The organism is Stenotrophomonas rhizophila (genome assembly GCF_001704155.1).
GTDB lineage: Bacteria > Pseudomonadota > Gammaproteobacteria > Xanthomonadales > Xanthomonadaceae > Stenotrophomonas > Stenotrophomonas rhizophila_A.
Genome location: NZ_CP016294.1, coordinates 4,022,735 through 4,079,456, shown reverse-complemented (window position 1 = coordinate 4,079,456; position 56,722 = coordinate 4,022,735). Strand labels below are relative to the sequence as shown.

General features: G+C 67.4%; 48 protein-coding genes and 1 tRNA gene (2 of these 49 cut by a window edge). 20 read left to right on the top strand and 29 right to left on the bottom strand.

Going from position 1 to position 56,722, the window contains the following annotated elements; genetic code table 11:
• The 5 genes from BAY15_RS18130 to BAY15_RS19045 all read right to left on the bottom strand — a co-directional run.
• On the bottom strand, window positions 1–421 hold the start of the coding sequence (locus tag BAY15_RS18130) for a stage II sporulation protein M (RefSeq protein WP_068854365.1). Its footprint begins 572 nt before the window's first position; only the first 421 of its 993 coding nucleotides appear in the window; its start codon is at window positions 419–421; the stop codon falls past the left edge of the window.
• Window positions 418–1,107 carry an RDD family protein gene (locus tag BAY15_RS18125; RefSeq protein WP_068854364.1) on the bottom strand — a complete coding sequence of 230 codons (690 nt, stop codon included), beginning with the start codon at window positions 1,105–1,107 and terminating at the stop codon, window positions 418–420. The genes BAY15_RS18130 and BAY15_RS18125 overlap by 4 nt, the downstream gene beginning before the upstream one ends.
• A gap of 86 nt (window positions 1,108–1,193) precedes the next feature.
• Window positions 1,194–1,727 carry a gamma carbonic anhydrase family protein gene (locus tag BAY15_RS18120; RefSeq protein WP_068854363.1) on the bottom strand — a complete coding sequence of 178 codons (534 nt, stop codon included), beginning with the start codon at window positions 1,725–1,727 and terminating at the stop codon, window positions 1,194–1,196.
• 41 nt (window positions 1,728–1,768) lie between these two features.
• The gene (gene mnmG, locus BAY15_RS18115) at window positions 1,769–3,658 is read right to left on the bottom strand and encodes a tRNA uridine-5-carboxymethylaminomethyl(34) synthesis enzyme MnmG (RefSeq protein WP_068854362.1); all 1,890 of its coding nucleotides are present in this window, start codon (window positions 3,656–3,658) and stop codon (window positions 1,769–1,771) included.
• Between the two features lie 493 nt (window positions 3,659–4,151).
• Window positions 4,152–4,691 (bottom strand): hypothetical protein, encoded by a 540-nt coding sequence (locus tag BAY15_RS19045; protein ID WP_068854361.1) that lies wholly within the window; start codon window positions 4,689–4,691, stop codon window positions 4,152–4,154.
• Window positions 4,692–4,802: 111 nt separating this feature from the next.
• Here BAY15_RS19045 and BAY15_RS18105 point away from each other — a divergent pair, with 111 nt between their 5' ends.
• A complete protein-coding gene (locus BAY15_RS18105; protein ID WP_068854360.1) occupies window positions 4,803–5,762 on the top strand; it encodes a pyridoxal-phosphate dependent enzyme in 960 nt (319 codons plus the stop codon).
• Window positions 5,747–6,370, top strand: coding sequence for a YdcF family protein (locus tag BAY15_RS18100; protein WP_068854872.1), 624 nt, complete (start codon window positions 5,747–5,749; stop codon window positions 6,368–6,370). Before BAY15_RS18105 ends, BAY15_RS18100 begins: the two co-directional genes overlap by 16 nt.
• Window positions 6,371–6,387: 17 nt before the next feature.
• Here BAY15_RS18100 and bioC read toward each other — a convergent pair whose 3' ends face one another.
• The 5 genes from bioC to bioB all read right to left on the bottom strand — a co-directional run bounded on the left by bioC (window position 6,388) and on the right by bioB (window position 11,273).
• A complete protein-coding gene (gene bioC, locus BAY15_RS18095; protein WP_068854359.1) occupies window positions 6,388–7,272 on the bottom strand; it encodes a malonyl-ACP O-methyltransferase BioC in 885 nt (294 codons plus the stop codon).
• Between the two features lie 50 nt (window positions 7,273–7,322).
• Window positions 7,323–8,105 (bottom strand): SDR family oxidoreductase, encoded by a 783-nt coding sequence (locus BAY15_RS18090; RefSeq protein ID WP_068854358.1) that lies wholly within the window; start codon window positions 8,103–8,105, stop codon window positions 7,323–7,325.
• 58 nt (window positions 8,106–8,163) lie between these two features.
• Window positions 8,164–8,925, bottom strand: a complete 762-nt coding sequence (gene bioH / locus BAY15_RS18085) for a pimeloyl-ACP methyl ester esterase BioH (protein ID WP_068854357.1) — start codon at window positions 8,923–8,925, stop codon at window positions 8,164–8,166.
• 22 nt (window positions 8,926–8,947) lie between these two features.
• Window positions 8,948–10,159 (bottom strand): 8-amino-7-oxononanoate synthase, encoded by a 1,212-nt coding sequence (gene bioF / locus BAY15_RS18080; RefSeq protein WP_068854356.1) that lies wholly within the window; start codon window positions 10,157–10,159, stop codon window positions 8,948–8,950.
• 79 nt (window positions 10,160–10,238) lie between these two features.
• Window positions 10,239–11,273: a biotin synthase BioB gene (bioB, locus tag BAY15_RS18075; protein WP_068854355.1), complete on the bottom strand. Its 1,035-nt coding sequence runs from the start codon at window positions 11,271–11,273 to the stop codon at window positions 10,239–10,241.
• 70 nt (window positions 11,274–11,343) lie between these two features.
• Here bioB and BAY15_RS18070 point away from each other — a divergent pair, with 70 nt between their 5' ends.
• The 3 genes from BAY15_RS18070 to BAY15_RS18060 all read left to right on the top strand — a co-directional run bounded on the left by BAY15_RS18070 (window position 11,344) and on the right by BAY15_RS18060 (window position 13,210).
• The gene (locus tag BAY15_RS18070; protein ID WP_068854354.1) at window positions 11,344–12,045 is read left to right on the top strand and encodes a ComF family protein; all 702 of its coding nucleotides are present in this window, start codon (window positions 11,344–11,346) and stop codon (window positions 12,043–12,045) included.
• A gap of 69 nt (window positions 12,046–12,114) precedes the next feature.
• Window positions 12,115–12,678: an HdeD family acid-resistance protein gene (locus tag BAY15_RS18065; protein ID WP_068854353.1), complete on the top strand. Its 564-nt coding sequence runs from the start codon at window positions 12,115–12,117 to the stop codon at window positions 12,676–12,678.
• A 46-nt stretch (window positions 12,679–12,724) separates the two neighbouring features.
• Window positions 12,725–13,210, top strand: coding sequence for a SecDF P1 head subdomain-containing protein (locus BAY15_RS18060; protein ID WP_068854352.1), 486 nt, complete (start codon window positions 12,725–12,727; stop codon window positions 13,208–13,210).
• Between the two features lie 6 nt (window positions 13,211–13,216).
• Here BAY15_RS18060 and BAY15_RS18055 read toward each other — a convergent pair whose 3' ends face one another.
• From BAY15_RS18055 to BAY15_RS18030, 6 genes are read right to left on the bottom strand one after another with little or no spacing between them, the layout of a single operon-like run.
• Entirely contained in the window at window positions 13,217–15,025 is a 1,809-nt protein-coding gene (locus BAY15_RS18055; RefSeq protein ID WP_068854351.1) for an MFS transporter, read from the bottom strand.
• Between the two features lie 49 nt (window positions 15,026–15,074).
• Window positions 15,075–16,190 (bottom strand): N-acetylglucosamine-6-phosphate deacetylase, encoded by a 1,116-nt coding sequence (gene nagA / locus BAY15_RS18050; protein WP_068854350.1) that lies wholly within the window; start codon window positions 16,188–16,190, stop codon window positions 15,075–15,077.
• Window positions 16,187–16,963 (bottom strand): DeoR family transcriptional regulator, encoded by a 777-nt coding sequence (locus tag BAY15_RS18045; protein ID WP_068854349.1) that lies wholly within the window; start codon window positions 16,961–16,963, stop codon window positions 16,187–16,189. Before BAY15_RS18045 ends, nagA begins: the two co-directional genes overlap by 4 nt.
• Before the next feature lie 32 nt (window positions 16,964–16,995).
• Entirely contained in the window at window positions 16,996–18,324 is a 1,329-nt protein-coding gene (locus BAY15_RS18040) for a D-tagatose-bisphosphate aldolase, class II, non-catalytic subunit (protein ID WP_068854348.1), read from the bottom strand.
• Window positions 18,325–18,362: 38 nt separating this feature from the next.
• Window positions 18,363–19,304, bottom strand: coding sequence for an ROK family protein (locus BAY15_RS18035; protein ID WP_068854347.1), 942 nt, complete (start codon window positions 19,302–19,304; stop codon window positions 18,363–18,365).
• A complete protein-coding gene (locus tag BAY15_RS18030) occupies window positions 19,297–20,454 on the bottom strand; it encodes an SIS domain-containing protein (RefSeq protein ID WP_068854346.1) in 1,158 nt (385 codons plus the stop codon). Before BAY15_RS18030 ends, BAY15_RS18035 begins: the two co-directional genes overlap by 8 nt.
• A 323-nt stretch (window positions 20,455–20,777) precedes the next feature.
• On the opposite strand from BAY15_RS18030, the gene BAY15_RS18025 reads away from it, so the two are divergent.
• From BAY15_RS18025 to BAY15_RS18015, 3 genes are all read left to right on the top strand, one after another.
• Complete coding sequence (locus tag BAY15_RS18025; protein ID WP_068854345.1) at window positions 20,778–24,131, top strand: TIM-barrel domain-containing protein; 3,354 nt, start codon at window positions 20,778–20,780, stop codon at window positions 24,129–24,131.
• A gap of 131 nt (window positions 24,132–24,262) precedes the next feature.
• On the top strand, window positions 24,263–27,253 hold the full coding sequence (locus BAY15_RS18020; RefSeq protein WP_068854344.1) for a TonB-dependent receptor domain-containing protein: 2,991 nt from the start codon (window positions 24,263–24,265) through the stop codon (window positions 27,251–27,253).
• Window positions 27,254–27,306: 53 nt separating this feature from the next.
• The gene (locus BAY15_RS18015; protein ID WP_068854343.1) at window positions 27,307–28,662 is read left to right on the top strand and encodes a Gfo/Idh/MocA family protein; all 1,356 of its coding nucleotides are present in this window, start codon (window positions 27,307–27,309) and stop codon (window positions 28,660–28,662) included.
• 17 nt (window positions 28,663–28,679) lie between these two features.
• Here the strand turns inward: BAY15_RS18015 and BAY15_RS18010 are convergent.
• Window positions 28,680–28,756 (bottom strand) — tRNA-Arg (locus tag BAY15_RS18010).
• Window positions 28,757–28,920: 164 nt separating this feature from the next.
• Here BAY15_RS18010 and ubiA point away from each other — a divergent pair.
• Window positions 28,921–29,814 (top strand): 4-hydroxybenzoate octaprenyltransferase, encoded by an 894-nt coding sequence (gene ubiA, locus BAY15_RS18005; RefSeq protein WP_068854342.1) that lies wholly within the window; start codon window positions 28,921–28,923, stop codon window positions 29,812–29,814.
• Window positions 29,815–30,002: 188 nt separating this feature from the next.
• Window positions 30,003–31,433: a short-chain fatty acid transporter gene (locus tag BAY15_RS18000; protein ID WP_208856116.1), complete on the top strand. Its 1,431-nt coding sequence runs from the start codon at window positions 30,003–30,005 to the stop codon at window positions 31,431–31,433.
• Here the strand turns inward: BAY15_RS18000 and BAY15_RS17995 are convergent.
• From BAY15_RS17995 to BAY15_RS17985, 3 genes are all read right to left on the bottom strand, one after another.
• The gene (locus BAY15_RS17995; RefSeq protein WP_068854341.1) at window positions 31,409–34,270 is read right to left on the bottom strand and encodes a type I restriction endonuclease; all 2,862 of its coding nucleotides are present in this window, start codon (window positions 34,268–34,270) and stop codon (window positions 31,409–31,411) included. The two genes, BAY15_RS18000 and BAY15_RS17995, sit on opposite strands and share 25 nt — an antisense overlap.
• A gap of 218 nt (window positions 34,271–34,488) precedes the next feature.
• Entirely contained in the window at window positions 34,489–35,958 is a 1,470-nt protein-coding gene (locus BAY15_RS17990; RefSeq protein WP_068854340.1) for an N-6 DNA methylase, read from the bottom strand.
• Window positions 35,958–36,851, bottom strand: coding sequence for a restriction endonuclease subunit S (locus BAY15_RS17985; RefSeq protein WP_237334289.1), 894 nt, complete (start codon window positions 36,849–36,851; stop codon window positions 35,958–35,960). Before BAY15_RS17985 ends, BAY15_RS17990 begins: the two co-directional genes overlap by 1 nt.
• A 137-nt stretch (window positions 36,852–36,988) precedes the next feature.
• Here BAY15_RS17985 and BAY15_RS19415 point away from each other — a divergent pair, with 137 nt between their 5' ends.
• Window positions 36,989–37,132 carry a hypothetical protein gene (locus BAY15_RS19415; RefSeq protein WP_167693310.1) on the top strand — a complete coding sequence of 48 codons (144 nt, stop codon included), beginning with the start codon at window positions 36,989–36,991 and terminating at the stop codon, window positions 37,130–37,132.
• A gap of 50 nt (window positions 37,133–37,182) precedes the next feature.
• Here the strand turns inward: BAY15_RS19415 and BAY15_RS17980 are convergent, their stop codons facing one another.
• Both BAY15_RS17980 and BAY15_RS17975 read right to left on the bottom strand, forming a co-directional pair.
• A complete protein-coding gene (locus BAY15_RS17980; RefSeq protein ID WP_208856115.1) occupies window positions 37,183–38,445 on the bottom strand; it encodes a flavohemoglobin expression-modulating QEGLA motif protein in 1,263 nt (420 codons plus the stop codon).
• A gap of 186 nt (window positions 38,446–38,631) precedes the next feature.
• A complete protein-coding gene (locus BAY15_RS17975) occupies window positions 38,632–39,309 on the bottom strand; it encodes a hypothetical protein (RefSeq protein WP_068854338.1) in 678 nt (225 codons plus the stop codon).
• A 255-nt stretch (window positions 39,310–39,564) separates the two neighbouring features.
• Between BAY15_RS17975 and BAY15_RS17970 the strand changes: the two genes are divergently transcribed.
• The 4 genes from BAY15_RS17970 to yidA all read left to right on the top strand — a co-directional run bounded on the left by BAY15_RS17970 (window position 39,565) and on the right by yidA (window position 43,535).
• Window positions 39,565–40,089 (top strand): hypothetical protein, encoded by a 525-nt coding sequence (locus tag BAY15_RS17970; RefSeq protein ID WP_068854337.1) that lies wholly within the window; start codon window positions 39,565–39,567, stop codon window positions 40,087–40,089.
• Between the two features lie 15 nt (window positions 40,090–40,104).
• Window positions 40,105–40,665, top strand: a complete 561-nt coding sequence (locus BAY15_RS17965; protein ID WP_237334288.1) for a hypothetical protein — start codon at window positions 40,105–40,107, stop codon at window positions 40,663–40,665.
• A 120-nt stretch (window positions 40,666–40,785) separates the two neighbouring features.
• Window positions 40,786–42,516 carry a peptidoglycan-binding protein gene (locus BAY15_RS17960; RefSeq protein WP_068854335.1) on the top strand — a complete coding sequence of 577 codons (1,731 nt, stop codon included), beginning with the start codon at window positions 40,786–40,788 and terminating at the stop codon, window positions 42,514–42,516.
• A 146-nt stretch (window positions 42,517–42,662) separates the two neighbouring features.
• Window positions 42,663–43,535 carry a sugar-phosphatase gene (yidA, locus tag BAY15_RS17955; RefSeq protein WP_068854866.1) on the top strand — a complete coding sequence of 291 codons (873 nt, stop codon included), beginning with the start codon at window positions 42,663–42,665 and terminating at the stop codon, window positions 43,533–43,535.
• Here yidA and BAY15_RS17950 read toward each other — a convergent pair.
• Complete coding sequence (locus BAY15_RS17950; protein ID WP_068854334.1) at window positions 43,496–44,206, bottom strand: basic secretory protein-like protein; 711 nt, start codon at window positions 44,204–44,206, stop codon at window positions 43,496–43,498. The genes yidA and BAY15_RS17950 overlap by 40 nt on opposite strands.
• 236 nt (window positions 44,207–44,442) lie before the next feature.
• Between BAY15_RS17950 and BAY15_RS17945 the strand changes: the two genes are divergently transcribed.
• On the top strand, window positions 44,443–47,190 hold the full coding sequence (locus BAY15_RS17945; protein ID WP_167693309.1) for a TonB-dependent receptor plug domain-containing protein: 2,748 nt from the start codon (window positions 44,443–44,445) through the stop codon (window positions 47,188–47,190).
• Window positions 47,191–47,333: 143 nt separating this feature from the next.
• Here the strand turns inward: BAY15_RS17945 and BAY15_RS17940 are convergent, their stop codons facing one another.
• Both BAY15_RS17940 and ubiK read right to left on the bottom strand, forming a co-directional pair.
• The gene (locus BAY15_RS17940) at window positions 47,334–48,836 is read right to left on the bottom strand and encodes a YifB family Mg chelatase-like AAA ATPase (protein ID WP_068854333.1); all 1,503 of its coding nucleotides are present in this window, start codon (window positions 48,834–48,836) and stop codon (window positions 47,334–47,336) included.
• A gap of 11 nt (window positions 48,837–48,847) precedes the next feature.
• Window positions 48,848–49,117 (bottom strand): ubiquinone biosynthesis accessory factor UbiK, encoded by a 270-nt coding sequence (gene ubiK, locus BAY15_RS17935; protein WP_068854332.1) that lies wholly within the window; start codon window positions 49,115–49,117, stop codon window positions 48,848–48,850.
• Window positions 49,118–49,288: 171 nt separating this feature from the next.
• Here ubiK and BAY15_RS17930 point away from each other — a divergent pair, with 171 nt between their 5' ends.
• On the top strand, window positions 49,289–49,627 hold the full coding sequence (locus BAY15_RS17930) for a P-II family nitrogen regulator (RefSeq protein WP_068854331.1): 339 nt from the start codon (window positions 49,289–49,291) through the stop codon (window positions 49,625–49,627).
• Here the strand turns inward: BAY15_RS17930 and BAY15_RS17925 are convergent.
• Complete coding sequence (locus BAY15_RS17925) at window positions 49,624–50,271, bottom strand: RIO1 family regulatory kinase/ATPase (protein WP_068854330.1); 648 nt, start codon at window positions 50,269–50,271, stop codon at window positions 49,624–49,626. The two genes, BAY15_RS17930 and BAY15_RS17925, sit on opposite strands and share 4 nt — an antisense overlap.
• 456 nt (window positions 50,272–50,727) lie before the next feature.
• On the opposite strand from BAY15_RS17925, the gene BAY15_RS17920 reads away from it, so the two are divergent.
• Window positions 50,728–51,633, top strand: a complete 906-nt coding sequence (locus tag BAY15_RS17920) for an aspartyl/asparaginyl beta-hydroxylase domain-containing protein (protein ID WP_068854329.1) — start codon at window positions 50,728–50,730, stop codon at window positions 51,631–51,633.
• Between the two features lie 87 nt (window positions 51,634–51,720).
• Here the strand turns inward: BAY15_RS17920 and speE are convergent, their stop codons facing one another.
• Window positions 51,721–52,575 (bottom strand): polyamine aminopropyltransferase, encoded by an 855-nt coding sequence (gene speE / locus BAY15_RS17915; RefSeq protein WP_068854328.1) that lies wholly within the window; start codon window positions 52,573–52,575, stop codon window positions 51,721–51,723.
• Between the two features lie 149 nt (window positions 52,576–52,724).
• On the opposite strand from speE, the gene speA reads away from it, so the two are divergent.
• Both speA and BAY15_RS17905 read left to right on the top strand, forming a co-directional pair.
• Window positions 52,725–54,614, top strand: a complete 1,890-nt coding sequence (gene speA, locus BAY15_RS17910; RefSeq protein ID WP_068854327.1) for an arginine decarboxylase — start codon at window positions 52,725–52,727, stop codon at window positions 54,612–54,614.
• 40 nt (window positions 54,615–54,654) lie between these two features.
• Window positions 54,655–54,978 (top strand): DUF6122 family protein, encoded by a 324-nt coding sequence (locus BAY15_RS17905; RefSeq protein ID WP_068854326.1) that lies wholly within the window; start codon window positions 54,655–54,657, stop codon window positions 54,976–54,978.
• Window positions 54,979–55,299: 321 nt separating this feature from the next.
• Here the strand turns inward: BAY15_RS17905 and BAY15_RS17900 are convergent, their stop codons facing one another.
• Window positions 55,300–56,625, bottom strand: coding sequence for a sensor histidine kinase (locus tag BAY15_RS17900; protein ID WP_068854325.1), 1,326 nt, complete (start codon window positions 56,623–56,625; stop codon window positions 55,300–55,302).
• Window positions 56,622–56,722, bottom strand: partial view of a response regulator transcription factor gene (locus BAY15_RS17895; RefSeq protein ID WP_068854324.1) — the 3' portion only. 562 nt of this gene lie beyond the right edge of the window; the window shows 101 of its 663 coding nt (coding positions 563–663); the start codon falls outside the window, past its right edge — the gene reads right to left on this strand; the stop codon is at window positions 56,622–56,624. Before BAY15_RS17895 ends, BAY15_RS17900 begins: the two co-directional genes overlap by 4 nt.

Genomic DNA, 56,722 nt, shown 5'->3' with positions numbered 1-56,722 from the left:
GCATGTGGATCACGTCCGGGTGCCACTGGATCACCGCGAAGCTGCCTACCAGCGGCAGCACGAACAGCGCGGTGGCCACCCACATGCTGCGCGCCTGGCTGCGCACCAGCTGCGGGAAATCGGCCAGCAGGAACTCCAGCGCGCGCCGCCAGCGCGGCGGCGGCGTGCGGTACAGCAGGCCATGGCCCTGCTGCATCAGCAGCTGCAGGCGTGCCACCAGCTGCGGGCTGTAGCCGCGCTTGCGCGCAAGCGCGAGCTGCTGGCACAGCCGGCGGTAGTGCTGCGGAATGTCTTCATCGTTGAGCGCGGACGCATCGGGCGAACGGCCCGCATGCCGCGGCCGGTCACCGCGCAGCGCCAGCCAACGTTCCAGCGCCTGCCATTCGGCCTGGTAGCGGGCAACGAACTGTTCCTGCCTCATCGGCGCCCCAGCAGCCAGTTGGCCATGGCATACAGGCGCAGCACGCCCACCTGGCCCTGGCCACCGCTGATCGGCGCGGCCACTGCGGCCAGCTCCTGCTGGCGGGGGCCGGACAGGCGCGGCGCGCGTTCGGCGAAGGCAATGATCGCCGCCTGTTCGGCCGGCTGCAGCGGCTGCGGCGGGGCCAGCACGGTATCGATGGCCACGCTGGCCGACCACGGCCGGCCGCTGTCATGCACCACTACGGTGCCGGCCACCAGGTCGCCCAAGCGCCGGCCATTGCGGTCGAACAGGCTCGACAGCAACCCCAGCGCATAGCCGAACGGCAGCATGTCCACGGTACGCAGCAGGTTGCGGGTGATGGAGGCCATCCAGCCGATCGGCGCGCCGTCCTGGGCCACCACGCGCAGGCTCATCACCCGCTTGCCCAGGGTGCGGCCCCAGCAGGCCTCCTGCACGATGGTGTACGCCCACATCAGCAGGAACATCAGGCCCAGGTAGAGGCCCTGGCCGAATTCGCCCAGCAGGGTGAGCGGAATGCTCAGCAGCATCAACGCCGCCACGCGGATCATGAAGTCGATGGCCCAGGCCAGCGCACGCGGCACCGGCCCGGCTGCCGGCAGGTGCAGCGGCACGCCTTCGGGCGTGATCACTTCACGGTAGGTGTCCAGCATGGGTGCGCTCATGCGCACGCGTCCCTCCGGACGGCTGCCAACGGCATGCGGTTCTCGACTGCTTCCTGGGTCGGAGACCGACTTTACCGTGTGCGGGGTCACATCCCCAAGTACTTGTCCTTCAACCGCACGTAGTGGTCGGCCGAGTAGTGCAGCGACTCGATCTCCTGATCGCTGAGCGTGCGCACCGGTCGGGCCGGGTTGCCCACCCACAGCTCGCCTTCGCCCACCACCTTGCCCGGCCCGATCACCGCACCGGCGCCGACAAAGCTGTGCCGGCTCACGGTGGCGCCATCGAGGATGCACGCCCCCATCCCGATCAGGCTGTACTCGCCGATGGTGCAGGCATGGATGATGGTGCCGTGGCCGACGGTGACGCCCTCACCGATCAGGGTCGGGTAGCCGCCCTTGTTGTAGGGGCTGTGGTGGCTGACATGGATGATGGTGCCATCCTGGATGTTGCTGCGCGCGCCGATCCGCACATGGTTGACGTCGCCGCGGATCACCGTGCCCGGCCACACCGACACATCGTCCCCGAGCACCACGTCACCGATGATCGTGCAGGCCGGGTCGATCCAGGCGCGCTCGCCAACGACGGGGAAGGTATCGAGGAAGGGACGAAGGGGGGACATGGTGACGCTCCACGAGGCAGGCCACCATGATACCGCCGTGGTTACGCCACCCGGCTGCGCCGGGCGCGTTCCAGGTGCACCAGCAGCAGCGAGATCGCCGCCGGGGTCATGCCCGGGATGCGCTGGGCCTGGCCGATGGTCTGCGGGCGCACCCGCTCCAGCTTCTGCTGCACTTCGGCCGACAGCCCGCGCACGCTGGCGTAATCGAACGCCGCATCGATGGCGGTGTTCTCATGGCGCTGCTGGCGTTCGATCTCCTCGCGCTGGCGGTCCAGGTAGCCGGCGTACTTCACCCCGATCTCAACCTGCTCGGCCACCTTCGCATCCGCCACGCCCGGGCCCAGCGAGGGCACCTGCATCAGCTTGGCGTAATCCAGTTCCGGGCGCTTGATCAGGTCCAGCACGTTGGTTTCGCGGCTGACCGCCACGCCCAGCGTGGCGTCCACTTCGCGGCCCAGCGCGTTGGCCGGGGTGGCCCACAGCGCACGCAGGCGCGCCGATTCCTGCGCCACCGCCTCCTGCTTGGCCTGGAAGGCGGCCCAGCGCCGGTCGTCGACCACGCCCAGCTCACGGCCGATGCCGGTCAGGCGCACGTCGGCGTTGTCTTCGCGCAGCTGCAGCCGGTACTCGGCGCGGCTGGTGAACATGCGGTACGGCTCGGTGGTGCCATGGGTGATCAGGTCATCCACCAGCACGCCCAGGTAGGCCTCGTCGCGGCGCGGGCACCAGCCCGCCTCGTCGCGCACGCGGCGGGCGGCGTTGAGGCCGGCCAGCAGGCCCTGCGCGGCGGCCTCTTCATAACCGGTGGTGCCGTTGATCTGCCCGGCGAAGAACAGCCCGGACACCGCCTTGGTTTCCAGCGTGTTGTTCAACCCGCGCGGGTCGAAGAAGTCGTATTCGATGGCGTAGCCGGGCCGCGTGATGTGCGCGTTCTCGAAGCCACGGATGCTGCGCACCAGCGCCAGCTGTACATCGAACGGCAGCGAGGTGGAAATGCCGTTGGGGTAGATCTCCACCACGTCCAGCCCTTCGGGCTCGACGAAGATCTGGTGGCTGGCCTTCTCGGCAAAGCGCACCACCTTGTCTTCGATGGACGGGCAGTAGCGCGGGCCGATGCCTTCGATCTGGCCGCTGTACAGCGGCGAGCGGTGCAGCGCGCTGCGGATGATCTCGTGGGTGTGCTCGCTGGTGTGGGTGATCCAGCAGCTCACCTGGGCCGGGTGCTCGGCCACGCTGCCCAGGAAGGACATCACCGGGCGCGGGTCGTCGCCGGGCTGCTCGTCCATCACGCTGTAGTCCAGCGAGCGGCCATCGATGCGCGGCGGGGTGCCGGTCTTGAGCCGGTCGATCGCGAACGGGCGCTCGCGCAGGCGCGCGGCCAGCGTGGTGGCCGGCGGGTCGCCCATGCGGCCGGCGGCGTACTGGGTCTGGCCGACGTGGATCTTGCCGGCCAGGAAGGTGCCGGCGGTAAGCACCACGGCCGGGGCGTTGAACTGCAGCCCGGTCTGGGTGATCACGCCACGCACGGCGTCACCGTCGATGACCAGGTCATCCACGGCGGCCTGGAACACGGTCAGGTTGGGCTGCGCCTCGACCATCGCCCGGATGGCCATCCGGTACAGGTTGCGGTCGGCCTGGCAGCGGGTCGCGCGCACGGCCGGGCCCTTGGAGGCATTGAGCGTGCGCCACTGGATGCCGGCGCGGTCGGCGGCATGCGCCATGGCGCCGCCCAGGGCATCGATTTCCTTGACCAGATGGCCCTTGCCGATCCCGCCGATGGCCGGGTTGCAGCTCATCGCGCCGATGGTTTCCACGTTGTGGGTCAGCAGCAGGGTGCGTACGCCGCTGCGGGCAGCTGCCAGCGCGGCTTCGGTGCCGGCATGGCCGCCGCCGATCACGATGACGTCGTAGCCGTAGAAAGAATCGGTCATGGGGGTGCTCTGGGGCAGGGCCGGTACGGCCCGGAACCGCCCTGGGACAGGGCGCGGTGGTCATTTTAGCGCCGTTCGCGCCGGGTCCGTGAATGGCGGCCTGCAAAAAAATTCGCACGCAACCCTAAAGTTGGCACGTTCTCTGCAGATAACCCAATAGCACCCAGGATGGCAGGCGCCGAAAGGCGCTACGGATCGGAATTGGAACAGGGGCCGATCCATGCGCATCCCGGGGAAGCAGAAGGGCCGGCAGTCGGGGGACTGTCGGCCCTGTTTTTATCCCCCGGAAGACAAAAGGCCCCGCCATTGGCGGGGCCTTCTGCGTTGTAGGTGCCGACATCCGACAGGGCCGGAACAGGGGGGATCCAGATGTTCCTGTCGGATATCGACATAGAGCTCAATGTGACGCCGTATGTCGTTTTTGTCACTTTTCGACCGAGGCCGTCACTGCCCGGCTAGATTGACCTGCCGGGCAGGTGAAAATCAAGCGGTCTTAGTTCTCATGTGTGCGCTGGTTCAACTTATTCATATTTCGCCAGGGAGAGCCATTGCTGCGCTGGGCCGGCGGGCTGGGTCGGGACTGCGGCGCGCTCACCGGGCGCTGCTGCTGAGGCTGCGGGCGCTGCTGCGGCGGGCGGTCCGGACGCGGTGGGCGCCCGACCGAATCCATGTTCCGCCACGGCGAACCGCCGTTGTAGGGCGGGCGCGGACGGTCCGGCGGGCGCACCTGGCCACCATTGCCGTTGCCCGGGCGGGGCGGCGGGCGGTGGTTGTGCGGCGGGCGGTAGTTCGGGTACGGCCGGTAGATCGGGTAGTTGCTGTAACCACCGTAGCCGCCATAACCGTAATAGCCACCGCCACCGTAGTAGCCGCTGCCGTAGCCGTACGGATAGCCGGCCGGATAGCGGTACTCCACCGACGGGGCGCCATGGTAGTAGCCGTTGCCACCACCACCGCCGCCCACGTAGTCGTAAGTCGCGCAGCCAGACAGCGTCAGCAACAGGCTGCCGGCAAGCATGAGGCGCATTCTCATGGAAGGGTCCCCCTAGGATATGGCCCAGCTTCAGGCCGCCGCATTGAATCGGCCCTTAACTTTGCCCTGGCCGGATGAACGGTTGCCATCGTGGCACGTTAATCTTGTGTCATGACCGATTCATCCTTGCCCTGCGTCGATGACCTGCTGGCCGCCGCCGCGCGCATCGCGCCGCATGCCAGCGTCACCCCGGTGCTGCAGTCGCAGGTGCTGGACGCGTTGAGCGGGGCGCGGCTGGCGTTCAAGGCCGAGCATCTGCAGCGCGGCGGTGCCTTCAAGTTCCGTGGTGCCTGCAACGCGGTCTGGGCGCTGCCCGAGGCCGTCGCCGCACGCGGGGTGGTCACCCATTCGTCGGGCAACCACGGTGCGGCGCTGGCGCTCGCCGCGCGCACCCGTGGCATTGCCTGCCATGTGGTGGTGCCGGAAGGCGCGGTGGCGGCCAAGCTGGCCAACATCGTGCGTCATGGCGCCACCCTGTGGCGCTGCGACCCGACCATCGCCGCGCGCGAGGCCATGTGCGCCCAGGTCGAGGCCGAGACCGGCGCCACCCTGGTCCATCCCTATGCCGATTCCCACGTCATTGCCGGGCAGGGCACGGCGGCGCTGGAGCTGCTGGGCAGCCAGGGTCCGTTCGATACCCTGGTGGTCCCGGTGGGCGGCGGTGGCTTGGCGGCCGGAACCCGGCTGGCGCTGCAGGCGGTGAGTCCGGTCACGCGGCTGGTACTGGCCGAACCGGAGGGCGCCGCCGATACGGCCCGTTCGCTGGCCGCCGGCGAGCGCCGGCTGGACTTCACCCCCGACACGATCTGCGATGGCCTGCGCGGCACGCTCGGTGCGCCGAACTTCGCGCTGCTACAGGGCGCGGCCGAGGTGATCACCGTGGACGATGCGGCCACCGTCGCGGCCATGCGCCTGCTCTGGCAGGTGCTCAAGCAGGTGGTGGAGCCGTCTTCGGCGATTGCGCTGGCCGCGATCCTGTCCCAGCCCGCACGGTTTGCCGGGCAGCGGGTGGGCGTGGTGCTGTCCGGCGGCAACGTCGACCTGAATGCCCTGCCCTGGGCCGCGGCATGACCCGGCGCGCACGGGTCGGGCTGGGGGGCTGGCTGTGGCGGCTGTGCATGCTGTTGGCGGCCTGGCTGCTCTGTGTCACCGCATGGATCGTCTGGGTCGGTGAGCGCGACCAGGCGGCCAAGGCCGATGCGATCATCGTGCTGGGCGCGGCGGCCTACGACGCCAAGCCGTCGCCGGTGTTCGAAGAGCGCATCCGGCATGGGCTGGATCTGTACCGCCAGGGCTACGCGCCCTTGCTGATCTTCACCGGCGGCTACGGCGGCACCGGCGCGCGCTTTTCCGAATCGCAGGTCGCGCGCCGTTACGCCTTGAAACAGGGCGTGCCGGACGACGCGATCCTGATTGAAACCGCCTCGCGCACCACCCGCCAGAACCTGGCCGAAGCGCGGCTGTTGATGGACCAGCACAAGCTGCACCGGGTGATCATCGTCAGCGACCCGCTGCACATGGCGCGCGCGCTGCGCCTGGCCCGCGAACTGGGCATCGATGCACTGGCCTCGTCAACACCGAGCACGCGCTTCCGCAGCTTCCACACCAGCTGGAAGTTCCTGGCGCAGGAAATCTATTTCTTCCATCGGGACATGTTCCCCTCCGCGAACGGTTCCTGACCGATATTTCTGGTTGGTCAGGTGGTCTTGCGCCGGATCGGAATCGCCGACACGGGGACGCTGGCCACATCCTGCCCGCGCTCGCGGATCGGCGCGCCCGCATCCGGCGCCCACGCGTGCGCGTAAATCACTTCCCAGCTGCTGGGCAGCGTGCCGTCCTCGCGACGCAGCGGTTCATAGGCGGCGCGCGCTGCAGCGAACCTGCCGCGCCCGGTCAACGTATGCCGGCGATCCTGGCGTGCATTGGTTGCGCCAATGGCGCGCAGCTCGCGCATCAGTGCATCCATGTCGGAATAGGTGAGCGTGAACAGGTCGCGGTCCAGCACCGGGTCGCGGAAGCCGGACATCATCAGCGCGTCGCCGAACTGCGCAATCGGCGGGAACCGGCTCACGTGCGAGGTGTCATCGGCGCTGGCGAACGCGTCGCGCAGCTCGATCAGCGTTTCCGGGCCGAACGTGGAACACACCAGCAGCCCGCCCGGCTTGAGCACGCGGCGGAAACCGGCGAACACCGCGGGCAGGTCCTCCACCCACTGCAGGCACAGGTTGCTGTAGATCACATCCACGCTCTGATCGCGCAGAGGCAACGCCTGCGCATCACCGCACACCCGGGTGAAGGGCTTCCACCAGCCGGCCTGCTTCTTCGCTTCGCGCAGCATCGGCTCGGCCATGTCCAGCGCGATCACCTGCGCCTTGGGCCAGCGCTTCTTCATCGCCGCACTGGCGTGGCCGGTGCCGCTGCCCACGTCCAGCACCACCTCCGGCTGTCGGCTTTCGAGATAGTCCAGCGATTCGAGCAGCCGCTTCTCCACCTCGCGCTGCAGGGCAGCGGCGGCGTCGTAACTGCTGGCGGCGCGCGAAAACGCGCGGCGGACGTGCTGGGGATCAAAGCTGGCGGTCATGTAAGGCTCACTATGCGGTAGCGCACGACCGTTGGTCGTGCGCCGGAAACTCAGAACGTGCCGGGGTAAGCCCCGCCATCAATCAACAGGTTCTGCCCGGTGATGTAACCCGACTGCGCACTGCACAGGAACGCGCACGCCGCGCCGAACTCATCGGCGGTGCCGAAGCGCCCGGCCGGAATGTGGGTGCGCTTGCGCTCGGCAATCTGCCCCGCATCCACGCCCTGCTGCTGCGCCATGTAGGCGAAGTTGCCGCGCAGCCGGTCGGTGTCGAACTGGCCGGGCAGCAGGTTGTTGAGCGTGACGTTGTGGGCCACGGTGCGGCGCGCCAGCCCGGCGACGAAGCCGGTCAGGCCCGAGCGCGCTCCATTGGACAGGCCCAGGATGTCGATGGGTGCCTTCACCGACGAGGAGGTGATGTTGACCACGCGCCCGAAGCCACGTTCGATCATGCCATCCACGGTGGCACGGATCAGCGCGATCGGCGCCAGCATGTTCGCGTCCAGCGCAGCGATCCAGTCCTCGCGCTCGAACTGGCGGAAGTCGCCCGCCGGCGGCCCACCGGCGTTGTTGACCAGGATGTCCACCTGCGGGCAGGCGGCCAGTGCCGCCGCGCGGCCGGCCTCGGTGGTGACATCGGCCACCACCGTGATCACCTTGCCGGCGCCCGGCAGCGCCCGGAGTTCTTCACCGGCGTGGGCGAGGGCTTCCTCACCCCGGGCGGCGATCACCACGTTCACGCCCTCGCGCGCCAGCGCGCGGGCGCAGCCCAGTCCCAGGCCTTTGCTGGCAGCGCAGACGAGGGCCCAGCGGCCGGCGATTCCAAGGTCCATGCATCAGTTCCGTAGTGGGGGACAGGCGTACATGATCGGCGATGCGCGCGCGGGTGGGTCAGGAAAGCGAGGCAACGAAGTGTTGCAGCTGCGCCGCCACCTCGTCGGTGTGGCCCAGGAACGGCGCGTGTCCGCCATGGGCCACTACATGCACGCTGGAACGCGGTGCGAGCGCGGCAGCGGCCTGCATGGCCCGCGCCGACACCAGCCGGTCGCGCTGACCGGCCAACCACAGGCTGGGCACGGGCAGGCGGGGCAGGGCGCCACGCAGGTCAGCGCTTTCCAGCAGGCGAAGGCCTTCCTGCAGGGCACGCGGGGCAGGCTCACCGCGCGCTACCAGCGCCGCGCGCAAGCTGCGCAGTTCCTGCCGGGCGTGTTCGGAGCCCATCGCATCCAGGGCCAGGAAGCGCTCCAGCGTGCCGCGATAGTCCTGCGCCAGGTCCTGGCCGAACTGTTCGAAGACCGCGGTTTCCACGGCGTATGGCCAGTCCTCGCCACGCACGAAGCGCGGTGTGGCTGCGATCATCGCCAGCCCGCGAACCTTGGGCAGCGTGGCCGCCGCATGCAGCGCGAACAGCCCACCCAGCGACCAGCCACACCACACGGCCGGCGGGGTCGCGGCGGCAATCGCACCGACCACGAACGGCAGGCGCAGCGGGGTGGCATCGTCGCGGCTGTTGCCGTGCCCGGGCAGGTCGACCAGGTGCAGCTCGAACTGCGCTGAGAGCCGCTCCACCAGGGGCGCAAACACACCGCCATGCAGGGCCCAACCGTGGATCATTACCAGCGCCGGCCCGCTGCCGACCACCTCGATATGCATGCTCACACCCAACCGCCGTGCATCACGCGCTCAGCGCATCCAGTGCCTGCTGGCGCAGCACCTGGTCGCGTGCGTGGGCGATGGCATCGGTGAGCGCACGTACTTCCGGCACCGTGTGCAGCGCCGACAGGGTCACGCGCAGGCGTGCCTTGCCCTCGGGCACGGTCGGCGGACGGATCGCGCTGACCAGGAAACCAGCCGCTTCCAGCGCGGCCGACAAGCCCATCACCGTCGATTCGGCCCCGCACAGCAGCGGCTGGATCGGCGTATCGGAGGGCATCAGTTCCAGCCCATGCTGGCGCGCGCCGGCACGGAACACGCCGACCAGCTCGGCCAGCTTCTCGCGGCGCCAGTCGTCGCGGCGTGCCAGCTTCACGGCGGCCAATGCCGCAGCCGCCTGCGCCGGCGGCACCGCCGTGGTGTAGATGTAGGGGCGTGCGGTTTCGGCCAGGTGCTGGATCATCGCCTCGTCGCCCACCACCAGCGCGCCACTGCCACCCAAGGCCTTGCCCAGCGTGACCAGCTGCAGCGGCACGTCGGCCACGCCCAGCCCGGCGTCGGCCACGCAGCCGCGGCCGTGCTCGCCGATCACGCCCACGCCGTGTGCGTCGTCCACGTACAACACCGCTTCCTGCATGCGCGCCACCAGCGAGAGCGAGCGCAGCGGGGCGATGTCGCCATCCATGCTGAAGACACCATCGGTGACCAGCATCGCCGCGCCGTCGGGCGCGTGCTTGAGCTGGCGCAGCGCACCTTCGGTATCCAGGTGCGGGTAGCGGCGCAGGCGGCAGCCGGCCAGGCGCGTGGCATCGAGCAGGCTGGCGTGGTTGAGCCGGTCCTGCACGCACACATCGTCTTCTTCGCTGAGCAGTGCCTGCTGCACCGCCAGGTTGGCGGCAAAGCCGCTGCCAAACAGCAGCGCACGCGGGTAGCCCAACCAGTCGGCCACTTCCTGTTCCAGCGCTTCATGCAGCGCATGGTGGCCGCAGATCAGGTGTGAGGCGCCCGCCCCGGCGCCTTCGCGCGCGGCGGCATCCTGCAGCGCGCTGACCACGCCAAACTGCTGGGACAGGCCCAGATAGTCATTGCTGCAGAAGCCGGTGAGCCACTGGCCATTGACCTCCAGGCGCACGCCATCGCGCCGGGTTACCGTGCGGCGCACGCGGATACGACCCTGCGCTTCGCGAAGCTTGCGCTGGGACTGGATGCGGTCGTGCAGGTCGGTACGGGCCATGGTCGTCAATGTCATGGGCTGGCAGGGCAGCTAGCGTACCCGGTTGCCGGGCGCTGCGCTGCACCGCCCGGGGCAGGGCTCAGGCCGCTTGTCCGCAACCACCTCCACAGGTGATGTCGGCATGCACGGTGCCGGGGTGGTCATGCCCGGCCGCATCCACCTGCACCGCCATCGGGCGCAGACCCAGCCGGCTGAACAGGGCCAGGTCGCGTTCGGTGTCCGGATTGCCGGTGGTCAGCAGTTTTTCGCCGTAAAAGATCGAGTTGGCCCCGGCCAGGAAGCACAGCGCCTGCAGCTCATCGCTCATTGCTTCGCGCCCGGCCGACAGCCGCACCATTGCCCTGGGCATCACGATGCGGGCCACCGCGATCATCCGCACGAACTCGAACGGGTCCAGTTCGGCACTGCCATGCAACGGCGTGCCCGCCACCTGCACCAACCGGTTGATCGGCACCGAATCGGGGTGCGCCGGCAGGTTGGCCAGCGCCAGCAGCAGCCCGGCGCGGTGCGCGCGGGTTTCGCCCATGCCGACGATGCCGCCGCAGCAGGTCTTCAGCCCGGCCTCGCGCACGTGTTCCAGCGTATCCAGCCGGTCCTGGTACTGGCGGGTGTGGATGATCGAGTCGTAGTAATCCGGCGCGGTGTCCAGGTTATGGTTGTAGTAGTCCAGCCCGGCCTCGCGCAGGGCCACGGCCTGCGCGCCGTCGAGCATGCCCAGCGTGGCGCAGGTTTCCAGCCCAAGTGCCTTCACCTCGCGGATCATCGCCGCCACCTTGGGGATGTCGCGGTCCTTGGGCGACCGCCACGCCGCGCCCATGCAGAACCGCGACGCCCCGGCCGCCTTGGCCTGGCGGGCCTTGGCGACCACGTCGTCGGTGGCCATCAGCTTCTGTGCGCTCACCCCGGTGTCGTAGCGCTGGGCCTGCGGGCAGTACGCGCAGTCCTCCGGGCAGCCGCCGGTCTTGACCGAGAGCAGGGTCGAGACCTGCACCTCGGCGGGATCAAAGTGCTCCCGGTGCACGCCCGCCGCCCGGTGCAGCAGCTCCGGGAAGGGCAGCTCGAACAGCGCCAGCAGCTCCTCGGGGTGCCAGTCGTGGCGGATGACAGAAGCCATGGGAGTGTCCTGACAGATTGGAGAACGAAGGGGCGGCAGTCTGGTGAGGTTGAAGGAGGCTGTCAACCATATGAACTTTCGCAAAGTTTACGATGTGCTGGGGTGGTTGGGGCATCACTGCCTGCCGCTGCGCTGCCTGGTCTGCGCCAATCCGGGAAATGACGGGCTGGATCTGTGTGCCGCCTGCTACGCCGAGCTTCCGTGGAACGACCATGCCTGCCCGTTGTGCGCGCTGCCGCTGCCGCCCGATGAACCGGCCAAGGTGTGCGGTGCCTGCCTGGCCGAGCCGCCGCGGCAGGCCGGCGCGGCGGCGACCTTCCTGTATGCGCCGCCGATCGACCGGCTGGTGCTGCGCTTCAAGTTCCACCAGGACCTGGCCGCAGGGCGGCTGCTCTCGCAGCTGATGCTGCACGCCGTGCCGGACTTCGCGCAGCACCCGCTGCTGCCGATGCCGCTGCATGGGCGCCGGCTTCGCGAGCGGGGCTACGACCAGGCCCGGGAACTGGCCCGCCCGTTGGCGCGGGAGCTCCAGTTGCCGCTCTGGACCGGGCTGTGCCGCAGCCGGGCGACCCTGGCCCAGTCCACGCTGGACGCGGATGCACGCCGCCAGAACCTCAAAGGGGCCTTCGCCGTGCGGGCCACCCCGCCGTCCCGGCTGACCCTCGTGGACGATGTGATGACCACCGGCGCCACCCTGGACGCGGCCGTGAGGGCGCTGCGCCGGTCCGGCCTGCAGGAGGCCATGCTGTGGGTCTGCGCCCGGGCGCCGTGACACCTTGCCATGGCCTGCACAGGGCGTGGGCCTAGCATCGCGGTTGACCCTCCTCCCAGGAACACCGTCATGAGCCAGGCTCCGGAACTGCGCACTACGTCGCTGTTGTCGCTGGTGGGCCGCAGCTGGTGGGTGGTGCTGCTGTATGGCCTGATCGCGATCGGCTTCGGCCTGATCGCCATCGTCCGGCCGCTGTCCGCCGCCGCCGGGCTCGCCTGGGCCATCGGGGTCATGGCGCTGGTAGAAGGCCTGGTCAGCCTGTTCGCGGTATTCAGCGGCAACAGCGGCGCGCCGCGCGGCTGGGCATTGGTCTACGCGCTGGCCTCGATCGGTTTTGGCGCGCTGGCGGTGATCAACCCGCTGGTGACCGCCAAGGTGCTGGTGCTGCTGCTGGCGATCTGGCTGATCCTGGCCGGTGTGTACCGCATCGTGTTCGCCATCCGCGTACGCAGGCAGATAGAAGGCGAATGGCTGCTGATCGTCAGCGGCCTGCTGGCCATCGTGCTGGGCGTCATGATGTTCGGCAACCCGCTCGGCGGGGTGGCGGTGACCACGCTGTGGATCGGCATCGGCAGCCTGATCTACGGCGTACTGCAGGTCGTGGTGGCGTTCCGGCTCAGGAAGTTGCGCTGACGGCTCCGGTTCGGGCAACAATGCTTCAAACAATGGGAGTACGGCAATGCGCAACGGATGGCGATGGAGCCTGGCGGCAGCGAGCCTGCTGCTGGTCACGGCATGCAACCAGCACAACGGCGCGGCGTTGAACCCTGCAGCGCAGGGCAACCCGCCGCTCGCCGATGTACGCATCGAAATGCGCCCGGTCGCGGAGGTCGGCGAGCCGGGCGTCGAGGTCCGCTTCGCACACGGGGAGACCGTCAAGCTGGCCAACCCGCCCGTGTTCACGACCGGCGCGATTGCCAGCGTGCGCCAGGTGGTCAACGAGGACGGAAAGGCCAACGTGTACTACGCGTTCACCGACGCCGCCGCGCCTCGCATCCACAGCGCCACCGAGCGCCTGGTCGGACGGACGATGGTGCTCACCGTCGATGGCGAACCGATCTCCCGGGCGAACCTCAGCGGCCCCTTCGGCGAGAGCATGATGACCTCGGGCCTTGAGGCGGACGAAGCCACCGCGCTGGTTACCCGGATCACCGGGCGACCGTAGCGCTGTCTAGCGGAACCGCGCTTCGATCTCCTCCAGCGTCTTGCCCTTGGTTTCCGGCAGCAGGAACGCGGCCACCAGGAAGTACAGCAGCGTGCAGCCGGCCCAGAAGAAGAACATGCTGGCGTAGCCGTGGTGGCCCACCGTGGGCAGGAAGATCGCCGCGATCACCGTGGATACGAACTGGTTGATCAGCAGCGCGATGCTCATGCCGTTGGAGCGGATGCGGGTAGGCATCAGCTCCGACAGCGCAAGCCACACGCAGACGCCCGGGCCCACCGCGAAGAACGCCACGAACAGCAGGATGCAGCCGGCCACCAGCCAGCCGTGCGTGGGCGAGGGCACCGGGCCGATGACCGCGCGCTCGATCACCAGCGGCGCCTGCACGGCGGCGGCCGGATCCGGGAACGGGTTGAGGTTGAGGCGGCGGAAGAACGCGCCGATCACGCTGTCAGCCGACACCGCGTCTTCGCGGCGGATCTGCAGCGTGGCGTCGATGGGGTTGTCGCTGCGCAGCGAACGCACGTTGCTGAAGCCGCCGTAGGCGTAGGACACCGTGAGCTGCAGCGGCTGACCGTCGGCGTTGCCATCCAGCCGGCGCCACTGTGCGGCATCCATCGGCAGCGACAGCGACTGCCCGTACACCTGCTGCTGCAGCGCGGGCTGTACATCCAACCGCCCGTGTTCGCTGCGAACGAACAGCAGCGCGGCGCCCAGCAGCGCGATGGTGATGCCGCCGGTGCCCAGCATCAACAGGAACTTGCGGCCCTTGCGATCCACCAGCACCAGCGCGACGATGGTCATCAGCGCATTGAGCAGCTTGATGGAGACATCGGCCCAGTTGGCCACCGCGCCGGGTAGCCCGGCCTGGTGGAGGATGTTCACCGCATAGGCCAGTACCGAATTGATGCCGGTCGCCTGGGTGAAGGCCAGCACCAGGCAGGCCAGCACGAAGGGCCACACATAGCGGCGGCTCAGCAGCGGATCGCGCCTGGCCGGGCTGCCATCGCTGGCCGGTGCATCGGGTGCCTGCATGCGCGCCAGCGTGGCTTCCACCTCCGCCGGCGCCACCGTGCGCTGCAGGGCGCTGCGTGCTTTCTCAATGCGGCCGCGCCGCACCAGCCAGCGGGGCGATTCGCTGATCAGCAACGCGCCGCCGGTGAACACCAACCCGGGCAGCAGGCAACTCCAGAAGATGGTGCGCCAGGCGTGATCCTTCACCGCGAACAACAGGCGCTGCTGCTCCTCGCCCGGCAGGTGGCGCACGGCGGCAGTGGCGGCGTCCACGCTGTGGGCGTGATACAGCCCGATCACCGCCGCCAGTACCAGCCCGATGGTGAGCAGCAGCTGGAACATCGCCGCGCCACGCCCGCGCCGTTCGGGACTCAACACTTCGGCGAGGTACAGCGGCACCACCACGCCGATCAGGCCGCCGCTGATGCCCTGCAGCAGGCGCCCCATCAACAGCGGTCCATAGCCTTCGGACAGCGCCATCACCGGAATGCTGGCGGTGAACAACACGCCGGCCAGCACCATCGCGCCGCGCCGGCCGATCAGGTCGGCCACGGCGCCGGCAAACAGCGAGGACAGCACGCTGCCCAGCAGCACCGCAGCCACCACGAAGCCAAGCTGCTGGGTGGTCAGGTGCCAGCTGGCAGTGGCCGTAGCCTCGAGGTAAGGCAGGGCGCCGGCGATGATGCCGATGTCGATGCCGTAGAGCAGGCCGCCCATGCCGCCGATGAAGAGCAGATAGCGCACCGGCCAACGCGGCGCGTTGGCGGAAGCGGGCACGGGCATCACGGCGGAAGCGTCGTTCATGGTGCGGTCCTGTCTACGTTGGAACGCGCCGCACGGGGCGCGGAATCACTCAGTCAAGCGTGATGCGTTCGCCTTCCACCACTACCTGCTGCACGCGCAGGTCATGGTTGAGCACGACCAGGTCCGCCCACGCGCCCCGTTGCAGGCGGCCGCGGTCATCCAGGCCCAGATAGTCGGCGGGGTAGCGTGAAACGCGGTTGGATGCGTCATCCAGCGCCAGACCCAGCGCAACCAGGTTGCGCAGTGCCTGGTCCATGGTCAGCGCGCTGCCGGCCAGCGAGCCACTTTCCAGGCGCACGCAGCCCAGGCACTTGTGCACGCGCTGCACGCCGAGCGCGTACTCGCCATCGGGCATGCCGGTGGCCGCGGTGGCGTCGGTCACGCAGTACAGGCGCGGAATCGCGCGCAGCGCGGTGCGGATCGCGCCGGGGTGCACGTGCTGGAGGTCGGGAATGAGTTCGGCGTACTCGGCATGCGCCAGCGCCGCCGTGGCGATACCGGGGTGGTAGTGGTCCACGCCGGTCATGCCGTTGAACAGATGGGTGAAGCCGGCGGCGCCTGCCTCCAGCGCGGCCACGCCCTGCTCGTAACTGCCTGCGCTGTGTCCCAGCTGCACGCGGATGCCGAGCGCGTTCAATGCGGGGATCAATGCAAGGTGCTGGCCGATTTCCGGTGCCAGGGTCAGCACCTTGATCGGTGCGATGGCGTGCAGGCGGCGCACATCCTCCAGCGTGGCTTCCACCACCAGCGGCGGCTGCGCACCCAGGCGCTCGGCGCTGATGAACGGGCCTTCCAGGTGAACGCCCAGCACGCGCGCCATGCCGGTATCGCGCTGCGCAATCGCGGTGGACAGGCCCTGCAGCGCACGCACGATGTCGCCTGTCTCCGCGGTCATGGTGGTGCCCAGCAGCGCGGTGGTGCCATGCCGCGCGTGCGCGCGTGCCACCGTCTGCGCGGTATTTCCGCCCTGCATGATGTCCACCCCGGCACCGCCATGCACATGCAGGTCGATGAAGCCGGGCAGGATCAGCGGCACCTCGTCATCGCCACGCGGGTCAGCGTGGTCGCTGCTGATCGACACGATGCGCTGGCCAAACGCTATGTCGCCGCGCACCCACCCGGACGGGGTCAGCACGCGGCCATGCAGGGTGGAAACCGGGTTCAAGGCGGCGACTCGGCAATGATCACTTCGATGCCCAGCTTCTGCAGCCCTTCCAGGTACTCCGCATCGATGCTGGCGTCGGTGATGATGGTATGGACCTGGTCCAGGCGGGCGATGCGGTGCAGGCTGACGTGGCCGAACTTGGAGGCGTCGGTGAGCACCACCACGCGCCGTGCGCGCTCCACCATGCGGTGGTTGAGGCGGGCCTCGGCTTCATGGTGGGTGGTGAGCCCGAACTGCAGGTCCAGCCCGTCCACGCCCAGGAACAGGGTGTCGAAACTGTAGGTATTGAGGCTGGCCTCGGCCTGGCTGCCCTGCAGCGACAGTGACTGCTTGCGCAGCAGGCCCCCGGTGAGCAGCAGTTCCACGCCCGGTGCATTGGCCAGCTCCCAGGCGATGTTCAGCCCGTTGGTCATCACCGTCACGTCGCGGTGTTCGCGCAGGTGGCGCGCCAGCGTCATGGTGGTGGAACCGGAATCGATGATGATGTTGTCGCCAGCGCGCACCAGCCGCGCGGCATGCGCGCCGATGCTGTCTTTCAGCGGCAGGTTCAACGTGTCTTTTTCATGGATGTCCTGCTCCAGCGGTGGCTTGCGCACCAGGGTGGCGCCGCCGTGGGTACGCGTGGCCAGGCCCTGCGCTTCGATGTGGGTCAGGTCGGCGCGGATGGTCACCGCCGAGACGCCGAAGCGCTCCACCAGTTCGCTGACCTGCACGTTGCCGTGTTCGACCAGCAACTGCAGGATCTGTTGGCGGCGCTGCCGTGTGTTGCGCATGGGGCGATTCCGTTCGGAAGGAAAGCCGAAGCTTACCGTTCCGAAAGCTCCGTGGCAGAAAAAGCTTCGTTATCCGCGCCGAACGCATTGCGAGCGCAAGCCCGGGCGTATTCCGCCAGGCGCAGGCCCACCTTGTGCCGGATCAGCGCCAGCGGTTCGGCCGCCAGCTCACCTGCCTGCACCGCGCGCAGCTGTTCGGGCAGGTACTGGCTGAGCAGCATGAGCGGGGGTGCCTGGCGGGTGAGGTTGTCGACCAAGGTGGTCAGCGCGGCCTGCACGGCCGGTTCGCCCCAGTAGTAGCGGCTGCGGTCGCTCAGGGAATAGGCGCGCAGCAGGCGCTGTTCGTGCGCATCGCCCTGGTAGTAGCTGGCCCAGCTGGCCGGCTTGTCGAGCATGCAGCGGTCCAGGACCTCGATGATCCGTGACGCTTCCGCACCGGGAAGGAGCTCGCGTTCGATCATCGCCAGCGCGAACACCGCCTCGCGGAACGCGTAGGTCGCCGCCGGGCCCACCTTGAGGATGGCGAAGTGGTCGCGCACCAGCGCATGCAGGCCGGCTTCGGTCTGGTAATCGGTGGAATGGGCTTCGAACACGATGCGCGGCTGGGTTTCCACGAACGCCGAGAGCTCGCGGGCGGCGGCCGGGTCATAGTGGTGCACGCTGCTGTGGTCGAAATCCACGCCGGGCTGCACCACCATGGCGATCACCCGCTCCCAGGCCGGCAAGAGGTCCGGTGCGGAAAATGCCTCGCGGTGAATCGCCAGCGTGACGGCGGCAGCGGTGGGCGTGGTCACGGCCAAGCCACCTTCCAGGGAGGCTTCGCCACCGGGAACAGGCACTTCGGTACCGATCACGTAGACCGGTGGCGGCAGCCCGTTCTCCGCGGCCGTGCGTTCGGCAATGCGCGCCAGTTCAGCCGAGCGCGCGGCCACGACCGCATCCGGCAGCGGGGTCGGGTCATCGGCGCAGGACATGCTGCAGTCCAGGTGGATCTTGTGGAAGCCGGCGGCCACGTAGGCGGCAACCAGCGTGCGCGCGCTGGCCATCGCAACGTCGGCCGGCCCCTTCTGCCAGGCGTTCGGGCCGAGATGGTCGCCGCCCAGGATCAGCCGCTCCGCCGGGAAGCCCTGGCTTCGCGCCAGCTGCAGCACGTAATCGCGGTACTGCGGCGGGGTCATGCCGGTGTAGCCGCCGAACTGGTCCACCTGGTTGGAGGTGGCTTCGATCAGCAGCACCGTGTCGTGTTCGCGCGCGACCTGCATGGCGGCCAGCAGCACCTGCTCGTTGCTGCAGCACACGCTGTACAGGCCAACGGGCTGGCCCTGGCGATGGGCGGCGATCAACGATTGGACGGCAGACATGGCAACACTCCAGGTGCAGCGGAACGGAAAGAAGGGGTTCAGGGCGCGGGATGGTGCTGGCGCGCCAGCAGCGCCGCGCCGCGTGCACCGCCGGCATCGCCGAAGGCTGGCGGCAGGATCGGCGGTACGCGCACCCCGTTGAACAGGTAGGGCGCAATGGCGGCAGGCAGGTCGCGGTACAGCTGCTCCAGTTTCGACAGCCCGCCCCCCAGCACGATCACGTGCGGGTCCAGCGCCAGGATCAGGCTGGCGAAGCTGTAGCCGAGAAGGTCGCGGTGGATGGCCAGCGCCTGCAGCGCGATCGGATCGCCGGCCTGCGCCTGCTCCACCACGGCGGTGGCGTCGCAGGCCAGGCCGCCATGGCGTTCATGGATCAACGCCAGGCCGCTGCCGGAGACATAGCGCTCTAGGCAGCCGCGCAGCCCGCAGCCGCAGTCCAGCAGCGGCAGGTCATGGCGCAGCTGCAGCGTGGCCGGCAGGCTCCAGTGGCCCCACTCACCGGCAATGCCGTTGTTGCCCGCGACGAGCTTTCCGCCCAGGCAGTAGCCACCGCCCGCGCCGGTGCCGAGGATCACCCCGAACATGCTGGGGTAGCCGGCGGCGGCGCCGTCGTGCGCTTCGGAAAGGGCAAAACACTGCAGGTCGTTACCCAGTGCCAGCGGGCGCTGCAGCCGTGCTTCCAGGTCATGCCCCACCGTGTGGCCGCTCAGCGCGGGCACGTTGGCGCTCAACTGGCGGCCGCTGTCCCGATCGCGCACGCCGGGCAGGCCCAGGCCTACCGCGACCGCACGCGTGCCAACGGCTGCATCGGCGTCATCCACCAGCTGGCCGACCGCCGCCACGAAGGCGGCGTAGTCATTCGTGGGCGTCGCCACGCGCTGGCGATAATGCACGTTCAGCGCAGCGTCGCAGGCCACCAGTTCAATCTTGGTGCCGCCGATATCAATGCCGTACCAGGTCTGCATGCGCTGCTCAGCCATGGTCGTGGATCGTCACGCCCTGCACCACGCGGTTGACCGTGCCATCCGGGAAGGGGTTGTCCGGGGTCAGGCCGAGCACGGCCGAACGCTGCAGCGCGAAGCACTGCGCCATCACCAGCCACAGCGGGGCCAGCCACGGATCGGGCAGGGCAGGTACCTGCAGCAGGAAATCGCCGTCGGCACTGTCGCTGCCGGCCGGGCCGACCGAGATCACGCGGGCGGCGATGCCATCGCGGCGCAGCTCTTCCAGCAGGTCCTGCTCGTAGCGTCGCGCCAGCGGCTGCGCGCTGCGCAGCACCACCACCAGCGTGGTGCCATTGAGCGTGGATTTCGGCCCGTGGCGGAACCCAAGCGGGGTGTTGGCCAGCGCCAGCACCCGGCCGGCAGTGAGTTCCAGCACTTTCAGCGCCGCTTCGCGCGCGGTCGCTTCCAGCGGGCCACTGCCCAGGTAGATCACCCGCGAGATATCGGTACGCGCGAGCGCTGCGACCGGGGCGTCCCAGTTGTTTACGGCCTGTGTACCGCGCTCGGCCAGGCTGCGCAGGCGCGCGATGCGCTCGGCCCACGGCGCGCCATCGAACACGCTCAACGCGGCCAGCAGCATGCAGCTCAGGCTGCTGGTCATGGCAAAGGCGCGGTCGCAGCTGGCCGGCGGCATCAGCAGCGACAGCGTGTCGCTGCGGCCTTGGCCGCGCTGTGCCAACGCGCCATCGGCATTGCAGGTGATGTCCAGGAAGCGCGCGTCGTCCACCTGCGCCCGCACCAGGTCCACCGCCGCCACGCTTTCCGGGCTGGAGCCGCTGCGCCCGAACGACACCAGCAGGGTCGGGCGGTCGCGCTGCAGGTACAGCGCCGGGTGGGTGAGCAGGCTGGTGGTGTGGATGGCGCGGACGTCTGCCGGCCACTGCGCATTGATCTGGTCGGCGACCATCTCGGCGATGAAGCCCGAACTGCCGGCGCCGGTGAAGATGACCCGCTGGCCCGGCTGGCGCAGCGCGTCACCCAGGAACGCATCGATGCGCTCGCGGGCGACCTCCAGCACGTCGGCCAATGCCGACCACAGGGCGGGTTGCTGCGCGATCTCTTCTGCGGTGTGCGCGCCACCCAGGCGCTGCCAGGCGGGCATATCGGGGAGCAGAGTGACGTCCATTCGCTATTCCTGTTGGGCGACCGCACGATCAGCGTTTTCTTTCGAAATGTCAAATATCGAAAGATTAAAATAAGATATCCGGGTCACAGTCTTCACTATTGATGTCGGTTCTTGCGCAATTGATCGCGTCTATCTGCGCGGACTGCAACGAAAAAATTAGCGCATTCAGCTGGCAGAAGGAAAGTGGTGCTTTGCATCATCTTTCGTTTTGATAGAATTCCTAATCTTTTTTCTTTTCAATTTCTTGACATCTTTCGATAGCCTGCCCCATAGTCGGCCGCACTGGTTTCGGACACCCGCCGAACGCGGGCTTTGGGGGCGAAGTGGTTACCCGTTGTCGACGCACCGTACTGGCCATCTCTCTTCTGTCGCTGCTGGCGGCGACACCGGCGCTGGCAGCGCCGTTGGGCAACCTGAGCGCACTACGTGCCGAGCCGGCCGCGTCGGCCACTGCCTGGACGCTGACCACCGATAACGGCATGACCGTGCGCGTGGACCTGCTGCGCCCCGACCTGTTGCGCGTGCAGGCCAGCCGCACCGGCAAACTGCTGCCGGCCGGCGACAAGGCCGCCCCCATCGTGCTGCCGCAGGCCACTGCGGCCGTGCCATTCCAGCTGGAGGAAGACGGCAACGAGGTGCGCATCCGCACCGACGCGTTGGTGCTGCACATCCAGCGCCAGCCGCTGCGCCTGGCACTGGACCGGCGCGAGGCCGGCAAGGACGTGCCGCTGTGGCGCGAACTGCAGCCGCTGGACCTGGATACCGCACAGAGCGTGCAGGTGCTGAGCAGCCAGGCCGACGAACAGTTCGTCGGCGGTGGCCAGCAGAACGGCCGCTTCGCTTTCAAGGGGCGTGAGCTGGAGGTTTCCTACTCCGGTGGCTGGGAAGAGGGCGACCGCCCCAACCCCGCGCCGATGCTGCTCAGCTCACGCGGCTGGGGCATGCTGCGCAACACCTGGAGCGATGGCAGCTACGACCTGCGCCAGGCCGACCAGGCCACGCTGCTGCACCGCGAAGACCGCTTCGATGCCTATTACTTCGTCGGCGCCGGCCTGCCCGCGCTGCTGGACCGCTACACCGCACTGACCGGGCGCGCCGCATTGCTGCCGCGCTGGGCGTTCTCGTACGGCGATGCCGACTGCTACAACGATGGCGACAACATCAAGAAGCCCGGCAGCGTGCCCGAAGGCTGGAGCGATGGCCCCACCGGCACCACCCCGGACGTGGTCGACAGCGTGGCAAAACAGTACCGCGAGCACGACATGCCCGGCGGCTGGATCCTGCCCAACGACGGCTACGGCTGCGGCTACAAGGCCCTGCCGGAAACGGTGAAGGGCCTGGCTGGCTACGGCTTCAAGACCGGGCTGTGGACCGAGAACGGCGTGGACAAGATCGCCTGGGAAGTCGGCACCGCCGGCAGCCGCGTGCAGAAGCTGGACGTGGCCTGGACCGGCAAGGGCTACCAGTTCGCGATGGATGCCAACCAGTCCGCGTTCAACGGCATCCTGCACAACTCCGATTCGCGCCCGTTCCTGTGGACGGTGATGGGCTGGGCCGGCATCCAGCGCTATGCGGTCGCCTGGACCGGCGACCAGAGCAGCAGTTGGGATTACATCCGCTGGCACATTCCCACCCTGGTCGGATCGGGCCTTTCGGGCATGGCCTACGCCAGTGGCGATGTGGATGCGATCTTCGGCGGCAGCGCCGAAACGTTCACCCGCGACCTTCAGTGGAAGAGCTTCACCCCGGTGCTGATGGGCATGTCGGGCTGGTCGGGCAGCGCGCGCAAGCACCCGTGGTGGTTCGACGAGCCCTACCGCAGCGTCAACCGCGATTACCTCAAGCTTAAAATGCGCATGACCCCGTACATGTACGGGCTGGCACACGACGCGGCGACGACCGGCGCGCCGATCCTGCGCGCGCTGATGTGGGATTACCCGCAGGACCCCAACGCCTGGAACGAAACCTGGAAGTACCAGTTCCTGCTCGGCCGCGACCTGCTCGTGGCGCCGGTGTACCGCAGCCAGGCCGCCAGCCGTGGCTGGCGCCGCGACATCCACCTGCCGCAGGGCCGCTGGATCGATTACTGGGACGGCCGCGCGCTGCAGGCCGGTGCCGAAGGCCGTCAGCTGGACCGCCCGGTCGATCTGGCAACAATCCCCGTGTTCGTGCGGGCCGGTGCCATCGTGCCGATGTATCCGGAGATGCTGTACGACGGCCAGAAACCGCTGGATGAGGTCACCTTCGACCTCTACCCGCAGGGCAGCTCGCAGTACACGCTGTACGAAGACGACGGCAACACGCGCCGCTACGAGAAGGGCGAATCCAGCCAGCAGCAGGTCACCATGCAGGCCCCGGCGCAGGGCAGTGGCCGGGTGCAGGTGAACATCGATGGCGTGCGCGGCCAGTACCAGGGGCAGCTGGCACAGCGCCGCTACGCGCTGCGCGTACTCAGCCGGCAGAAGCCGGCAGCGGTAATTCTTGATGGCCGCGCGCTGCCGATGCTCACAGATGCCGCCGCGTGGCAGGTCGCGCCGGAAGGCTGGTACTTCGATGCAGGCGAACGCCGCGGCACCGTGCATGTTCGTACCGTACCCACCGATATCCGCCAGCCGCTGGCCTTCCAGCTCGATATCGCACAGGCACCGGCAGCTGCCGATGATGTGTTCCCCGCCGCACCGGTGTTGGGCCGCGCATTGCCGGCCGACAGCCTGCTGGTGGTCAACCGCCCGGCCGAAGAGCGCGGCTACGAACTGGAAAAGGCATTCGACGATGACCCGGCCACCTGGTTCCGCACCGTGCGCAACCAGGCCGTGCGCACCGGCGCCCACGAATGGGTGATCGGCTTCGGCGAGCGCCGCCTGATCGACGGCATCGCACTGGCACCCCGCAATGACCAGCACTGGAAGAGCGGGCAGATCCGCGACTACGAGATCTACCTGGCCGACACCAATGGCGAATGGGGCGAGCCGATCAAGCGCGGCCGCCTGGCGCTGAAGCAGGACCTGCAGCAGATCGACTTCCCCGCCCGTGCCGGCCGCCTGCTGCGCTTCCGCGTGCTCAGCGTGCAGAACCCGGACGGTGATGGGGCCGCCGGCAGCGACCCGATGGTCACTGCGGCGCAGGGCAACGTCGCGCGTGCGGTGGATGCACTGCAACCGCGTGATGTCGGTCCGATCACCCTGTCCACGTTCCAGATCCTGGAACACCAGGTTGCAGAGCGCCCGGCGCAGCAGCGCTACCTGTCCGAACTGACCTTGCCGGCCGCGGCCAACGCACAGGTGCGCGCCGACCTCGCCTTCCAGGGCGGCCAACCCATGCGCATGAACGGCCTGCTGTTCCGCCGTGGCCTGGGCGTGGGCCCAGCCAGCCGCATCGACCTGCAGCTGCAGGGCCAGTGGCGCCTGCTGCGCGCGGACCTGGGCATCGACGATGCGTGCCGCAGCGCCGGCGGCATGCAGTTCCAGGTCTGGGGCGATGACCGCCTGCTCTATGACAGCGGCCTGGTGAAGGCACCGGGCGTGGTCAAGCCCGAACTGGATATCCGCGGCCTGCAGCGCCTGAGCCTGCGCACGCTGGGCGCACAAGGCACGCAGCCCGCACAGGTGTGTGGCAACTGGGCCAACGCCGCACTGATCGGACAGGAGGGCGATACCGCCACCATCGTGTCGCCGTAACCCAGGGACGTACCGAAAAACAGAATTCCCCACCGTTTCCCGACTACGGCCCGCCGGCCGTGGTGCGGGTGACTGTTGCCGAAAAAACCCACCCAGGCAGCCCCACGCTGCGGAAGCACAAGGAGCCAAAGATGTTGAACGAACGCCATCGCCATCGCCGCATCCCCGCTACACCCTTGTCCGTCGCGCTGGGGCTTGCCCTGGCCGTCACCGGTCCGGCGTTTGCCCAGGACGACGACACGGCCGTTGATGCCAAGGCAAAAGCCAACGCCACCGAACTGGCGCGCGTGCAGGTCACCGGCTCCAACATCCGCCGCAGCGATGTGGAAACCTCCTCGCCGGTGCAGGTGATCAGCAAGCAGGACATCGAGAACATGGGCGCGCGTACGCTGCTGCAGGTGCTCGACAACCTGCCCGCCGCGCGCCCGGGCCAGCAGGATTCGCGCTCGCTGTTCACCGGTTCCGACGGCGCTTCGCAGGCGAACCTGCGCGGCCTGGGCGCGCAGGGCACGCTGGTGCTGCTCAACGGCCGGCGGCTGTCGTACTACGGTGCGCCGGCCGGGTTCCAGACCCAGTTCGTCAACATCGACGCCATTCCGGCCGCTGCCATCGAACGCATGGAAGTGCTGACCGACGGCGCCTCGGCCGTGTACGGCACCGACGCGGTGGCCGGCGTGATCAACGTGATCACCAAACGCTCCTACCAGGGCGCGGAGATCAACATCACCGCCGACAAGTCCTCGCGCATCGATTCCTACGGCGAGCAGCAGGGCAGCATCACCGCCGGCTTCGGCGACCTGGACGAAGACCGATACAACGTCTACGCCTCCGTGAACCTGTATCGCCGCAACGCGATTCCGATCAGCGACTTCTACGACAAGCGGCCCAGCCAGTTCTACGTCAACAACCCCAACTACATCAGCAACTTCCGCCTGGGCGTCGGCAGCCGACCGGGTGAGTTCAACCCGGGCACCTACTTCGCGTTTGATCCGGTGACCAACGCGCGCCGCCAGGAAGCGGCGCCCGGCTGCACCACTCCCATCACCCAGGCCGCCGGCACGAGCTGCGCGTGGGAACAATGGATGAACCGCGAAGTCGACGCGGGTGCGAAGACCGAGCGCGCCACGGCGTACATCAGCTCGCACTTCCTGATCGGCGACAGCACCGAGGCGTTCGCCGAGGTCACTTACACCGATATCGACCTGACTGCCAACGGTGGTACGCCCTCTGCCTACAACACCACGACCGGCAATCCGTCCAGCTGGTACTCGCGCAACACCGGCAACGTGGTCAACCAGTTCCGCACCCCGTATCTGGGACCGAACAACGTCTACAACCTGGCCAGCCCGGAACTGAAGGCGCTCATGGGCGGCGTGGTGGGCCTGAACTACCTGATGCAGGATGTAGGCGATGGCCACTTCGGCCAGCGCAACACCGACCAGAGCTACCGGGTGCTGGCCGGCCTGCGCGGTGCCCTGGGCGACGACTGGAACTGGGAAACCGCGTTCGCCACCGCCGGAAGCCATTCGGTCACCTACCAGACCGTCAACGTGAACCTGGAAGGCTTCGAGCGCGCGTTTGGACCCTACACCATCGACCCGGGCACCGGGCGGGTGATCATCTCCGACAATCCGGCCTACCAGTTCGGCGTCATCAGTGACGCCAACGCCAAGCTGATCCGCGAGGCATACCCCACCTTCGACATCCAGTCGTGGACGCGCCTGCATACGTTGGACGGCAAGATCGAAGGCCCGCTCTTCAGCATGCCGGCCGGCGACGTGCGCGCCGCGTTCGGCTTCAATGCCACCCGCGAAACCTTCTACACCCCGGGCAACGAAGACGCCGCCAACGGCCTGATCACCCAGCAGGGTGGCTCGTGGTTCGACGGCAAGCGCAACACCTACGCGCTGTTTGCCGAGGCCGTGGCCCCGCTCACCGACAAGCTGGAACTGGATGCGGCGCTGCGCGTGGACAAGTACCCCAACTTCAGCGCCAACCTGGCCCCGAAGATCGGCCTGAAGTACCAGGTGCTGCCGCAACTGCTGCTGCGCGGTACCTATTCCGAAGGCTTTCGAGCGCCCAGCCTGGCCGAAGCGGGCACCGGCGGCGTGTTCGCCCAGCTCGGTGGCTTCGAGGATGACATCCGCTGCGATGAAACCAATGCCATCGCCAACCTGCTGCGCCAGTCCAGGCGCCCGGGCGACGTGGACCTGGGCAACTCGCTGCTCAACGCCGACTGCAGCCGTACCGTGGCGCGCATGACCCAGCCCAACCAGGACCTGAAGCCGGAGAAGGCCAAGATATCCACGCTGGGTTTCGTCTATGAGCCGGCGAGCTGGATGTCGATCTCGGCCGACTACTGGTTCATCTACCGCCGCAACGAGATCGCCGCGCCGGACTACAGCAAGGAACAGGACATCCTGTCGATGACCCGCAACCCGATCAGCGACTCCGATCGGGCGGCCGAGGCTGCGCTTGCGCAGATGTGCGCCGACCCGGCCAGCGGCGTGAGCTGCCCGGGCGCGTTGCCCGGCTACAGCGTGGGCAACGTGGCGGCCGTGGTGGGCCAGTACAAGAACCAGGGCCGCACCCTGGTGGACGGTTTCGACATCGACGCGCGCGGTCGCTTCATGCTCGGTGAGTGGGGCGCGCTGAACATCGGCGTGGCCGCCACCATCGCGCGCCGCAAGGAGGCCTACATCGACGACACCGATCGCTGGTACTACGGCAACACCATCGGTTACTACGGCAACCCGCGCATGCGTGCCACGTTCAACGCCGACTGGTCCTACAAGCAGGTCACCACCAGCTTCTTCGTCAACTATGTGGGCGGCACCAAGTGGGCGTGGGACCGCGTCGATGCCGAAGACAACAACCCGGACACCTGCACCGCCGGCTCGCTGCCGGTGAATCCGGCCCAGTGCGATGGCGTGCCGTCGTGGTGGACCGCCAACCTGAGCGTGGGCTGGCGCCCGGATGACCACTGGAGCCTGGGCTTCACGGTCAAGAACCTGTTCAACCGCCTGCCGTTCTACGACCCGAACAGTTTCCTGGGTGACTCCAGTGACTATGCCAGCATCTTCGGCCGCAGCTACAGTCTGCAGGTCGGCTACAAGTTCTGATTGTTCCAGCGCGCCGGTCCCGGCCGGCGCGCTTCCAAAGGGAGTAACGTTCCATGAAGCGTAGGGAATTCATTGCCGCCGGTGCGGCCCTGGCCGCCACCAGCCTGCTGCCGGAAACGCCGGCCTGGGCACGCGGGCGCACGCTGCGCCTGGGCCTGATCGGCACCGGCATGCGTGGCCAGGTGCTGCTGAAGGAGCTGGTCCGCCGCGACGACGTGGAAGTAGTCGCGCTGTGCGACATTGAACCGATCATGCTCAAGCGCGGCATGGACATGGTGGCCAAGGCCGGCAGGAAGGCGCCCACCGCCTACGGCCAGGACGGCGACCGCAACGCATGGAAGCGCCTGCTCGAACAGCGCGGCCTGGATGGCGTGATCATCGCCACGCCGTGGGAGTACCACGCGCCGATGGCGATCGCCGCCATGCAGGCCAAAATCGCGGTGGGCTGTGAAGTGGTCGCCGGCATCACCCTGCAGGACCACTGGGACGTGCTCAAGACCCAGCTCTCCACCGGCACCCCGTACATGCTGCTGGAAAACGTCTGTTACCGCCGCGACGTGATGGCGACCCTGCAGATGGTGCGCAACGGCCTGTTCGGTGAACTGGTGCACCTGCAGGCCGGCTACCAGCACGACCTGCGCGGGGTGAAGTTCAACTCCGGCGATCCCGCCCAGCCGTACGACAGTGGCGTGGAATTCGGCCCGCATGCGTGGTCCGAAGCGCGCTGGCGCACCCAGCATTCGGTGGACCGCAACGGCGAGCTGTACCCCAGCCACGGCATCGGCCCGTGCGCCATGTACACCGGCATCAACCGCGGCAACCGTTTCACCCATATCAACGCGTTCGCCAGCAAGGCGCGCGGCCTGCATGAGTACACCGTGGCCAAGAGTGGCGGCACCACCCACCCCAGCACCAAGGTGAACTTCAAGCTCGGCGACATCGTCACCACCACGCTGGCCTGCGAAAACGGTGAAACCATCCTGCTGCAGCACGACACCTCGTTGCCGCGCCCGTACTCGATGGGCTTCCGCGTGCAGGGCACCAAGGGGTTGTGGATGGACGTGAACCAGTCCATCCACATCGAAGGCCGCAGCCCTCCGCACAAGTGGGAACCGTTCAAGGCCTACCAGGATCAGTACGAACACCCGCTGTGGAAGCAGCACGCCGACACCGCCGCCAGCGCGGGCCACGGCGGCATGGACTGGTTCGTGATCCACGCCTTCGTCGAAGCCCTGAAGGCCAAGGCCCCGATGCCGATCGACATCTACGACGCCATCACCTGGAGCGCGATCACCCCGCTGTCGGAGCAGTCCATCGCCAACAGCTTCCAGACCCTGGAGTTCCCGGACTTCACCGCCGGCCTGTGGAAGCAGCGCAAGCCGATCTTCGCGTTTGACGGGACCTACTGACGGGAAAGCAAAGAAGATGGTGCGCCCGGAGGGATTCGAACCCCCGACCAATGGCTTCGGAAGCCACTACTCTATCCGGCTGAGCTACGGGCGCATCTTGAAGAACCGCCGCACCACCGGCGGGCCGGGGTGGGCATCGCAGCGCCATGAGGCGGTGCGGGACGGGCATTCTATCCGTAAACGCGGCGCAGGTCTGCCCCCTTGGGCGAAACAGCGCTTCCGGCGCCGGGGCGGGGGCCTTGGCGGTATCCTTTACGCATGGCTTACGAACGTTTTGACGCCCCCGCGGGCGCACCGCCCTCGCGCTGGGGCCAGTACTGGAAACTGATGCGCGCCGATCGCCCGATCGGCACCCTGCTGCTGCTGTGGCCTACCTGGTGGGCGCTGTGGCTGGCCGCCGGCGGGCTGCCGCCGCTGTGGATCCTGTTCGTGTTCACCGCCGGGGTATGGCTGACGCGTTCGGCCGGCTGTGTGATCAACGACTACGCCGACCGCTGGCTGGACCCGCACGTGAAGCGCACCAAGGACCGCCCGCTGGCAAGTGGCCGGGTGTCCGGCCGCGAGGCGCTGGTGTTGTTCGCCGGGTTGATGCTGGTGGCGTTCGCGCTGGTGCTGACCCTGAACGCGCTGACCATCGGCATGAGCTTCATCGGCATCTTCCTGGCCGCCAGCTACCCCTACCTCAAGCGCTACACCCACCTGCCGCAGGTGTACCTGGGCATGGCCTTCGGCTGGGGCATCCCGATGGCGTTCGCCGCCATCCAGGGCGAAGTGCCGGTGATCGGCTGGCTGCTGTATGGCGCTAACATCCTGTGGTCTACCGCGTACGACACCTGGTACGCCATGGTCGATCGCGACGACGACCTGAAGATGGGCTCGCATTCCACCGCCATCCTGTTCGGCGACCTGGACCTGGTGATCCAGGGAATCCTGTACACGCTGTTCCTCGGCACGATGGCGCTGGTGGGCGTGCGCGGCGGGCTGGGTCTTTACTACTGGCTGGGCGTGGCGGTGGCTGCCGGGCTGATTGCCTACGAATTCTGGATCGCGCGCAAGCGTGAGCGCGACCCCTGCTTCAAGGCGTTCCTGCACAACAACTGGGTGGGCGCGGCGTTGTTCGCCGGGATCGCAGCAGCGTTGGCTGCTGCCTGAGAGCCCCCCGACCAACGGTCGGGCGCTACCCGATCCGTGCGCGCTGGCGCCTGGCCGGTACGTCACGACCGTTGGTCGTGACGCCGCGGTCCGGCCGCGTTCGTGACATCGGGTTGCTACCAATAGGTGACTGACAGCCTTGTCCCCCTCCTGCACACTGCCCCCCAATGAACCTGGGAGGGTAGGGCATGGCCAGCACCACATCAGCGCCGGCACGGGACGGCTGGATGGCACGCGCAGCGCTGCGGTCGGCGGCCTGGGCGGAAAAATGGTTTCCCGACGCGTATGTGTTCGCGGTGCTCGGCGTGGTGATCGTGGCAGTGGCCGCCATGAGCTTCGGCGCCACCCCGCAGGCCACCGCCAAAGCGTTCGGCGACGGCTTCTGGAGCCTGATTCCCTTCACCATGCAGATGGCCTTCGTGGTCATCGGCGGATATGCCGTGGCCACCGCCCCGGTGGTGGCGCGCTTCATCGAACTACTGGCGCGGGTGCCGCGCACCGGCCGGGGCGCGGTGGTGTACGTGGGCCTGATCAGCATGCTGGCCTCGCTGCTCAGCTGGGGCTTTTCGCTGGTGTTCGGCGGGCTGCTGGTACGTGCACTGGCGCGCCGCCAGGAACTGCAGATGGATTACCGCGCCGCCGGCGCCTCGGCCTACCTGGGCCTGGGCGCGGTGTGGGCGATGGGCCTGAGCTCCTCGGCCGCCCAACTGCAGGCCAACCCGGCCAGCATGCCGCCCGGCCTGGTGGAAATCACCGGCGTGCTGCCTTTCACCGAAACCATCTTCCTGTGGCAGTCCATCGCGCTTACCGCCGCGTTGATCCTGGTCTCGCTGCTGATCGCGTGGCTGACCGCCCCCGGTCCAGCCACCGCACGCACCGCCAGCGATTTCGCCGGGGCCGCGCAGGCCGAACCGGAACCGCTGCAGCCGCGCACGCGCGCCGGCGAATGGCTGGAATACAGCCCGCTGCTGACCGTGCTGCTCTCGCTGCTTGCCTTCGGCTGGTTGTTCAGCGAATTCGCCAGCAAGCCGGTGGTGACCGCCATCGCCAACCTCAACACCTACAACTTCCTGTTCATTTCGCTGGGCCTGCTGCTGCACTGGCGGCCGCGCAGCTTCCTCAACGCCGTGGCCAAGGCCGTGCCCAGCACCACCGGCGTGCTGATCCAGTTCCCGCTGTACGGCGGCATCGCGATGATCCTTACCCATGCCGTTGGCAGTGGCGGAGAAACGCTGGCGCATCGGCTCTCCACCGTGTTCGTGCACATCGCCACCACCGACACCTTCGCGCTGGTGATGGGCATCTACTCGGCGGTGCTGGGCTTCTTCGTGCCCTCCGGTGGCGGCAAGTGGATCATCGAAGCGCCCTACGTGATGCAGGCGGCCAACGAACTGCATGCGCACCTGGGCTGGGCGGTGCAGGTCTACAACGCCGCCGAAGCCCTGCCCAACCTGATCAACCCGTTCTGGATGCTGCCGCTGCTGGGCGTGCTGGGGCTGAAGGCGCGGGATATCGTAGGCTTCACCTTCATCCAGTTGCTGGTGCACATCCCGCTGGTGCTGGGCCTGCTGTGGCTGCTTGGCATGACCCTGACCTACGTGCCGCCTGTCATGCCGTGACGCGGCCAGTGCGGTCCGCACAGCACCACCGCGTGCACCACGGCCGCCAGCTGCGGGTCACGCAGGTGGCCGCGCAGCATCTGCTCAAGCCGGTCCCGAACGTACGCATCGAACTGGTGCAGCGGTTGTTGCTGCCCGATGGCGACCAACGCGTCGATGCGGCGACCCAGCTGCTCGTACATTTCTGTGTTCAGCGTGGTGTCGAACAGGCTGCGCAGCACCAACAGGCCGCGCGAGGACGGTGCGTCCGTGTCACCGGCCTGCGGTGGGTCCTCCAGCGCAGGCTCCAGCGCCTGCAACGCGGCAAACCGGGCCTGTGCGGTGCCGAAATCCACCAGCACCTGGCGCAAGGTGGTCCGGCCCCGTTCCACGGCATCAGCGTCCAGCCCACCTGCCTCCAGGCGCTGGCGCAGGCGGGTGTACAGCTGGTTGGCGCTCTGCGCCGCCGTTGGCTCGACCGGCTCGAGGGGACCCAGCAGCTGGTAATCGATCGGCTGCTCACACACCTGCGCGGCCTGCTCGCGCGCCCAGTGGCGCACCCTTCGGTCTTCGGCGTTGAAGCGATCGTCCTCCAGTGCCAGCCGGCTCACCGCATCGCGTAGTAGTGAGAACCGGTGCAGCAGGGCGCGGTACTGTCCGCCCAGCAGCGATGGCTCGCCGGTCAGCGCGGTCTCGGCCGAGATGGCCACCTGCAGCCGCTGCCCGAATGCAGTGACCCGGCCATGCAGCAGGTCGCGCCGGTGCCGGTGCAGGTCGATGTCATCACCATGCGGGCCGATGTCCCAGTCGGGCACGAGGTAATCACGACAGGCGTGGAAGTCCTCGGCGCCATCGGCCGGCAGCAGGCTGTGCAGGCGTTGGCGCTGTATGCCCAATGCCGGATGATTGTCCTGTACCGGTAACGGCAGCCACTCGGACGGCGCCGCCGCCGGGCGGTCGTCGGTGTGGAAATCCACCAGCATGGCGGTGCGCTTGTCGGGATGCGGCGCGTTGATCATGCCCACCGCGCGCAGCCGCTCCGGTGCAGTGAGGGCGCGATCCACATACAGCACGGCCCATCGCGCATCCTGGGTTGCCGGCAGTTCACCATGCGCGATCACCAGTTCCACCTCCGGCGGGATGCGCTCCGAGCCGCGGTCCATGGGCAGGCCGCGGTTGTCGAAGCCCGCCACATGGGTCTTCAACCGCCCATCCACCGCGAGTGCGCGCTGGTAGTCCAACGCCTGGTGGACCGTTCTCACCAGAAGCGCGGCGCGCAGGCCGCGTTCCGCCAGCCGGACCAGATCGTGGAAATGCTGGCTGATGGCGGTGGCGACCTGGGCCACGCGTCGGGAGGGCGAATCCCCCTCGGGCTTCGGGCCGACGTCGCGCCATGCCTGCACCACCACGCCATCGGCGACGGCATGCTCGGGCGGATACTCGTACAGCCTCGGGCCAGGATCCAGACCCGGCACCGGTGCGGTAACCGGTGCGGCCACCAGCGTCAGCCAGGTCGCCTGCGGCAGGCAACGGCGCAGACGACGCAGAAGGACGGGATCGCTGTCCCAGAAATCGGCATCCGCCAGCAGCACGATGTCGTCGTCGGTGGCGGCCATCTCATCATCGGCGTCGGGCAGCCTGGTCCTGCGCGCCCAACCACGCAGGATGCGCAGCGGCACCTCATGCAGCGAGGGACCCCTGCCGGCCAGGAACTCGGTGAGCTGGTCAGCAGGCAGTGGACCAGGCCGCTGGCGCCGGTCCTCGGGGGGCGGTGTGAGCCGGGTCAGTGGCTGAAGCACGCGAATCGGCCTGAACGCCGCATCGGCACGCATGGCCTGCAACAGCCACTGCCGCGTGCGCTGCAGCCCGCTGCCGGTTGCCAGGCACAGCTGCCCGCCGGTACGACGGCCGCTGGCGTCGCGGGTGCTTAGTGCCTGCAGCGCACACTGCACCGCAAAGAACTGGTGGGACCGGACCAGACAGCGTCGGCCGCTGCGGCCCTCTCGCAGGAAATGCCGTATCAGCTGCAGGAACCGGGGCGGCGACAGCACGCCATGCAGTAGTTCGGCATGCGTGGCCCACGGTGGGTCCAGCGGGACATCGGAGAAGGGCAACGCGGCATCGCGCAGCTGGGTCTGCGCGGCCGGGCTCCAGCCATGCTCCCGCCATTTCACCCACGCATGTGAAGGGGTGCCGACAGCGGCATGGCGGCCGCCACGACGGTCCAGGCTAAGCAGCAGCTGCGCGTGCTGCACCGGCGGATTGGTCGGCATGCTGCCCAGGCCGCGCAACAGGTGCCGGATGCCATCCTCTGCGGTTCCCCATCGCTTGTACGCATCGCGCTCCACGCAGGCCAGCACCACCAGGGGAATGCCGTTGACGTAACCGACCAGCTCGCGAACGTGGCCGTCGGACGGATCTCCGGGCGCTGCCAAGCGCAGGTCGGTACGCATCGCGTCAGCCACATCCCAATGGTTGCGTTGCACATGCTCCCAATCGATCAACGGAACCGGGACCGAGATCCGGCGCCCGTTGGGCAATTCCAGTTCGGTATGAACGCCGTGGACCAGCAGCCGGTGCACAGCGCTGCTCGACGCTACCCAATCCAAGCTGTGGCAGCACGTTTCGGCCTCGGCAATGATCCGGTCGAATGAAGTGGGTGAAAGCGCCACGCGCTCGCCTTCCCACTCGTACCGATAGCGACGCAGCCACGGCAGCAGCCGCTTCTCCAGCAATGCGCTGTGATGTTCGCCGCGTAACGCCGCCACCGCACCCTCATCCAGAGGGTTCCAGCCCAGCCGCCGCAGCCAACCCAGTACGGAATCGCGCACACCGAACCTGCTGTGGGGGATGTTCATGCGCGCCCTCCATGTTGTGAACCGAAGACAAGCACGCAGAGAGCGTCGAATTTCTGGCGAATGATGTTCATGGCACCAGTCTGGACGAACGAATGCTGCCGTTGCTGTGTGCATCATTCCGTTTCATGCGTTCGGCGAGCGCAGCGCGTAACGCATTCTCGATGCATATTCCAATCGAGATAGCTTCGGTCAATTGATGAGAGGTTAAAGCAGCGGCTTCAGGTCAGATCCGACAGTTCCCGCTCCAGCGCATCCAGCTCGGCATTCAACGCCGCCTGGAGGGCCACGAAACGCGCGGACAGCTCGGCGCGTTGCGCGCGCAATGTCGCAAGATCCGCAGCGGGGCAGCGGGCCACCGGCTGCACGTAGCGTGCAACACTCAGGTTGCCGCCATTGCGGGCCAGCTCCTCGGAACTGGCCAGATACGCCACGCCGGGTACGGTTCTGCGCTCGCTGCAGAGGCGGTGCAGGGTGCGCGCCGCCTGATCACCAAGCCGCGGACCGCGCTTCCCACGCGTGGCAAGGCCGCGCGCATCGACAAACAGCACGGCGTCATGCCGGCGCGCCTTGCGCAACACCAGCAACGCGGTCGCAACCGACGCACCGGCGAACAGCCGGTCAGGCAGGCCGATCACCATGTCCACCAGGTTCGCGTCCAGCCAGCACTGCCGGATGCGCGCTTCCTCGCCATCGCGGAACAGCACGCCATGCGGCACCACGATCGCCATGCGCCCACGTACCGGTTCCAGCGTGGCCAACATGTGCTGGATGAGCGCGGTGTGCGCCCACTGCCGGGAGGGCACGCCCTGCAGGAAGCGGAAGTAGGGGTCGTGGCTGGCCTGCGCTGGCGCCCACTTCAGCGAAAGCGGCGGGCACGCCAGTGCCACATGGAAGCGCTGCAGCTCGCCGTCCTGCAGCAGCGGTTCCTCCAGCGGGTCGCGGACAAAGAGGCGCGGGGTGTCCGTGCCCTGCAGCAGCAGGCGCAGCCGGGCCACCGCGCACTGCATGGCATCCGGCTCCTGGCCATAAAGTGGGTAGCGGGCGGGGCCTGCCGGCCCAATCGCACTTCCCTCATCGCGCATCCAGCTGGCCGCTGCCCGCAGCACGGCTCCCTGCCGACAGCTGGGGTCGTAGACCGCCTCATCCACGCAGGGGTGGGTGAGCGCAGCCATCAGCCAACTCACCCCTGCGGGCACCTGCGCAGGGAGCAGGGCGTCCACCGCGTCGCCAACGTCCGGGCGGGGTACCCCGCGCTGCTGGCGGAAGTCCAATGCCGGAAGTGCAAGCCGCTCCAGCACCTGCAGCAGCACGGCATCGCGCACCACCGGGTCGTCGGGCAGCGCATCTTCCAGCTTCAACGTCGGGAACAGGCCACCCAGCTTGCGCGGATTGGCCAGGGTGAACACGCGTAGCGCGTTCATCACCCTCAGGCCATTGCCCTCCGCATGGCGTTGCCGGAACAGCGTGTCGAAGCGGGCCTGGAGCGGAACGCTGTAAGGCACGCAGCGCGGCGGCTCGCCCGGCGAGTACGGAATGTCCGGGTTGCCGTAGTACGTGGCGTCGCTCGCCACTTTCAGCAACAGCAACGAGAGGACCAGGAAGGTATCGGCGTCGGGCCGTTTTCCCCCATCGAGCGCGTCGCGGGCGTGGACGAGGGCGGCGAGCGTGGCGGGGACGTTGCACGCCATCACCCTGGCCGCTCGTCCAGAATGTGCGCCGCATAGCGGGCGACCTCCTGGTGCCTTGCGGCGATCATCTGCTCGCAGTGAAGCTTCTCGAGCTGCGCTGCCCGCGCGATGGACACGATGCGTTGCTGGAGGAGCAGGGGCGGCAGCTGCACGCGCAACTCCTCGATGGCTGCCTTGCGGAGGCTCTGCTGACGTGATCCCGCGGATTGCCGGCGCAGGTACTCCTGTGCGCCTTCCTGGTTGAGCTGCCACGCGAGGAAGGCGGGCATGATCCGTTCGTGGTCGCTCACACGGATGACATACAGGTGGGGGCTGCAGACCGTGTCGGCGGGTGGGTTGCACAGCAGCACCGCGAGTGGATGGGCGCCGCGTGCGGCGAGCAGGACGTCGCCCTCCTGGACCCAGTCCGGCGCCTTGCGCGGGTGCAGCCGCGTACGCAGCAGATCGCACGGATTGTGCACGCCCGATGCGCTCAGGTTCTTCAACTGGATCACGCGGACCGGCCCATCCGGGAAGGCGGTGATTGCACCCCGGAACGGATGTCCCTGGCGGATGCTGGCGATGTCCGAGAGCTTCGTACTGCGACGATGATTGTTCATGGGGCGAACCATGCGCGGCAGGAATTCGCACGTCAAATGTGCGTTTTGCACCATTCGGAATGATGCAGCGGGACCCCTGAAAAGTGATACCTGCACCGCAAACTTCCAGAGGCGCAGCGTTTGATTCCACGCATATGGGTAGGCCGGATCAATCGCGAAAAACAGGTTGCGCAAATCATCGCGTCTGGGGTCGTCGCAACGGCCCACATTCATCGTGCTGACTACGCTTTCCTTCACGTCGGGAATATCAGGATTCCGTCTTCGCATAAGCAATGTGGTGGCGGCAGAAAGCATTGAAATACAAGCGGATTGCCGAAGTCGACGCCCACGGATTGACAATTCTGTCTGCAAATTGCCACATGGTTTTAACGAGCCCCTGCACACGATTGCCTCGACCGCGGCATACCGCTCGCGGCATCCGGAGACCCGTCATGGCCCAGCAGCGCAATCAGAGTTCCCAGAACCAGCGTGGTGAGCAGCAGGAGCGCGGACGCGACCAGCAGCAGCAACAGCAGCAGGAACAGCAGCAGCGCAACCAGAATCAGCAGCAGGGCTGGAAGGACGAGGAAGAGTGACGGCTGGCTGTACTGCCGAACCATGAGGGCCCCGCTTCGGCGGGGCCTTTCTATTGCGCGTCAGCGAGTGCAGCGCCGGCCATCAGTTCATCCTCCACCGCGGAGAACCGCTGCAGGTCGAACGTATCCAGCCGCATCGCCTGCGCGGCCGTGGAGAACGCCAGCGTCGCCAGCACCCGCTCGGGATGCTGTGCCCACGGGGGTACATAACGTGGCGCTGCAATCAGCCCGCTGTCCCGGTAAGGGGCCAGGGTGACCAGGTCACCCAGATCAACCCGCCCACAGAACAGCAGCCGCAGCGTGTCGCCGCGGTTCTCGTGCAGGGCGCGCTTGATGAAAGCGGTCACCAGCAGCAGCCCTTCCAGGTAGGCGCCATCCTTGGTGAAGCACACCCGCCCGCGTACATCACCGCCCCGGAAGATGCGGGCCGCACTGCGGTAGCTGTCCACCTCCGATTGCCCGGCAGCGAGGAACGCGCGGAACACCTCGATGAAGTCCGCGCCCTCCAGGGCTTCCTGCAACCGCACCACCCGCAATGCCAGCCGGCGCAGGCGGTTGATGTCCATCGCCCCGGTGATGATCTCCGAGAACGTGGCCAGCCCCTCCTGCGTGCGCGTGGTGCGGGGCGCACCCGCGCCGAGGCAGCGCAGCCACGGCTGGTGCTTGCCGTTGAGCAGGGTGGCCGAGTGGATGAAGGCCTCATGCTCGACCAGCTGGTCCAGATCCAGCTGCGAGAACAACGCATCGGCGCGCAGGCGGATCACCTTGCTGCCGGCGGCGGCCTTGGAGGCCAGCTCGGTATCCAGCACTACTTTCACTTCGTCGTCGGTGAAGAACGGCTCGATGCGCTGGCGCAGCAGCATGGAGAAGTCCGGCGCTGGAATGTCGTACTGGATGCGCGGCACGTACTGCGAGCCGATCAGCTGGTCGGTGATGGCCAGCATCTGCGCGGCCGACTGCGCGGTGGTGGTGGTCTGCGAGCGGTACCGGGTGCTGGGCTGGCCGTACAGCAGCGTGGAGCACGCGGTGAAGCGCGGGTTGCCGATGTTGGCCAGCATGCTGGCGGCCACGCGGTAGCTCCACGCGGTGCGGTACAGCCAGTCGCCCACGGGATGGCCCCGATCCAGGTGCTGCAGGATGTCGTCCAGCGCCGCAATGGTGTCGGTGTGGTCAACCGGCTGGGTCGGCGGGGCCGGCATCTCCGGCGCTCCGGCGCGCCAGGAGGCGAGGAAGCGGGTTTCCATCTCGATCGGCCACGCCAGCCCGGACAGCACGCGGATCCTGTTGCCAAGCTTGGCCAGCCGCGCATCCACTTCCAGTAAAGGCGCAAGCGCAGGGTCCGCCTGGGTTGGGTCGGGGCAGGAGGGGGACGTGACCTTTTCCACGGCGGTACCCTGGCTTGAGCACCCTCCCACTGTGTTGGGAGCGGGCTGCCCCGGCAACCGCGCTTCTACCTGCCGGAAGGCAGCAAATGTACTGGGCGCAGGTGAATGGGGCGATCAGGCTGGCGCGTGCGCGCGCAGGTGCCAGCCCTGCGCCGGGTCGTCCAGCGCGCCCGCCGCCACGTCGCCCAGCGTCACCACGATGCCCCGGGCGTTGGGCAGCACCTTCTCCTCCGGAAACCAGCGGCGGGTGGCATCCACCACGATCAGCAGGCCCTCGTCATCGCCCAGCGCAGCGAAGTGCGGTACGGGTGGGCTGAGGTAGCCCAGCCCGAATGCCGCTTCGGCGCGGGCAGACAGCGCGGCCACGTCGGCCGTAGGCAGCCCGACCTCGCTCACGCAGGTCAGCTCGCTGCCGTGGAACGCCCCGACCCGCCCGGACGCAGGCAGCCGGCGCCGCCCGATCAGTTCCAGGATCAGCCCATCGGGGCCATCGAAGTAGATGGACTCCGACTCCCAGCGACCGCCGAAGGTGAAGTGCGCCTCGCCCTTCGCATTGCGCTGCAGCGGCGTGCGCGCCAGCAGCCAAGCGGTGGAGGCCTCGAAACGATCGGCCGGCACATTGAAGGCCAGGTGCACGCCGCCGACCGGGTCGCTGCCTGCCGGGCGCAGTTGCACGCCGGTCCAGCCGATCCGCACCACGTCGTCCTGCACCGGCAGCTGCAGCACTTCTGCGAAGTAGGCGCCCACCTGTGCAACGTCGGAAACGGGAAGCTGGAGCGTATGGATGCGCATGGAACCAGGCACCGAAAGGAGGAGGTGATGTCAAAAGGCTGACATCGCCGGCTGGGAGAATGGATCCTTGGCCCTTACAATGTGATGAGCTTCACGTTAACTACGTGCGTTTCATCACGCATGTCGTCACCGCCCGGGTCCGTGGGCGGGATGTGAACGCCATGGCATTGGCGCGCCGCTATGCTACGCCCCCCGGCGTAGTGTGATGCGCGCCACGACACGAATCAGGAGGATCCGTTGTCCCATCATCGTCCCATGACGCTGCTCGCCCTGTCGCTGAGCATCCTGCTGGCCGCGTGCAAGCCCGACGCCGCCCCGACCGCTCCGGCGGATCCCGCCGCACCCGTCGCCGCAGCACCTGCTGCCGCCCCGGCCGCCGCACCCGCCACTGCCGAGCCCACCGCAGCGGCCACTGCCGCCGATGCCTCCGCCACCTGCGAACTGGCCAACTTCGATGCGTTCCTGCCGGAGTTCGGCAGGAAGATCGCCCTGCAGGAGAAGTCGGTAGCCGACCCGCTGTTGAGCGAACGCTACGACACCGAAGGGCAGGGCGAGCCCACCCTGGTCACCGAGAAGGTCCCGCTCAGCGAGGTCACCTGGCCGGTTATGCCCAACCCCTCGGGCCTGAAGGCCGTGGGCCGCGAGATGCAGGTAACCAAAGAGGCCGATGGCAGCATGAAGGTGCTGATCCGCACGCCCGATACCAGCAACCAGCAGTCGTACTACTTTGCCCAGCGCCCGTGCTGGCAGCTGGTGCGCATGGCCGATGAGTCGATCTGATCCAGGGAGCGGGTGATGTCCACACTGCGTTTCGTTCCGACTGCCGCACTGGCGTTGTTGCTGGCTGCGTGCAATGCACCCACCGGGGAGGGCGGCACCGCCGCCACTCCGGAAACCGCCGCCGCGCCTGCGGTCGCAGCGGCGACTACCCCTTCACCCACACCGCAGGAAGAGAAAGGCATGCACAAGGAATGCCCAGGTGCCACGCTGCACCTGACCGCGTTGCCGACCAAGGACGGCGACACCACCCGCACCCGCCTGGAGATCGAGAAGGACGGCCAGCGCCGTGCCATCGAGACCCCGGCAGAGCTGGGTGACTACACCGCTGTTGGCCTGGCCTGCGCTGAAGACAAGCAGGGCGCTTCGTATTTCGTGGTGCAGTACGGCGAACTGCCGTTCGGCTGCGCGTTCTGCGAATGGTTCACGCTGTACGACGCCGATGGCAAGCAGCTGACCCACAACACCCCGCCCCTGCGCGGCGAAGCCGATGCGCAGTCGCCCAACAACGACGAGTATTCGCAGCTGATCGCCAAGCTCGGCATCACTCACCCGGAGGTGGATTACATCGAAGACTGAGCAGTACATCGACAAGACGTCGATGCGCGTTGCCCGGACACGATGTCCGGTAGGTATCGACCGTTGGTCGATACACCCCTTTAAGGAAAGCCCCTTTCTCATAGAATGGATAGCACAGACATGCCTGATGACATCTACACCAACATGGTGCAGCCGCCTGGCGCGGCATACCGCAGCAACCAGATCGAATCGTGGAGCCACTACCGCGAACCGATCGACGAAAGCCGCGCGCTGCACGGCCAATCGCGCCGCTGGGGCGATGCCTCCCCCGAAGTACAGTCGCGTGTGATCGACTCGCTGATCGAGTCCTCGCGCGAAGCCGGCCTGACCCCGCGCGAAACCGCGTATGTGCTGGCGATCGCCCGCGTCGAATCCGGCTTCAACCCGGATGCCGCTGCTGGCACCACCTCGGCCTCCGGCCTGGGCCAGTTCATCGACCGCACCGGCAAGCACTACGGCCTGAACAACGCCAACCGCTTCGACGTCGACGCACAGTCCGACGCGCTGGTGGCGCACTTCGTCGACAACCGCAACCTGGCACGCGACCGTGGCCAGGGCGAAGACTACATCTACAAGTACCACCACGATGGCCCGACCAAGGACTACGGCGGTCTCGGCCTGTCGCAGCGCAAGGTCGCGCCGCACCTGGATGAGTACGAACAGTTCGTCAACCAGCGCCTGAGCCAGACCCAGGTGCAGGCACCGGCCCAGCAGCATGCCGTTGCGGGCGCCGCCGCTGCCGTGGCCGGCGCTGCCGCTGTTGGCGCCGCTGCCACCCAGGCGCGCTCCTACGAGCACACCATGCAGGTGATGCTGCCGCCGCAGAACGGCGTCAAGCCGCACATCACCGGCCACTTCGGTGAGCACCGTGGCGAGAAGAGCCATGGCGGCAGCGACTTCAACTACGTCGGTGGCCAGACCGGCCGCAACCTGCAGCACCCGACCATCCACGCGCCGATCGCCGGCACCGTGACCTCGGTAGGCGGCAAGTACGGCACGGTGATGATCCAGGACGCGCAGGGCAACTCGCACCAGATCCTGCACATGCAGGACACCAAGGTGAAGGTCGGGCAGCACGTGGAGCCGGGCGACCCGATCGGCACCATGGGCGGCCGCGGCCCGCAGGGCGCCAACCAGTACGCCCAGCACGTGCATTACCAGATGAAGGATCCGGCCGGGAAGCTGATCAACCCGGAGACCTACTGGAACAAGGGCCTCCAGCAGGAAGCGGGCAAGCACGGGCATGCGCACGACCATGACCACGCGCCGGCCGGCACCCTGCGCAAGGGTGACCGCAGCGACGAGGTGACCAAGCTGCAGGAAGAGCTGAACCGTCTGGGCGTGCGCGATGCCAACGGCAACCGCCTGTCCGAAGACGGCAAGTTCGGCGACAACACCCGCGAAGCGGTGCAGGCCTTCCAGAAGCAGCAGGGCCTGAAGGACGACGGCATCGTGGGCCGGGAGACCTTCGGCAAGCTGGCCGCCACCCAGGCGCAGGGGGCGGAAACCCGCACCGCCACTGGCCCGCAGCTGGGCGAGAAGGGCCACGCGGACACGCCGCTGCACAACGCGATCCGTGGCCAGCTGCCTGCCGCCATCTCCAACGAAGCGGCGGCCAACGTCACCCTGCAGGCCAAGCAGGCCGGCATTGATTCGCCGGAGAAGCTGCAGAGCGTGACCGTGCAGGATGGCAAGGCGTTCGTGATGGGCACCACCCCGGGCTACCGCACCGCGGTGGACCTGAGCGAGGCGCCGTCGCTGGAGCACACCAACGCCCAACTGCAGAGCAACAACGCCAGCCAGCAGCAACAGGTGCAGGAAGAGCAGCAGAAGGTGGCGATGGGCCGCTGAGCCCGCCGTCGTCTGCGCAACAGCGTGTGTGGTATGGAGGCCAGCCGGGGCAACCCGGCTGGCCTTTTCTTTGCCGGGGCGCCCCTGGCTTAAACTACCCTGCGGCTGCATCGCAGCGTTTCTGGCAGTGAACGAGGTTGATCGAGATGGAGATGGGACGCCGCCAGCCGGCCATTGAACTGGTGGCCATCGATATGGATGGCACGCTGCTGGACCCGGCGCACAAGCTCACCCCGCGCGTGAAGCAGGCCATCGCCCGCGCACGGGCGCAGGGCGTGCGGATCGTGTTGACCAGCGGGCGCCCGGTGTCCGGCCTTGCCCCGTTCCTGGAGGAGCTGGACATCAATGGCGCGGACGACTACTGCATCGCCTGCAATGGCGGGCTGGTCACCCGCGTTGCCACTGGCGAGGTGGTGGTCGAATACCCGCTCAGCTTCGCTGATTTCCTGTTCTGCGAGCAGGTGGCGCGCGAGCTGGGCGTGCACTTCCAGGCACTGGATGGCGAACGGCTGTACACGCCCAACCGCGACATCAGCATCTACACCGTGGCCGATTCGCACCTGTCACGCGTGCCGTTGTCCTATCGCAGCGTGGAAGAAATGGACCCGGCGATGTCCTTCATCAAACTGATGATGGTCGACGAACCGCAGATCCTGGACGCTGTCATCCCGCGCCTGCCATCGGCGCTGACCGAACGCTTCGCCGTGCTCAAGAGCGCGGCATTCTTCCTCGAAGTGTTCGACCACCGCGCTGGCAAGGGCCCAAGCCTGCAGAAGCTGGCCGAGCACCTGGGCATCGACCGCATGCAGGTAATGGCCATCGGCGACCAGGAAAACGACCTGACCATGCTTCAGTACGCCGGCACCAGCGTGGCGATGGGCAACGCGGTGGACATCGTCAAGTCGACCGCGCTGCATCAGACCACCACCAATTCCGAAGACGGCGTGGCCCTGGCCATCGAGCGTTTCGTGCTACGGGATCAAGCGCCGCGCGCGCCATTACCCTGCTGCGCAACATAAGCCTCCCACAGCGCGGCCAGGTCTTCGCCGGTGTGCGCCTTCCACAACGCCGGCGTATAGGTGCCCTTGCGCAGCGCCGCATCCAGCGCCTTCACCAACCCCGGGTGCCCGGCCTCGCTCCACTTCAGGAACGCACCGGTAACGCGGTAGCCGGTGTCCACCTTGTGCTCCGGCTTGACCTGCGAAGGCAGCGCCCAGCCGCCAGCAGCGTTGTCCACGCCGTAATGGTCGCGGGCATAGTCGGCGATGCCTTCGACCAACCAGGAAGGCGCCTGTTCGCTGGCATAGCCCGGGTAGCCCTGCACGATGTGCATGGCCTCATGGGTTACCAGGTCGGTGTCGTTGGGATGTTTCTCCAACCAGCGCGGGTTGATGGTGATGGTGGCCGACTTCTCCTTCTCACCTACATACGCAACCCCGTCGTACGACGGGTCCATGACGATACGCACGCTGGACGGCGCAGCGGGATGGTAATCGCGGCGTTCGCGCGGATACGTGGCGAAGAAGGTGGCGATGATGCGGTCACGCACGGCAGCAACCGTTGATCCGCTCTGGTCCTGGTAGGTCAGGGTGACGCCATCGCGCGTCTGTTGGATTTCCGCAGCGTGTGCGGCGGGAAACGCGAGGGTTGCAGCAACGACAGGGACGATCAGGCAACGGCGCAGACGCATACGCGGCACTCCAGGACGTGATGGGCAACCGCGCTGATCCTGCAACACGGCCACGGCCGCCCGCAAGTGCCATTTCGTTCGATCTAAGCGCTTGGAAATGGTTTCATTTCAAATTGTTGACAATTCATTTAGATCGATCTAGAAAAGCTGCACCCCACGCCCCACGGAAGCCCCTGCACCCCCAACTCTCCTGCGCCGATGCGGTGCCGGGAGACCTTGTACTGGAGATCTGCAAGATGAAGCGCACGTTGCTGTCGTTGCTGGTGTCATCCGTACTGCTCCACCCCCTGGCCGCACAGGCACAGGCGTCCCCCTCCGACGAAGAAGGCGCCACGCCGGCCACCCGTCAGCTGGATACGGTGAACGTCACCGGCTCGCTGATTCCCCGCGCGCAGATCGAAGGGCCTTCGCCGGTGACCACCATCACGGCCGAGGAAATCGAGGCACAGGGCTTCACCACGGTGTTCGATGCGCTGCGCTCGCTGCCGATGGCCAACGGCTCGGTGCAGGACTCGCAGGGCACCGGCTTCTATACCCCGGGCGCAAAGACCGTCAGCCTGTTCGGGCTGGACCCGAGCTACACGCTTACGCTGCTCAACGGGCGGCCGCTCAACAGCTATCCGCTTGCCTACAACGGCAACACCAGCATCGTGGACATCGCCAACATTCCGCTGGGCATGGTGGAACGCATCGACGTGCTCACCGGTGGGCAGTCGTCGGTGTACGGCTCGTCGGCCGTGGCGGGCGTGATCAACATCGTGCTGAAGGACAAGGTGGAAGGCACCCATTTCCGCTACCGTGCTGGCGGCTACAGCGATGGTGGCGGATCCAGCCAGCGCTTCATCTTCAGCAGCGGCCATTCCTTCGGCAACCTGGACCTCAGCTACGGGCTGGAATACACCAAGCAGAAGCCCATCTTCGCCTCCGACCGCAGCTACATCGACAGCGTCAACGACAGCCCGACCGGGCCGCAGGACCCCTCGCGCACCTTCCTGCGCATGCAGATGTCCCCCAACGGCTACATCGACCCTGGCCAGGCCGCCTGCGCCCCCCTGTCCTACCTGTTCGGTGGCAGCACCACCTACGCGCATCGCAACGCGGCAGGCACCGGCTTCTACTGCGGCAGCCCGGACAACGTCGGCACCGCCACGCTCTACAACAAGAGCGAGGACGTCAACGCCACCACCTTCCTGCGCTACCACCTCAGCGAAACCACCGAGCTGTACTCGGACATCCTCTTCAGCTTCGGCCGGCCCACCTATTCCGGCGGCAGCCCGTTCTGGAACAAGACCTTCTACAACCAGACCACCGGCAACTACGAGCAGTGGCAGCGCATCTACGCGCCCGAAGAAGTCGGCATGGACGCGAAGGACCAGCGCGTCTATACCCGCTCGTGGAACATCACCGCCGGTGCACGCGGCGGGCTGGGCGACACCGGCTTCGATTACGACGTTTACGTGAACCGCTCCAGCACCGACGTCACCCGCAAGTCCACCGACTTCCTGGCCAGGGGCGGTATTGACGATTACTACCTTGGCCCGCAGCTGGGCACGGTCAACGGCTACGAAGCCTATGCGCCGAACCTGGACGTGCTGTACCAGCCGCTCACCCGCGCGCAGTACGACCAGTTCAGCGGCACCAACCGCGCCGCGTCTTCGGCGTCGCGGACCGGTGTGACCGCGCTGGTGACCAATACGTCGTTGTTCGGCCTGCCGGCCGGCGATGTCGGCTTTGCGATGATCCTGCAGGGCACCCGCGAGAAGTTCTTCAACCAGTCGGCCGATCCCAATGCCGCCGAGCTGTTCCGTGGCCAGACCGCAGGGACCTCGGCCGAAGGCCAGCGTGACCTGTATGCGGTGGGCGCCGAACTGCAGGTGCCGATCTTCGACACGTTCAGCGCCAACCTGTCGGGACGCTACGACAAGTACTCCCTGCAGGGCGGCGGTGGCAACGGCAAGGCGACCTGGAAGCTCGGCCTGGAATATCGCCCGATCGATTCCCTGCTGCTGCGCGGCAGCTATGCCACCGCCTTCCGCTCGCCGGACATGTTCTACCTGTATTCGCGCGAGAGCAGCGGCTATACCACCAACGTGGACACCTTCCTGTGCCGCAGCGCAGGCTACACCTCCGAAAACTTCGACGAGTGCCCGCAGGCATCGCTGTCGGTGCTGTCCTCCAGCACTGGCAACCGCGACCTCAAGGACATCACGGCGGAAACCTTCACCTATGGCGTGGTGTGGTCGGCGCTGGACAATGCCCTGAACCTGTCGCTGGACTACAACTCGGTGAAGATCGAGAACGAAGTGTCCATCCTGGGCACCGACAGCATCCTCGCCACCGAGGCCAACTGCCGCCTGGGGACGTCCGAGAACGGCGACGTGGCATTCGACATCAACTCGCCAACTTGTCGCCAGGTCCTGGCCCAGGTGCAGCGCCTGCCGGCCACCGACCCGCTCAATCCCAACGGCGTATCCAAGGTCTTCTCCTATCCGATCAACCTGGCCAAGCAGCGCCAGACCGGCATCCAGGCATCGGGCGACTACCGCTGGAGCGCCGGGCGGGCAGGTGATTTCGGCGTGACCGCAGGCTACTACCGGCCGCTGAAGCACGAGCTGCAGCAGCAGGAAGGCGACCCGGTCTACGACATGCTCTGCTGTGGCTATTCCAATGAGCTGCAGTACCGCGCAACGCTGGGCGTGAACTGGAACATCGGTGCCTTCAGCACCAACGTGTACGGCGTGCGCAACGCCCGGACCTGGAATGCCACCGGCGAGGAACGCAACATCGGCCCGTGGACGACCTGGAACGCCACGCTCAACTACCGCATCAACAAGCTGGCCAGCGTGCTGCTGACCGCCAACAACCTCACCAACGAGCGGCCGCCGGTGGACAGCACCAACGGTAACTGGCCGTACTACGACCAGGGCGTCTACAACGCCTTCGGCCGTTCGATGTTCGTCGAGCTGTCGCTGGATTTCCAGTAAGCAGGACCGGATCCAACCCTGCCGCCAAGGCATCGCGACGGCACACGCCCCGCGCGCCTCGACGGTAGGGTTGGTTCCCAAACAACCGCCGACAACGGCGCAACGCCCGGTAACGCATGACCGGCAATGCTGCTGATGGCGAATCAGCCCGCGCTGCCCCGATCCACCTGGCGGTATCCGATGGCCTCGGCCAGATGGGCGGTGGTGATCTTGTCGCAACTGGCCAGATCGGCCACCGTGCGTGCCACGCGCAGGATGCGGTGCATCGAGCGGGCCGAGAGCTGCAGCTGTTCCACGTCTGTTTCCAGCAGGTGCTGGTCGTTGTCGTCCAGGCGGCAGTGCGCATCCAGCTCGGAAGGCAGGAGTTGTGCGTTGGCCTTGTCGCTGCGCTCGAGCTGGACGTTGCGCGCCGTGACCACGCGACTGCGTACCGTGGCGCTGTCTTCGCCGCATGGTGCATCGCTGCGCAGCTCACCCGGCTCCAGCCGTGGCACCACCACATGCAGGTCGATGCGGTCCAGCAGCGGGCCGGAAATGCGCCCGCGATAGCGCTGGATGGCATCGCCGCTGCAGCGGCAGCGACCGCTGCGGTCGCCGGCCCAGCCACACGGGCAGGGGTTCATTGCCGCCACCAGCTGGAAGCGTGAGGGGAAGGCGTGGGTGCGTGCGGCGCGGGCCACCATGACCGTTCCCGATTCCAGCGGTTCGCGTAGCACTTCGAGGGTGTGCCGGCTCCATTCGGGAAGCTCATCCAGAAACAGCACGCCGTTGTGCGCCAGCGAGATCTCACCGGGCCGGGGATACGAGCCGCCGCCGACCAGCGACACGGCGCTGGCGGTGTGGTGGGGCGCGCGGTAGGGGCGGTGACGCCAGCGGGCGGTGTCGATGCCAGCCCCACTGCACGAGGCGATGGTGGCCGTTTCCAGCGCTTCGGCTTCGCTGGCATCGGGCAGGATGCCGGGCAGGCGCGAGGCCAGCAGGGTCTTTCCGCAGCCTGGTGTGCCGAGCAACAACAGGTGGTGCCCACCAGCAGCGGCCACTTCGAGTGCGCGGCGCGCCTGCTGCTGGCCACGCACGTCGCGCAGGTCGGGCACCGCCAGCGGCACCACCGGCGCCGGCACCGCCCGTGGCAGCGAGCGGCTTTCCAGCGAGGCGCACACCTCCAACAAGGTACGGGCTACGCGGACATCCGCATGCTGGGCGAGCGCGGCCTCTGCGCCATTGGCGCTGGCGACAATCAGCGTCCGGCCCAGCTCCGCTGCCGCGATGGCCGCGGGCAGTGCACCGTCCACGCCACGCAGCTCCCCGGTCAGGGCGAGCTCGCCCAGGAATTCATAGTTGGCCAGCAGCTGTCGGTCGATCTGGTCGCTGGCCGCAAGAATGCCCAGCGCGATGGCGAGGTCGAAGCGACCGCCTTCCTTGGGCAGGTCAGCCGGGGCCAGGTTGATCAGGATGCGCCGCTGCGGGTATTCGAACTGGGCACAGACCAGCGCGGCGCGCACCCGGTCGCGCGACTCGCGCACCGCCGCTTCGGGCAGGCCGACGATCTGGGTATGCGGCAAACCGCCGGAGAGGAGGACTTCGATCCGGACCGCGGGCGCGTAGACGCCGGCGCGGGCACGGCTGTGCACCAGCGCCAGGCTCATCGGGTTTCCTTTTACGGGGCCGGGCGCTCGGCCGGCGGTTGAGCAGCGGCTTCCAGCGCGGCCACGGTCTTCTCCAGCGCTTCCAGCTTCTCGCGGGTGCGCAGCAGCACGGCGCGCTGGACGTCGAATTCTTCGCGGGTCACCAGGTCCAGCTTGCCCAGGCCGGCCTGGAGCGCGCTCTTGAAGGTGGCCTGCAGTTCTTCGCGCGACTGGCGCAGCCCCGGTGGGACCATGTCGCTCAGGCGGCGCGCCAGATCATCGAGTTGGTTGAGGTCAATCATGGGGTCTCCGCGTGTGGGGAAATTCTCGGCGTGGCAGGCCGCAACCACCATCAGGCGGGCCAGGCTTCACGGGTAAGGATAATCCGCACCGCAGGGACCGGTGCGAAGCGGGCGCATCGCGTTCACCGGGGGACAGGCGTTATCCTCTGCCGCGAAGACAGGAGCCAACAGATGAAGATGGTCATGGCGGTGCTCAAGCCGTTCAAACTGGATGACGTGCGCGAAGCGCTGGCCGAACGGGGCGTCACCGGGATCACGGTGACCGAGGTCAAGGGTTTCGGGCGCCAGAAGGGGCACACCGAGCTGTACCGGGGCGCCGAGTACGTGGTGGATTTCCTGCCGAAGGTGAAGATCGAGGTGGCAGTCACCGACGGCCAGGTCGACGAGGTGGTGGAAGCCATCGTCAAGGCCGCCGGCACCGGCAAGATCGGCGACGGCAAGGTGTTCGTCTACGACCTGGGCAGCGTGGTGCGGATCCGCACCGGCGAACTGGACGCCGACGCGCTTTAACCCTTGAACCACCGGTAGAAACGCTTCCAGGCCACCCGCACGCTGGCCACCCAGCGCGGGTCGGCCACCTGGGCCGCTTCGGCGGCGCTGGGGCGGGCGCCGGTCAGGCGCTGGCGCATCTTCAGCAGGTTCTTGCGGTCGCTGCGGCGCAGCTGCCGCGATACCGGGTGCACCGGCAGCCAGCGCGGGCTGCGCCAGGCCGAGGTGAAATCCACCAGCACGGGCACGTTTCCGTTCACCATCACGTTGGTGCCGTGCAGGTCGTTATGGGTGATGCCGGCCGCGTGCAGGCGCTCGAGCGCGAACTGCAGCTGCTCGAACACTTCGATGCCCACCGACTGGGCCGCGCTCAGGGTCTGCCCGGGAATGAACTCCATGCCCAGTGCGAGGCCACCGATGGTGCCGAGCAGGGCCGGCGCGTGCTTCCAGCCGGCCAGGCGCTGCAGGATGCGCGCTTCGCGACGGACCAGCAGGCGCGCAATGGGCGACAGCGGGGTGCCGCGGTAGCGGGTGTAGTCCTTGACCACGGCCGGCTGCCCATTGAGGCAGGTGCGGTAGACATCGGGTTCAAGCAGGCGTTCGCCGCGCTTGAGCAGCTCGGCGGGGGCGGTGTCGTCGACACACGAAGCAACGATTGTATTCATGACGTTCTGGGGCGACCCGGCGGTCGGCGCAAAGCGTCAGGCGTACCGGTGCTGCTGAATGGGGGAGGGTGATGATTTCGTTAATTTTAGTACTCGCGAGTACACCAAACCACCCTTTGTCGGAAAAATGTCATAACCGGGGGTGGAACAGTTTGTCGCGTTCACGCGGCGCGCAGCGCCTGGTTCCATGGATAAACATTCAAAATCAATGACTTGCATCTGGTTGGTCGCTGCTTGAGCCGATGCCTCGTTCCCACGGCCGTCGTGAGGCGCGTCGACAGGTGGGCATGAACGTCCCGTCCGACCGGCTTGACCGGGACAGGAAGGGTGCGGACCATAGCGGTGTTGAACACGGCCTGCGCGGCAGCACCGCACCTGACGGCACGTCTCCGTCGCGCCCGGCTCTCCCCCTCTTTTGGCCCGTATGGGCGTCCGGCAGCGGCCGGTGGATGCTTGATGATCAAGATTATTGTGGTGGCCCTGTTCGTGGCATGCGTGCTGTACGTGCACTACCGCGGCAAGGTACGCGCGCGCTGGTCGCGCCAGCTGCTCGACCATTCCAGCTTCATGGCCCCGATCAACGTGGTCATGTACTTTTTCTCGAAGGTGCCGACCACGCCGTTCCTGGATCCGGGCCAGTCGTTCCCGCAGCTGCAGCCGCTGCGCGACAACTGGCAGATGATCCGCGACGAGGCGCTGGCGCTGCGCGATGCGGAAAAGATCGCCGCGTCGAGCAGTTACAACGATGCGGGCTTCAACTCGTTCTTCCGCCGCGGCTGGAAGCGCTTCTACCTGAAGTGGTACGGCCCGTCGCACCCGTCGGCGAAGCAGCTGTGCCCGAAGACCACGGCGTTGCTGGAGTCGATCCCGGACGTGCGCGCGGCAATGTTCGCCCAACTGCCGCCGGGCAGCGAGCTGCGCCCGCACCGCGACCCGTTCGCCGGTTCGCTGCGCCTGCACCTGGGCCTGGCCACGCCGAACGATGACCGCTGCTACATCGAGGTGGACGGCATCCGCAAGAGCTGGCGCGATGGCGAGTGGATGATGTTCGACGAAACCTACATCCACCACGCGCACAACGAGACCGATGCGGACCGGGTGATCCTGTTCTGCGACATCGCCCGCCCGCTGCGATTCGGCCTGCCGGGCCTGTTCAACCGCGCGGTGGCGTCGACGCTGCTGGCCGGCGGCGCCTCGCCGAACTTCCCGGGTGACCCGACCGGCGGAGTCAACAAGGCATTCGGTGGCCTGTACAAGGTGCGGCTGAAGGCCAAGGCGCTGCGCGCCAGGAGCGCGTTCGCCTACCACGCGATCAAGTGGGGGTTGGTGCTGCTGGTGATCGCGGGAATCTGGGCCCTTTGAGGCCTGTATCGACCAGCGGTCGATACCTACCGGAATGAAAAACCCGCGCTGGCGACAGCGCGGGTTTTTTCTTTTCCTGCGGTTCGATCAGCCCTTCAGCGCAGCCTGCACGAATGGGGGGGTGACCAGCACGCCGGTGTGCAGCGCGGCGGTGTAGTACAGGGTGTCGAAGCTCTTCGAGGCCGAATCGGACTGGCGGAAGTCGAAGCTGCTCTGGCCCTTGCGCGCCAGGGTCACGCTCCACCAGCCGGTGGGGTAGCACGGCTGCGGGAACGGCAGGGTCTTGAACGACTGGAAGCCGGCCTTGCCCATCTCGGTGCGCATTTCGTTGATCAGGTCCAGCTGCATCAGCGGCGATTCGGACTGCTGCACCAGGATGCCGTCTTCCTTCAGCGCCTTGAAGCAGCTCTCGTAGAAGGCCTTGTTGAACAGGCCCTCACCCGGGCCGACCGGATCGGTGGAATCGACGATCACCACGTCCACGCTGCCAGCCGGGCAGTTGGCCATGTAGGCCACGCCGTCATCGAACATCAGCTCGGCGCGCGGGTCATCGTTGGAATCGCACAGTTCCGGGAAGTGCTTCTCGGCCATGCGGGTGACCTGCTCGTCGATGTCGCACTGGGTCACGCTCTCCACGCCCGGGTGCTTGAGCACCTCGCGCAGGGTGCCGCAGTCGCCGCCGCCGATGATCACCACGCGCTTGGGGGCGGCGTGGGTGAACAGCACCGGGTGGCTGATCATCTCGTGATAGAAGAAGTTGTCCTTGCTGGTCAACATGATGGCGCCATCGATGGTCATCAGGTTGCCCCAGTCGGTGGTGGCGAAGATCTCGATCTTCTGGAACGGCGACTGCACTTCATCCAGCTTGCCCTTCAGGCGGTAGCCGATGGCCGAGCCGGTGCGCTCGAAATGCTCGATGTACCAGTTGTTGTTGTCAGTCATGGGATAACGGTCCTGTTCGGAGGGGGATGGGGCCGGGCAGGCCCGTTCAGGTTTCAACCTGGGCACGGGCGCGGGCGCGCATGATAACGGAGCTGTCGCCATATAGGCGTTATCATGCACCCCCTTTTTTACCAACCAGGCCGACTGCAATGACCGATTGGTCCCTCGACCAAGCCCGCAAGACCTACTCGATTCCGCATTGGGCGGATGGCTACTTCGACGTGGATCAGGCAGGACACATGGTGGTGAGACCGACTGGCCAGGACGGCCCGGTGGTGTCCCTGCCCAAGGTGGTGGACGCCGCGCGCGCGGCCGGGGCCAAGCTGCCGCTGCTGGTGCGCTTCCCGGACATCCTGGGCCAGCGCCTGGGCAAGCTGCAGGCCGCCTTCGGCCAGGCCCAGGCCGACTGGGACTACGCCGGCGGCTATACGGCGGTGTACCCGATCAAGGTCAACCAGCACCGTGGCGTGGCCGGCACCCTGGCCAGCCACCACGGTGAAGGCTTTGGCCTGGAAGCAGGCAGCAAGCCGGAGCTGATGGCGGTGCTGGCGCTGTCGCGTCCGGGCGGGCTGATCGTCTGCAACGGCTACAAGGACCGCGAGTACATCCGCTTGGCCCTGATCGGCCGCAAGCTGGGCCTGCAGACCTTCATCGTCATCGAAAAGCCCTCCGAGCTGAAGCTGGTGCTGGAGGAAGCCAAGGCCCTGGACGTGAAGCCGGGCCTGGGCGTGCGCATGCGCCTGGCGTCGCTGGGCGCGGGCAAGTGGCAGAACAGCGGCGGCGACAAGGCCAAGTTCGGCCTGTCCCCGCGCCAGCTGCTGGACCTGTGGAAGTCGCTGCGCGACACCGAGTACGCCGACTGCCTGAGCCTGCTGCACTTCCACATGGGCTCGCAGATTTCCAACGTGCGCGATATCGCCAACGGCATGCGCGAAGCCACCCGCTACTTCGTGGAGCTGTCGCGCCTGGGCGCGAAGATCACCCACGTGGACGTGGGCGGCGGGCTGGGCGTGGATTACGAGGGCACCCGTTCGCGCAGCTTCTGCTCGATCAACTACGGGCTGGATTCATATGCCGGCAACATCGTGCAGCCGCTGGCCAATGCCTGCGAAGAGCACGGCCTGACCCCGCCGCGGATCGTCACCGAGTGCGGCCGCGCGATGACCGCGCACCACGCGGTGCTGATCGCCAACGTGTCCGAAGTCGAAGAAGCGCAGGAAGGCCGCGTGCCCGACCAGCACGACGACGAGCCGGCCGCGATCCGCCACCTGCGCGAAATCCATGACGACCTGGACCAGCGCCCGGCGGTGGAGCTGTTCCAGGAAGCGCAGCACTTCCATGCCGAAGGCCTGTCCAGCTATGCGCTGGGCCAGATCGACCTGCCGCAGCGGGCACGCATCGATGACCTGTTCTACGCCATCGCCCATGCCGTGCGTGCACGCCTGAGCTATGACGAGAAGAGCCACCGCCCGGCACTGGATGAGTTGAACGAGCGGCTGGTGGACAAGTACTTCGTCAACTTCAGCGTGTTCGAATCGATTCCCGATGCCTGGGCGATCGACCAGGTGTTCCCGATCGTACCGATCGAGCGCCTGGACGAGCAGCCGCAGCGCCGCGGCATCATCGCCGACATGACCTGCGATTCGGACGGCATGGTCAAGACCTATGTCGAGAACGAGAGCCTGGATACCTCGCTGCCGCTGCATGCGGTACGGCCGGGCGAAAGCTACCGTATCGGCTTCTTCATGGTCGGTGCCTACCAGGAAATCCTGGGCGACATCCACAACCTGTTCGGCGATACCGACGCGGTGGAAGTGCGGGCCGACGCCGATGGTTACGCGATCACCCAGCAGCGGCGCGGCGACACCACCGATGTGATGCTGGACTACGTGGGCTACAGCCTGGCCGACCTGCGCGCCAGCTATGCCGAGCGGGTGGCGGCGGCCAGACTGTCGCCGGAACGCGCGCAGGAGCTGTCCGAGGCGCTGGAGGCGGGCCTGACCGGCTACACCTACCTGTCCGACGAGCCGCTGCTCTGATCGGCGCGCGCCGCTTCAAGGCGCATGGCGCGGCTGTTCGATGAGCAGCCGCGCCTTTTTCCATCTGTTCCTGCACGCGGCCGTGCCGGCCCTGCTGGCGTGGATGTTCTGGCGCAAGCGGTTCCTGTCGGCCTGGGCGCTGCTGCTGCTGGGCTGGATCATCGACCTGGACCACCTGCTGGCCGATCCGATCTATGCGCCGAACCGCTGCAGCATCGGTTTCCATCCGTTGCATACCGCCCCGGCCATCGCGGTGTATGCGGGACTGTGTGTACCGAAGAAGACGCGGCTGTTTGGAATCGGGTTGATCATCCACATCGTGCTGGATGCCATCGACTGCTGGTGGATGCACTCAGCCCGGTAGCGCTCAGCCCGTTAACGCTCAGCCCGGTAGTGCCGACTGTTAGTCGGCCGCCGCGCGAAGCGCGGGATCCGGGCGTTGGTTGTCTGTCGCCAAAGGCAGCCGACTAACAGTCGGCGCTACCCGTCGGGCCGCCAACCCGCTTGCGACGTCAACATCAACCGTCGGGCCGTCAACCCGGTGGCAACGTCAGCATCACCCGTCGGGCCGCCAACCCGCTGGCAACGTCAACATCACCCGTCGGGCCGCCAACCCGCTGGCAACGTCAACAGCACCCGTCGGGCCGCCAACCCGCTTGCGACGTCAACATCACCCGTCGGGCCGTCAACCCGCTGGCAACGTCAACATCGCCTGCAACCCCGGGGCGCCATTGCGCAGCACCAGGCTGCCGCCGTAACTCTCGGCAATGTCCGCCACGATCGCCAGGCCCAGGCCGCTGCCGGGCGCGCGCTGGTCCAGTCGTACGCCACGGCCGAGCACGCGCTCCAGATCGGCGTCCGGCAGGCCACTGCCATCGTCGCTGACCTCGATGCGCAGGCGGTTTCCAGCGTGGGCCACCGTAACCTCCACCCGCTTCGCGGCCCACTTGCCTGCGTTGTCGAGCAGGTTGCCCAGCATCTCTTCCAGATCCTCGCGTGCACCGGCGAACACGCCGACCGCTTCCGCGTCGCAGGCGAACACCACTTCGCGCTCGGCATGCACACGCTGCATCAGCGAACACAGCGCCGAGATGACCGGTGCCACCGGGGTGCGCTGCTGGTGATCGGCGGCGACACCCACGGCAAGATAGCGGTCGATGCTGGTCTGCATCCGTGCCGTTTCGCTGCGCAGCGTGCTGCGCCAGTCTGCGCCGTCGCCCGCCGCCTCGGTAGTCAGCACCGTGAGCGGGGTCTTCAACGCATGCGCCAGGTCTTCAGCACTGCGCCGCGCACGCAGCACCATGCGGCCGTGGTGGTCCAGCAGCGCATTGAGCTCGCCGGCCAACGGTGCCACCTCCTTCACCAGCCCCTGCTGCGGAAAACGCACGTTCTCGCCATTACGCACCTGCTCGGCGATGCGCCCCAGTTCCGCGAGAGGACGCAGCCCGTAATGCACCTGGGTGACCAGCACCGCGAACCACAGCGCGATCAGCACGATCAACGCCAGCGCGGTGCGTTGGCGGAACGCCGTCACCTGCGCGTCGAGCTGGCTGCGGTCGGTGGCCACCACCACCTGCAACGGGGTCCCTGCGCGGGGCAGGGTGACCTGCTGGGCCAGCGCACGCAGCGGCTGCTGCAGCGGGCCGGTGATGTCGAACGCCTGGGCCGGCCCGGTGCGCAGCGTGGCCGGCACCGCGAGCGTCTCATCCCACAGCGAGCGCGACTGCCCCAGCGGGCGGCCCTGCGCGTCCTGCAGCTGCCAGTAGGCGCCGGAGAACACGCGGCGGTAGTGTTCGTCGCCCAGCTCGCCGCGCACCTGCATGCCTCCCTGGGCATCGGTTTCCACCAGCGCAAGCACCGCGATCAGGTCCTTGCCCAGCTGCTGGTCCATCGCGGTACGCGCTGAACGCTCGTACATGGCACCCAGCCACCACGTGGCCAATGCCGAAACCAGCACCATGCCCAGGCCACCGGCCAGCAGCAGGCGGCTGCGCAGCGAGCGGGTGTTCATGGCTGCGCCGACAGCCGGAAGCCCTGGCCGCGATGGGTATGGATGAGGGTACTGCCGAGTTTGCGGCGGATGCGCCCGATCAACACATCCAGCGTGT

What these genes read in the sequence shown, in the direction of transcription:
- BAY15_RS18035 (WP_068854347.1), bottom strand. Translation starts at nt 19,304, where the DNA reads ATGGCTGAGCAGCGCATGCAGACCTGGTACGGCATTGATATCGGCGGC.
- ubiK (WP_068854332.1), bottom strand. Translation starts at nt 49,117, where the DNA reads ATGATTGACCTCAACCAACTCGATGATCTGGCGCGCCGCCTGAGCGAC.
- BAY15_RS17905 (WP_068854326.1), top strand. Translation starts at nt 54,655, where the DNA reads ATGAGCAGCCGCGCCTTTTTCCATCTGTTCCTGCACGCGGCCGTGCCG.
- BAY15_RS17965 (WP_237334288.1), top strand. Translation starts at nt 40,105, where the DNA reads ATGTCCACACTGCGTTTCGTTCCGACTGCCGCACTGGCGTTGTTGCTG.
- BAY15_RS19415 (WP_167693310.1), top strand. Translation starts at nt 36,989, where the DNA reads ATGGCCCAGCAGCGCAATCAGAGTTCCCAGAACCAGCGTGGTGAGCAG.
- BAY15_RS17945 (WP_167693309.1), top strand. Translation starts at nt 44,443, where the DNA reads ATGAAGCGCACGTTGCTGTCGTTGCTGGTGTCATCCGTACTGCTCCAC.
- BAY15_RS17900 (WP_068854325.1), bottom strand. Translation starts at nt 56,625, where the DNA reads ATGAACACCCGCTCGCTGCGCAGCCGCCTGCTGCTGGCCGGTGGCCTG.
- BAY15_RS18105 (WP_068854360.1), top strand. Translation starts at nt 4,803, where the DNA reads ATGACCGATTCATCCTTGCCCTGCGTCGATGACCTGCTGGCCGCCGCC.
- BAY15_RS17925 (WP_068854330.1), bottom strand. Translation starts at nt 50,271, where the DNA reads ATGAATACAATCGTTGCTTCGTGTGTCGACGACACCGCCCCCGCCGAG.
- BAY15_RS18030 (WP_068854346.1), bottom strand. Translation starts at nt 20,454, where the DNA reads ATGGACGTCACTCTGCTCCCCGATATGCCCGCCTGGCAGCGCCTGGGT.
- bioH (WP_068854357.1), bottom strand. Translation starts at nt 8,925, where the DNA reads ATGCATATCGAGGTGGTCGGCAGCGGGCCGGCGCTGGTAATGATCCAC.
- speA (WP_068854327.1), top strand. Translation starts at nt 52,725, where the DNA reads ATGACCGATTGGTCCCTCGACCAAGCCCGCAAGACCTACTCGATTCCG.
- BAY15_RS18070 (WP_068854354.1), top strand. Translation starts at nt 11,344, where the DNA reads ATGAACTTTCGCAAAGTTTACGATGTGCTGGGGTGGTTGGGGCATCAC.
- BAY15_RS18060 (WP_068854352.1), top strand. Translation starts at nt 12,725, where the DNA reads ATGCGCAACGGATGGCGATGGAGCCTGGCGGCAGCGAGCCTGCTGCTG.
- BAY15_RS18015 (WP_068854343.1), top strand. Translation starts at nt 27,307, where the DNA reads ATGAAGCGTAGGGAATTCATTGCCGCCGGTGCGGCCCTGGCCGCCACC.
- BAY15_RS18065 (WP_068854353.1), top strand. Translation starts at nt 12,115, where the DNA reads ATGAGCCAGGCTCCGGAACTGCGCACTACGTCGCTGTTGTCGCTGGTG.
- BAY15_RS18090 (WP_068854358.1), bottom strand. Translation starts at nt 8,105, where the DNA reads ATGGACCTTGGAATCGCCGGCCGCTGGGCCCTCGTCTGCGCTGCCAGC.
- BAY15_RS17970 (WP_068854337.1), top strand. Translation starts at nt 39,565, where the DNA reads ATGACGCTGCTCGCCCTGTCGCTGAGCATCCTGCTGGCCGCGTGCAAG.
- BAY15_RS17950 (WP_068854334.1), bottom strand. Translation starts at nt 44,206, where the DNA reads ATGCGTCTGCGCCGTTGCCTGATCGTCCCTGTCGTTGCTGCAACCCTC.
- bioF (WP_068854356.1), bottom strand. Translation starts at nt 10,159, where the DNA reads ATGGCCCGTACCGACCTGCACGACCGCATCCAGTCCCAGCGCAAGCTT.
- BAY15_RS18045 (WP_068854349.1), bottom strand. Translation starts at nt 16,963, where the DNA reads ATGCGCAACACACGGCAGCGCCGCCAACAGATCCTGCAGTTGCTGGTC.
- bioC (WP_068854359.1), bottom strand. Translation starts at nt 7,272, where the DNA reads ATGACCGCCAGCTTTGATCCCCAGCACGTCCGCCGCGCGTTTTCGCGC.
- mnmG (WP_068854362.1), bottom strand. Translation starts at nt 3,658, where the DNA reads ATGACCGATTCTTTCTACGGCTACGACGTCATCGTGATCGGCGGCGGC.
- BAY15_RS18120 (WP_068854363.1), bottom strand. Translation starts at nt 1,727, where the DNA reads ATGTCCCCCCTTCGTCCCTTCCTCGATACCTTCCCCGTCGTTGGCGAG.
- yidA (WP_068854866.1), top strand. Translation starts at nt 42,663, where the DNA reads ATGGAGATGGGACGCCGCCAGCCGGCCATTGAACTGGTGGCCATCGAT.
- bioB (WP_068854355.1), bottom strand. Translation starts at nt 11,273, where the DNA reads ATGGCTTCTGTCATCCGCCACGACTGGCACCCCGAGGAGCTGCTGGCG.
- BAY15_RS18040 (WP_068854348.1), bottom strand. Translation starts at nt 18,324, where the DNA reads ATGTCTGCCGTCCAATCGTTGATCGCCGCCCATCGCCAGGGCCAGCCC.
- BAY15_RS17985 (WP_237334289.1), bottom strand. Translation starts at nt 36,851, where the DNA reads ATGCTTTCTGCCGCCACCACATTGCTTATGCGAAGACGGAATCCTGAT.
- BAY15_RS17990 (WP_068854340.1), bottom strand. Translation starts at nt 35,958, where the DNA reads ATGGCGTGCAACGTCCCCGCCACGCTCGCCGCCCTCGTCCACGCCCGC.
- BAY15_RS17940 (WP_068854333.1), bottom strand. Translation starts at nt 48,836, where the DNA reads ATGAGCCTGGCGCTGGTGCACAGCCGTGCCCGCGCCGGCGTCTACGCG.
- BAY15_RS17930 (WP_068854331.1), top strand. Translation starts at nt 49,289, where the DNA reads ATGAAGATGGTCATGGCGGTGCTCAAGCCGTTCAAACTGGATGACGTG.
- BAY15_RS18125 (WP_068854364.1), bottom strand. Translation starts at nt 1,107, where the DNA reads ATGAGCGCACCCATGCTGGACACCTACCGTGAAGTGATCACGCCCGAA.
- ubiA (WP_068854342.1), top strand. Translation starts at nt 28,921, where the DNA reads ATGGCTTACGAACGTTTTGACGCCCCCGCGGGCGCACCGCCCTCGCGC.
- BAY15_RS19045 (WP_068854361.1), bottom strand. Translation starts at nt 4,691, where the DNA reads ATGAGAATGCGCCTCATGCTTGCCGGCAGCCTGTTGCTGACGCTGTCT.
- BAY15_RS18055 (WP_068854351.1), bottom strand. Translation starts at nt 15,025, where the DNA reads ATGAACGACGCTTCCGCCGTGATGCCCGTGCCCGCTTCCGCCAACGCG.
- BAY15_RS17960 (WP_068854335.1), top strand. Translation starts at nt 40,786, where the DNA reads ATGCCTGATGACATCTACACCAACATGGTGCAGCCGCCTGGCGCGGCA.
- BAY15_RS17920 (WP_068854329.1), top strand. Translation starts at nt 50,728, where the DNA reads ATGATCAAGATTATTGTGGTGGCCCTGTTCGTGGCATGCGTGCTGTAC.
- BAY15_RS17975 (WP_068854338.1), bottom strand. Translation starts at nt 39,309, where the DNA reads ATGCGCATCCATACGCTCCAGCTTCCCGTTTCCGACGTTGCACAGGTG.
- BAY15_RS17995 (WP_068854341.1), bottom strand. Translation starts at nt 34,270, where the DNA reads ATGAACATCCCCCACAGCAGGTTCGGTGTGCGCGATTCCGTACTGGGT.
- BAY15_RS18020 (WP_068854344.1), top strand. Translation starts at nt 24,263, where the DNA reads ATGTTGAACGAACGCCATCGCCATCGCCGCATCCCCGCTACACCCTTG.
- BAY15_RS18000 (WP_208856116.1), top strand. Translation starts at nt 30,003, where the DNA reads ATGGCCAGCACCACATCAGCGCCGGCACGGGACGGCTGGATGGCACGC.
- speE (WP_068854328.1), bottom strand. Translation starts at nt 52,575, where the DNA reads ATGACTGACAACAACAACTGGTACATCGAGCATTTCGAGCGCACCGGC.